Origin of the sequence: Cryobacterium sp. Hh38, assembly GCF_004403235.1 — a bacterium.
Lineage (GTDB): Bacteria > Actinomycetota > Actinomycetes > Actinomycetales > Microbacteriaceae > Cryobacterium > Cryobacterium levicorallinum.
Genome location: NZ_SOHD01000010.1, coordinates 55300 through 112970, shown reverse-complemented (window position 1 = coordinate 112970; position 57671 = coordinate 55300). Strand labels below are relative to the sequence as shown.

At 62.2% G+C, this 57671-nt stretch carries 51 protein-coding genes and 1 riboswitch (2 of these 52 only partly in view); of the genes, 34 read left to right on the top strand and 17 right to left on the bottom strand.

Annotated elements, in window-relative coordinates:
- The 6 genes from E3T41_RS05790 to E3T41_RS05760 form a co-directional block, all read right to left on the bottom strand.
- Nucleotides 1-579 carry the start of an ABC transporter ATP-binding protein gene (locus E3T41_RS05790; protein ID WP_166791500.1) on the bottom strand. Its footprint begins 1086 nt before the window's first position, so 579 of the gene's 1665 nt are visible here — the first part of the coding sequence; it begins with the start codon at nucleotides 577-579; its stop codon lies off the left edge, out of view.
- Nucleotides 572-1171 carry an ECF transporter S component gene (locus tag E3T41_RS05785; protein ID WP_092448117.1) on the bottom strand — a complete coding sequence of 200 codons (600 nt, stop codon included), beginning with the start codon at nucleotides 1169-1171 and terminating at the stop codon, nucleotides 572-574. Before E3T41_RS05785 ends, E3T41_RS05790 begins: the two co-directional genes overlap by 8 nt.
- Nucleotides 1172-1193: 22 nt before the next feature.
- Nucleotides 1194-1829, bottom strand: coding sequence for a YkoF family thiamine/hydroxymethylpyrimidine-binding protein (locus E3T41_RS05780; protein ID WP_092448118.1), 636 nt, complete (start codon nucleotides 1827-1829; stop codon nucleotides 1194-1196).
- Nucleotides 1830-1846: 17 nt separating this feature from the next.
- Nucleotides 1847-1957, bottom strand: a riboswitch (TPP riboswitch).
- Nucleotides 1958-2215: 258 nt separating this feature from the next.
- Nucleotides 2216-3190: a Gfo/Idh/MocA family protein gene (locus E3T41_RS05770; RefSeq protein ID WP_092448119.1), complete on the bottom strand. Its 975-nt coding sequence runs from the start codon at nucleotides 3188-3190 to the stop codon at nucleotides 2216-2218.
- Between the two features lie 32 nt (nucleotides 3191-3222).
- On the bottom strand, nucleotides 3223-4269 hold the full coding sequence (locus tag E3T41_RS05765) for a zinc-binding alcohol dehydrogenase (RefSeq protein WP_092448120.1): 1047 nt from the start codon (nucleotides 4267-4269) through the stop codon (nucleotides 3223-3225).
- A gap of 2 nt (nucleotides 4270-4271) precedes the next feature.
- Entirely contained in the window at nucleotides 4272-6473 is a 2202-nt protein-coding gene (locus E3T41_RS05760) for an alpha-galactosidase (RefSeq protein ID WP_134477699.1), read from the bottom strand.
- Nucleotides 6474-6866: 393 nt separating this feature from the next.
- On the opposite strand from E3T41_RS05760, the gene E3T41_RS05755 reads away from it, so the two are divergent.
- Complete coding sequence (locus E3T41_RS05755) at nucleotides 6867-7817, top strand: ROK family protein (RefSeq protein WP_166791499.1); 951 nt, start codon at nucleotides 6867-6869, stop codon at nucleotides 7815-7817.
- Nucleotides 7818-7944: 127 nt separating this feature from the next.
- Here the strand turns inward: E3T41_RS05755 and E3T41_RS05750 are convergent, their stop codons facing one another.
- The 7 genes from E3T41_RS05750 to E3T41_RS05720 form a co-directional block, all read right to left on the bottom strand.
- Nucleotides 7945-9240 (bottom strand): ADP-ribosylglycohydrolase family protein, encoded by a 1296-nt coding sequence (locus E3T41_RS05750; protein WP_134477695.1) that lies wholly within the window; start codon nucleotides 9238-9240, stop codon nucleotides 7945-7947.
- A 3-nt stretch (nucleotides 9241-9243) separates the two neighbouring features.
- The gene (locus tag E3T41_RS05745) at nucleotides 9244-10095 is read right to left on the bottom strand and encodes a carbohydrate ABC transporter permease (RefSeq protein ID WP_134477693.1); all 852 of its coding nucleotides are present in this window, start codon (nucleotides 10093-10095) and stop codon (nucleotides 9244-9246) included.
- Nucleotides 10092-11015, bottom strand: coding sequence for a carbohydrate ABC transporter permease (locus E3T41_RS05740; RefSeq protein ID WP_092448125.1), 924 nt, complete (start codon nucleotides 11013-11015; stop codon nucleotides 10092-10094). The genes E3T41_RS05745 and E3T41_RS05740 overlap by 4 nt, the downstream gene beginning before the upstream one ends.
- 32 nt (nucleotides 11016-11047) lie before the next feature.
- Nucleotides 11048-12325 carry an extracellular solute-binding protein gene (locus E3T41_RS05735; RefSeq protein WP_092448126.1) on the bottom strand — a complete coding sequence of 426 codons (1278 nt, stop codon included), beginning with the start codon at nucleotides 12323-12325 and terminating at the stop codon, nucleotides 11048-11050.
- A 584-nt stretch (nucleotides 12326-12909) separates the two neighbouring features.
- The gene (locus tag E3T41_RS05730; RefSeq protein ID WP_134477691.1) at nucleotides 12910-14358 is read right to left on the bottom strand and encodes an amino acid permease; all 1449 of its coding nucleotides are present in this window, start codon (nucleotides 14356-14358) and stop codon (nucleotides 12910-12912) included.
- 98 nt (nucleotides 14359-14456) lie between these two features.
- Nucleotides 14457-14690 carry a YbdD/YjiX family protein gene (locus tag E3T41_RS05725; protein ID WP_134477689.1) on the bottom strand — a complete coding sequence of 78 codons (234 nt, stop codon included), beginning with the start codon at nucleotides 14688-14690 and terminating at the stop codon, nucleotides 14457-14459.
- A complete protein-coding gene (locus tag E3T41_RS05720) occupies nucleotides 14690-16963 on the bottom strand; it encodes a carbon starvation CstA family protein (RefSeq protein WP_092448130.1) in 2274 nt (757 codons plus the stop codon). Before E3T41_RS05720 ends, E3T41_RS05725 begins: the two co-directional genes overlap by 1 nt.
- Before the next feature lie 163 nt (nucleotides 16964-17126).
- On the opposite strand from E3T41_RS05720, the gene E3T41_RS05715 reads away from it, so the two are divergent.
- Together E3T41_RS05715 and E3T41_RS05710 are read left to right on the top strand one after the other, a co-directional pair.
- On the top strand, nucleotides 17127-18512 hold the full coding sequence (locus tag E3T41_RS05715) for a glycine--tRNA ligase (RefSeq protein ID WP_134477687.1): 1386 nt from the start codon (nucleotides 17127-17129) through the stop codon (nucleotides 18510-18512).
- A 73-nt stretch (nucleotides 18513-18585) separates the two neighbouring features.
- Nucleotides 18586-19635: an alcohol dehydrogenase catalytic domain-containing protein gene (locus E3T41_RS05710; protein WP_134477685.1), complete on the top strand. Its 1050-nt coding sequence runs from the start codon at nucleotides 18586-18588 to the stop codon at nucleotides 19633-19635.
- Nucleotides 19636-19752: 117 nt separating this feature from the next.
- On the opposite strand, the gene E3T41_RS05705 is transcribed toward E3T41_RS05710, so the two are convergent.
- The gene (locus E3T41_RS05705) at nucleotides 19753-21117 is read right to left on the bottom strand and encodes a glutamyl-tRNA reductase (RefSeq protein WP_134477683.1); all 1365 of its coding nucleotides are present in this window, start codon (nucleotides 21115-21117) and stop codon (nucleotides 19753-19755) included.
- Between the two features lie 72 nt (nucleotides 21118-21189).
- On the opposite strand from E3T41_RS05705, the gene hemE reads away from it, so the two are divergent.
- From hemE to E3T41_RS05645, 12 genes are all read left to right on the top strand, one after another.
- A complete protein-coding gene (gene hemE / locus E3T41_RS05700; RefSeq protein WP_092448134.1) occupies nucleotides 21190-22296 on the top strand; it encodes a uroporphyrinogen decarboxylase in 1107 nt (368 codons plus the stop codon).
- Nucleotides 22297-22304: 8 nt separating this feature from the next.
- A complete protein-coding gene (locus E3T41_RS05695) occupies nucleotides 22305-23813 on the top strand; it encodes an NAD(P)/FAD-dependent oxidoreductase (RefSeq protein WP_092448135.1) in 1509 nt (502 codons plus the stop codon).
- A 225-nt stretch (nucleotides 23814-24038) separates the two neighbouring features.
- The gene (locus E3T41_RS05690; protein WP_104131877.1) at nucleotides 24039-24452 is read left to right on the top strand and encodes a hypothetical protein; all 414 of its coding nucleotides are present in this window, start codon (nucleotides 24039-24041) and stop codon (nucleotides 24450-24452) included.
- Between the two features lie 75 nt (nucleotides 24453-24527).
- Nucleotides 24528-24947: a phage holin family protein gene (locus tag E3T41_RS05685; RefSeq protein WP_092448137.1), complete on the top strand. Its 420-nt coding sequence runs from the start codon at nucleotides 24528-24530 to the stop codon at nucleotides 24945-24947.
- Nucleotides 24934-25182, top strand: coding sequence for a DUF3618 domain-containing protein (locus E3T41_RS05680; RefSeq protein ID WP_092448138.1), 249 nt, complete (start codon nucleotides 24934-24936; stop codon nucleotides 25180-25182). The genes E3T41_RS05685 and E3T41_RS05680 overlap by 14 nt, the downstream gene beginning before the upstream one ends.
- A 72-nt stretch (nucleotides 25183-25254) precedes the next feature.
- Nucleotides 25255-26007, top strand: a complete 753-nt coding sequence (gene hemQ, locus E3T41_RS18380; RefSeq protein ID WP_104131876.1) for a hydrogen peroxide-dependent heme synthase — start codon at nucleotides 25255-25257, stop codon at nucleotides 26005-26007.
- On the top strand, nucleotides 26007-27131 hold the full coding sequence (locus E3T41_RS05670) for a ferrochelatase (protein ID WP_233195031.1): 1125 nt from the start codon (nucleotides 26007-26009) through the stop codon (nucleotides 27129-27131). Before hemQ ends, E3T41_RS05670 begins: the two co-directional genes overlap by 1 nt.
- Complete coding sequence (gene hemC, locus E3T41_RS05665) at nucleotides 27128-28081, top strand: hydroxymethylbilane synthase (protein ID WP_134477681.1); 954 nt, start codon at nucleotides 27128-27130, stop codon at nucleotides 28079-28081. Before E3T41_RS05670 ends, hemC begins: the two co-directional genes overlap by 4 nt.
- Nucleotides 28082-28085: 4 nt before the next feature.
- The gene (locus E3T41_RS05660; RefSeq protein ID WP_092448141.1) at nucleotides 28086-28874 is read left to right on the top strand and encodes a uroporphyrinogen-III synthase; all 789 of its coding nucleotides are present in this window, start codon (nucleotides 28086-28088) and stop codon (nucleotides 28872-28874) included.
- A 58-nt stretch (nucleotides 28875-28932) separates the two neighbouring features.
- The gene (gene hemB, locus E3T41_RS05655) at nucleotides 28933-29916 is read left to right on the top strand and encodes a porphobilinogen synthase (protein WP_092448142.1); all 984 of its coding nucleotides are present in this window, start codon (nucleotides 28933-28935) and stop codon (nucleotides 29914-29916) included.
- Nucleotides 29913-31286 (top strand): glutamate-1-semialdehyde 2,1-aminomutase, encoded by a 1374-nt coding sequence (gene hemL, locus E3T41_RS05650; RefSeq protein ID WP_092448143.1) that lies wholly within the window; start codon nucleotides 29913-29915, stop codon nucleotides 31284-31286. The genes hemB and hemL overlap by 4 nt, the downstream gene beginning before the upstream one ends.
- A gap of 125 nt (nucleotides 31287-31411) precedes the next feature.
- Nucleotides 31412-31762 carry a hypothetical protein gene (locus E3T41_RS05645; RefSeq protein ID WP_092448144.1) on the top strand — a complete coding sequence of 117 codons (351 nt, stop codon included), beginning with the start codon at nucleotides 31412-31414 and terminating at the stop codon, nucleotides 31760-31762.
- A gap of 45 nt (nucleotides 31763-31807) precedes the next feature.
- Here E3T41_RS05645 and E3T41_RS05640 read toward each other — a convergent pair whose 3' ends face one another.
- A complete protein-coding gene (locus tag E3T41_RS05640; protein WP_134477679.1) occupies nucleotides 31808-32797 on the bottom strand; it encodes a sugar-binding transcriptional regulator in 990 nt (329 codons plus the stop codon).
- 161 nt (nucleotides 32798-32958) lie between these two features.
- Between E3T41_RS05640 and E3T41_RS05635 the strand changes: the two genes are divergently transcribed.
- The 14 genes from E3T41_RS05635 (at nucleotide 32959) to E3T41_RS05570 (ending at nucleotide 48713) form a co-directional block, all read left to right on the top strand.
- Entirely contained in the window at nucleotides 32959-34038 is a 1080-nt protein-coding gene (locus E3T41_RS05635; protein WP_166791498.1) for a substrate-binding domain-containing protein, read from the top strand.
- A 139-nt stretch (nucleotides 34039-34177) separates the two neighbouring features.
- Nucleotides 34178-35731, top strand: coding sequence for a sugar ABC transporter ATP-binding protein (locus tag E3T41_RS05630; RefSeq protein WP_134477715.1), 1554 nt, complete (start codon nucleotides 34178-34180; stop codon nucleotides 35729-35731).
- A complete protein-coding gene (locus E3T41_RS05625) occupies nucleotides 35728-36771 on the top strand; it encodes an ABC transporter permease (protein WP_134477675.1) in 1044 nt (347 codons plus the stop codon). The genes E3T41_RS05630 and E3T41_RS05625 overlap by 4 nt, the downstream gene beginning before the upstream one ends.
- Entirely contained in the window at nucleotides 36768-38216 is a 1449-nt protein-coding gene (locus E3T41_RS05620; RefSeq protein ID WP_134477673.1) for an iron-containing alcohol dehydrogenase, read from the top strand. The genes E3T41_RS05625 and E3T41_RS05620 overlap by 4 nt, the downstream gene beginning before the upstream one ends.
- Complete coding sequence (locus E3T41_RS05615; RefSeq protein ID WP_134477671.1) at nucleotides 38213-39727, top strand: FGGY-family carbohydrate kinase; 1515 nt, start codon at nucleotides 38213-38215, stop codon at nucleotides 39725-39727. The genes E3T41_RS05620 and E3T41_RS05615 overlap by 4 nt, the downstream gene beginning before the upstream one ends.
- Entirely contained in the window at nucleotides 39724-40593 is an 870-nt protein-coding gene (locus E3T41_RS05610) for an HAD-IIA family hydrolase (protein WP_134477669.1), read from the top strand. The genes E3T41_RS05615 and E3T41_RS05610 overlap by 4 nt, the downstream gene beginning before the upstream one ends.
- 116 nt (nucleotides 40594-40709) lie before the next feature.
- Complete coding sequence (locus E3T41_RS05605; RefSeq protein WP_198415578.1) at nucleotides 40710-41693, top strand: thiamine pyrophosphate-dependent dehydrogenase E1 component subunit alpha; 984 nt, start codon at nucleotides 40710-40712, stop codon at nucleotides 41691-41693.
- On the top strand, nucleotides 41690-42721 hold the full coding sequence (locus tag E3T41_RS05600) for an alpha-ketoacid dehydrogenase subunit beta (protein WP_092448151.1): 1032 nt from the start codon (nucleotides 41690-41692) through the stop codon (nucleotides 42719-42721). The genes E3T41_RS05605 and E3T41_RS05600 overlap by 4 nt, the downstream gene beginning before the upstream one ends.
- Nucleotides 42722-42758: 37 nt before the next feature.
- Entirely contained in the window at nucleotides 42759-43001 is a 243-nt protein-coding gene (locus E3T41_RS05595; protein WP_092448152.1) for a biotin/lipoyl-containing protein, read from the top strand.
- Nucleotides 43002-43063: 62 nt separating this feature from the next.
- A complete protein-coding gene (glpD, locus tag E3T41_RS05590) occupies nucleotides 43064-44770 on the top strand; it encodes a glycerol-3-phosphate dehydrogenase (RefSeq protein ID WP_134477667.1) in 1707 nt (568 codons plus the stop codon).
- Nucleotides 44677-46323 (top strand): FGGY family carbohydrate kinase, encoded by a 1647-nt coding sequence (locus E3T41_RS05585; RefSeq protein ID WP_370257139.1) that lies wholly within the window; start codon nucleotides 44677-44679, stop codon nucleotides 46321-46323. Before glpD ends, E3T41_RS05585 begins: the two co-directional genes overlap by 94 nt.
- 34 nt (nucleotides 46324-46357) lie before the next feature.
- The gene (locus E3T41_RS05580; protein ID WP_134477663.1) at nucleotides 46358-47230 is read left to right on the top strand and encodes a class II fructose-bisphosphate aldolase; all 873 of its coding nucleotides are present in this window, start codon (nucleotides 46358-46360) and stop codon (nucleotides 47228-47230) included.
- A gap of 26 nt (nucleotides 47231-47256) precedes the next feature.
- The gene (locus E3T41_RS05575) at nucleotides 47257-47904 is read left to right on the top strand and encodes a 2-oxo acid dehydrogenase subunit E2 (protein ID WP_198415579.1); all 648 of its coding nucleotides are present in this window, start codon (nucleotides 47257-47259) and stop codon (nucleotides 47902-47904) included.
- A gap of 83 nt (nucleotides 47905-47987) precedes the next feature.
- Nucleotides 47988-48713, top strand: a complete 726-nt coding sequence (locus E3T41_RS05570; RefSeq protein WP_134477661.1) for a lipoate--protein ligase family protein — start codon at nucleotides 47988-47990, stop codon at nucleotides 48711-48713.
- A gap of 66 nt (nucleotides 48714-48779) precedes the next feature.
- Here E3T41_RS05570 and E3T41_RS05565 read toward each other — a convergent pair whose 3' ends face one another.
- Complete coding sequence (locus tag E3T41_RS05565; protein WP_134477659.1) at nucleotides 48780-50303, bottom strand: FGGY family carbohydrate kinase; 1524 nt, start codon at nucleotides 50301-50303, stop codon at nucleotides 48780-48782.
- 83 nt (nucleotides 50304-50386) lie between these two features.
- Nucleotides 50387-51334 carry a 3-keto-5-aminohexanoate cleavage protein gene (locus E3T41_RS05560; RefSeq protein WP_092448158.1) on the bottom strand — a complete coding sequence of 316 codons (948 nt, stop codon included), beginning with the start codon at nucleotides 51332-51334 and terminating at the stop codon, nucleotides 50387-50389.
- Nucleotides 51335-51591: 257 nt separating this feature from the next.
- On the opposite strand from E3T41_RS05560, the gene E3T41_RS05555 reads away from it, so the two are divergent.
- The 5 genes from E3T41_RS05555 to E3T41_RS05535 all read left to right on the top strand — a co-directional run.
- Nucleotides 51592-52857, top strand: a complete 1266-nt coding sequence (locus tag E3T41_RS05555) for an epoxide hydrolase family protein (protein ID WP_166787540.1) — start codon at nucleotides 51592-51594, stop codon at nucleotides 52855-52857.
- A gap of 169 nt (nucleotides 52858-53026) precedes the next feature.
- Entirely contained in the window at nucleotides 53027-54181 is a 1155-nt protein-coding gene (locus E3T41_RS05550) for a sugar ABC transporter substrate-binding protein (RefSeq protein WP_092448160.1), read from the top strand.
- 96 nt (nucleotides 54182-54277) lie between these two features.
- On the top strand, nucleotides 54278-55327 hold the full coding sequence (locus tag E3T41_RS05545) for an ABC transporter permease (RefSeq protein ID WP_092448161.1): 1050 nt from the start codon (nucleotides 54278-54280) through the stop codon (nucleotides 55325-55327).
- On the top strand, nucleotides 55291-56859 hold the full coding sequence (locus E3T41_RS05540) for a sugar ABC transporter ATP-binding protein (protein ID WP_370257133.1): 1569 nt from the start codon (nucleotides 55291-55293) through the stop codon (nucleotides 56857-56859). The genes E3T41_RS05545 and E3T41_RS05540 overlap by 37 nt, the downstream gene beginning before the upstream one ends.
- On the top strand, nucleotides 56859-57671 hold the 5' portion of the coding sequence (locus E3T41_RS05535; RefSeq protein ID WP_092448163.1) for an ABC transporter permease. The gene runs 195 nt beyond the window's last position; only the first 813 of its 1008 coding nucleotides appear in the window; its start codon is at nucleotides 56859-56861; its stop codon lies beyond the right edge, outside the window. The genes E3T41_RS05540 and E3T41_RS05535 overlap by 1 nt, the downstream gene beginning before the upstream one ends.

The window sequence follows — 57671 nt, the reverse complement described above, 5'->3', positions numbered from 1 at the left end:
GACGGCCGAACGGATGGCGCGGCGCACGGCGCCCAATCCCGCCGCGTCGAGCATCGAGGTGGGTTCGTCCAGCAGGAGCACGGCCGGTTCGGCGATGAGGGTGGCGGCGAGGGCCACGCGCTGGCCTTCGCCGCCGGACAGCTGCCCGGTCGACCGGTGTCGCAGCATCCGTGCCTGAACAGCGTCAAGGGCGCGATCGATGCGCGCCGAGATAAATGCCGGGTCGACACCGCGGTTTTCGAGCGGCAAGGCAAGCTCCTGTTCGACGTCGGGCAGACAGACCGACGACGCGGGGTCCTGCGCGACCACGCCGACGAGCCGGGACAGCTCGACGACGGAGGTTTCGATGCTGAGCGTCCCTCCCATGCGCACACTGCCGCCGAGCGAGGCTACGACCGAATGCGGAATGACGCCGGTGATGGTCTGCAACAGGGTGGATTTGCCCGAACCGGAGGCGCCGAACACGATGAGCTGCTCGCCCGGCGCGAGGCGCACCGACACGTCGCTGAGCACGGCCTCGGGCCGACGCGGGAATCGCACCGACACGTCCTGCAGTGTCAGGATGTCGGTCTCAGGCACGGGCGAGGCGATCGCGGCCGATCGCGAAGTTGTCGACGACGCCGGTTTTGTCGAGGGCATCGACGATGAGTTTGGCCAGCAGCCCGCCAAGAAACACGCCGGAGATAAGCTGAATAGCGAGGCGCAGCAGAAAGATCTCCTGGCCGTACCAGCCGGAGCGAAATGCCGAGTAGAAGAACACCAGCCCGGCGCCGAGCAGCCCCGAAAGTGCGTAGGTCAGCCAGCTGTAGTTGCGGTAGCGAGTGAGGGCGAACGGAATCTCGCTGCCCGCGCCTTGAATGGCGGCGGCGACGAAGAGCAGCGGCCCGACCATGGAGCCGAGAAAGACGACCTCGATCACCGACGCGATAACCTCCGCAAAGATGCCGGCGAACGGCCGTCGCACGATGGCGATCGCGATCGGGGCGACGAGCAGCCAGGAGCCGAGCAGAAAGTGCTGCGCGAGGTCGCCGGCCGGACCCATCGTGATCGACAGGGCGGTCCAGGCCTGCACGAATATCCAGTACAGAAAGCCGAACACGACACCGAGCACGACGACAAGCACGAGGTCTTTGAGGCTCCAGTGCCTTTTCTTGGCGGATGCTGTGGGCATGGCTGTTTCCTTCTGGTCGGCGTCAGGACGCATGGGAGTTCAGGCTCGGGCTGTTGAGGGACAGGGTCGCGTGCGTCGCCACGTGCTGCACCGTTCGGCCGGCCACGATCCAGCCGGCGGCGATGACCTGCAGCACGAGGGCGAGGTCGCCCTCGAGCCGGGTGACGAAGTGCTCGCTGTGTACCGTGAGCCCGGAGGCCTTGGCGGTCTCGATCGCGGCGTAGATGTCGCGCATGTGATCGGCGGAAGCAGAACCGGTGCCGTCATCCAGTGGATACAGTGCCCATTCTGCGACGGCGTGTACGCCGGTGGGGGTGAGGTTCACGACCTCGGCGAACAGCCCGCCGGTGGGTGGCAGCGTGCAGGTGACTTCGCCGGGGCAGCCGCGGGAGAATTGCACGGTTGCCGTGACGTGGGCTCCGCTGCGGCTCGCACCGGCGACGACCTGGCTGACGTAGCGCAGCAGGTCGGGTTCGGCGCCGGACAGGTAGGTGCTGACGACGCCGGTTTGAAGTGCGAGCCCGGTCGAATCTGCCTGCTGGAGCGCGTCGAGAATGACGGCGGCGTAGTCGTCGCGCATGACGGCGAGGGTGAGGCGCGCGCCAATGCCGAATTCCGCCGGTGTGGCTGTGAAGGTTTCTGGAATGATCGTGCCCATTTCTTTCGTGGGGGCACGGGAAGGACGAGTCAGCCTCCCTGCGCTGGCATGATCCAGATCAGGTTCGACGGTCGAAGCCTCTGCAGCTTCCTCTCAGCCCGATTAATCGGACTCCCGTGTTGATACAACGAAAGTATGGCATGCCGTGGCCGGGTCGCGGGTGCCGAGGCTGGCCCCCTGCAGCCGCCACCGACACACCACTGGAGGTTGGGCAGCACGTGCAGCAATTGTTCCAGCGCCTGATCGACCAGGGCCAGGGCGGCAATGTGTGTGACGACACCTGTGCCGGTCGGCGACGGCGTACTGTGCCCCGCCGTGTCGCTAGCCCGCGATGATGAGGATGCTTGCGGCGATCACGCTCCGGGCACGATTTGTGCACGACGGTGTTATTCGTTCGGATACCGTAGACCGATCTTTGCCCGGATGGCATCCATCGTGCGCATGACCGTCACCGATTCCTCGGGAATGATCAGGGGGCTACCGTGATTGCCGTCTCGGATGACGCGTTCCACTTCGGCCGCTTGAAACTGCATGCCACGTCCGGATACTGCCTGGTCATAGACGTCGACAAGTGAATTCCTTGCGTCGTAAAGCGACACCGTGGTTGGTGCGTACCAGGTGTCCGCGATTTCGATGCGGCCCTCGGTGCCAAGGATTGTGGCTCGGTTAGGGCCTCGCGTCTCGAGTGATGAGAACGATGTCGACATCGCGCCGTTCTCGTGCGTGAGGATCGTCGCGACCGACGCGTCAACTCCTGATCGGGTGAACGTTGCGTGAGCGTCGATGTCGACGGGGGCACCAAGGATATCGTGCGCGAAGGAAACAGGGTAGATACCGAGGTCCAGGAGCGCACCGCCGGCTAGATAGGGGTTGTTGATGCGGTGAGTGTCTTCACGAGGAAGGTTCTGCGTGTGGTCGGCGTGGAGGGAACGGATCTCCCCGAGGCGGCCCGCCGCGATCAAGTTGCGCACGTGTGCCATGTGCGGGAGGAACCGCGTCCACATGGCCTCGACCACGACGAGGCCCATTTGCAGGCCGAGTTCGACGACGGTGGAAGCCTGGGCTTCCGTGAGAGTAAACGACTTCTCGACGAGGATGTGTTTGCCGTGTTCGAGCGCGAGCGTTGCGTTTTCGGAGTGCAGGTTGTGTGGCGTTGCGATGTAAATCACGTCGACGTTCGGGTCGGTAGCGAGGTCCTCATACGAACCATGGGCCTGGGGAATCCCATGGGTTGCCGCGAAAGCCTCGGCTGACGCGAGAGAACGCGACCCGACGGCCGCCACCCGGTGGCCGTGGGCGATCAGGTCTCTCGTGAACGCTCCGGCGACGCCCCCCGTTGCGAGGATCCCCCAGCCAATCATCCCGTCAGATCGTGGGAACGGGTCCCTCATACTCACGGCGCCGTCCGGTAATCGAGGACTACTTGCAGCGCGGCCTCTGGCGACGCGTCGAGCATCGTGAAGGCGGCAGGAGCGTCTTCCGCTGGCATCGTATGCGTAATGAGCGAGGTGACGTCGAGTTGGCCGTCGCTCACCAGTCGGAGCGCCGTAGTTGACATGCGCAACTCGTTCCAGCGGTGCTGAAGCGTTGGTGAGACACCGGAAATCTGGGATCCGATGATGGAGATGCGGTTGTGGTGAAATTCGTTGCCGAGGTGAACGGGGGTCGCAGCGCCCTGAAAAAACCCTCCGACAACAACGCGCGAGCTGTAGGCCGCGGTGCGTACGGCCTCTTGAAGTGCATGGTAACTGCCACTCATTTCGATAACCACATCGGCCCCACGATTTTCCGTGAGCTCACGGACTCGCTCGGCGACGTCGTCGGCGGCCGGGTCAAGCGTGAGGGAGGCGCCGAGGCGCTCGGCGAGTTCTCGGCGCCCCGGGAGCAGGTCGACGGAGACCACGCGCCCTCCGTTGAGCCGAGCGAGTTGTGCCACGATTTGTCCGGGAACGCCGGCTCCGAAGACGACAACGGTCTCGCCGACGTGTATGTCGGCGTCGAGTACGGCATTGAGAGCGATCGCTCCGATCTTCGCAAAGATGCCTGCGACTGGATCGAGTCCGTCCGGCATAAGGCGGTCCATGACCCACGTCATGGGGCGGACGACGGAGGACCGGTGGCCCCACGTTCCCCAGACGACGCGGCCAATCAGCCCCGCGTCCACGCCGTCGCCGACCTCTGTGATGGTGCCAACCTCTTCATAACCCCAGGCATCGAGCGGGTAGGAGTGCGTCGAGTCGCCCGGTACGAACAACCGGCGGCGAGCATCCCATTCGCTGTTCAGGTACGGGTTGCTGCCGCGGTATGCGGTGAGCTCCGTGCCGGCGGAAATGCCGGAATACATGGTTTCGAGGCGCACCTCGCCGGCGCCAACGGGAGCGTCCTCAAAGTCGATGACTTCTGCCAGGCCGGGTGAAGTAAAACGAACGAGCCGTCCCATGTTCAGTTCCTTTCGGTTGTGAGGTTGGTGAGTATGTCTGCACGATCGACGGCGACAAGTCTGAAGAGCAGGGCTTGTTCTGGATAGAGCATGGGCGCGGGGAGCCCGATGCGGCCGAGGACGCTTCCGGAGAGGGCGATGGGGTCCGTCCACCACGACGGTGCCCCGCCTTTCACTCGCATGAGAGCCGAAGCGGACAGCTCAATCGGTTCGATGCGGTAGATGGCTTCGTCGCGCAGACCGGGGATTCGGATGCGACCGGGGTGCACAGCCACACTTGTGGCGAGTGCGACGAATGAGATGACCGCGCGGTCCTGGTCGGGGGCGACGTAGCCGTGTGCCCAGTACGCCTCATCGGGGTAGTCGCTGTGCACGGCAGTGCCGGTATGGATGAGTTCCCGCTCTTGTTTGTAGAGGTCAACCCAGGCCGCGAGCTGGTCAAGTTCCGCGCTTGATGCGTCGCGGAGGTCCCACTCGATCCCAAAATGCCCAAAAAGCGCCGTGGCCGCGCGGAACGCGAGCGCGTGGGTGCGGTGGGTCGTGTGCGCCGTCGCTGCGCCGACGTGCGACCCCACAAGCTCCGGGGGCAGGAGCAGCCCCGTCCAGCGTTGGATCTGCTGGCGCTCGAGGGCGTCAATGCAGTCGCTCGCCCACACGCGCTGCGTGCGCTCGAGCACAGCGAGGTCGACTCGACCACCGCCGGAGGAGCACGACTCGATCTCAAGTCCTGAATGTCGCCGATGCAACTCGTCCATGAGCGCGTACGTCGCGAGGGTCTGCGCGTGAACGCGTGGAGTGCCTGTCACGCGATCACCAGCTTCCACGAGGTCGCGGTTGTGGTCCCACTTGATGTAGTCGATGTCGTACTCGTTTACCAGGGCACTTATCGACTCAAGAATGTAGTCGAACGCCGCAGGGATCGTGAGGTTGAGTACCTGCTGCGAGCGGCCCGCGATGGGGAGTCTGTCTCCCGGCGCGAGAATCCATTCAGGGTGCGCTCGGGCGACGTCTGAGTCCTCGTTGATCATCTCAGGTTCAAACCAGAGCCCGAACTGCATACCGAGGGAGCGCACGACCGTGACGAGGGGGCCGAGTCCGTCCGGCCAGACGTCGCGGTCGACTTGCCAGTCGCCGAGCCCTGCTCGATCGTGGCGGCGGTGAGTGAACCAGCCGTCGTCGAGGACGAATCGCTCCACGCCTACGCGTGCACCGAGCTCGGCGAGCGTCGTCAGCGAGTCGAGGTCTTGGTCAAAGTACACGGCCTCCCAGGTGTTGAGGACAACCGGCCGGGGGCTCACCGGGTGCGACGCTCTTCCGCGAAGATGCTCGTGGAACGACGCGGCGATGTCATCAAGGCCGTTCCCATACGCCGCGTATATTGCCGGCGACGAATAGGAGGCACCCGGCTTGAGGATCATTTCGCCGGGCAGAAGAAGTTCACCGCCGCCGAGCACACGCGATCCGGTGATTCCGAGCTCGGCGAAGGTGGCGTGATTGCCGCTCCAGGCAGTGTGAACTGCCCATACCGCGCCGGAGCGGAAGCCGAAGCCCGGTGTGCCGGCTGCGAGAAGGATGCTCGAGTCCGAGCCAGTGCGACCGCGCCGTCCTTCCCGGAGATGCGTGCCGACCACGAAGGGATGGCGTTGGGGAGTGCGCTCTCGGAGGTGCCGACCCGCGAAGTCGAGGAGCTCGCCGGCTTCGGCCGGGACAGGGAGAACGACGCGGAGCGCGTCGACCGAGTAATCGCTGTCCTGTGCGATATTCGTCAAGCGCGCCTCGAGACGGAGCAGCCCGGACGGCAGGAGCGTAATCGTGGTTGTGAGCTGCAACTCAGCGACGGTATCGGTTGCCTCGGCCACGAGGGATTGAATCGTGCCAGCCGATCCGTCGATGCGCCAGCTCGACGCGGTGAACGCCGTCGAGAAGGATGTGCCACTTCGATGCCCCTCCAGACCGGGGGTTCCCATCCATCCCACTGATTGCTCGGGGAGCAGTGTCGGCGACCGGCGGGACTCAAGCAGATCGGCCCCACCCTGGGTCTCGGCGAGGGAGCGGAGGAAGGCCTGGTCGGTAGAGGTCGCAGCGAAGGGAGCGCCCCAATGGAGGATGCGCGGAATGCCGGAGGACACGTCGATCGTTACGCACGTTCCGCTGGCCTCGAGCGTGACCAGCTGCGCCACGTCTACTGCCGTCGATACACTCATCCGTGCCCCCTTTTCACTCTTTTAGATTCCATGCTGAAACTATTAAACCAAAGTATGGCATACTCAAACGGCGCAATCACGGCCGCCTAAGTGGCAAGTTGGATAATTCTTGAAGAAGATCGGAGTTTGGCGATGGACGGTGTCGAATCCGACGTCAGCTCGCTGCTGTCCGCGCCGTCGAAGGCCGTCGCGATTGAGGTTCTCGTGCATGGCGCCCAGTCTCGAGCGCGACTCGCGCGCCGTATGGGGCTCTCGCCCGCGACCCTCACGCGACTCGTAAAGCCTCTGCTCGAAGGGGGCGTGCTCATCGAGTCGGGCGCCGTGCGTTCTCCCGGTCGAGGCCGTTCTTCCCTTCCCCTTGATGTGGTCCCTGACCGGTACAAATTCGTTGGCGTGAAGCTCACCGAGGAAGCCATCTACGCCGTCGTCACTGACGTACGGTCGCGCATCATCGATCAGGTTCGTGTGCCGCTCGGTTCCCGTGACGTGTCGGATGTCGTGACTGCCGTGCGCGACATTGTCATGGACTTCCAGTCGGGCATGGACCAGCCCCTCGATGCTGTTGGCGTAACGGTAGGCGGCCGGGTCGATGAGGGTGAGATTGTTGCGGATTCTTCCTTCCTCCAGTGGCGTGATGTGCCCTTTCGCTCGCTATTGGGGGCGGCCCTCAGGGTTCCCGTCTACCTGGATAACGACGTTGTCGGCCTTACCAAGGCCCAGCAATGGTTCGGTCATGGCAAGGGGTACTCGAGCTTCGCTCTGCTTACTGTTGGTGCCGGAGTTGGGTATGGCCTCGTCATCAATGACCTGATGATTCCGACTTTTCTAAACCCTCTTAGCCACTATCCCGTTGATCCGTCGGGACCGCTGTGTCCGCTCGGGCATCGGGGCTGCATGACGGCATTCTTGTCCTCGAGCTCGATCACCGCGGCGGTGTCTGCCGCACATGGCCGTTTCATCGAATACGACGATGTTCTCGAGATGGCCAGGTCTGGGGATGCGCCAGCTGTTCGTGTCGTCCAGGAAGCCGCTCGCGCCCTGGGCCGTGCAGCATCCGCTATTACGGCATTTACCGGTGTGAAGCGCATCATTCTTTCGGGCGAAGGGGTTCACCTCGCCGATGCCGCGCGTTCGAGCGTTGACGAGGGGCTGTCTGAATATGACACCGATAGTCCCCTCCACAGCGAACTCATTGTGCGTCCTATGGACTTCCCCGAATGGGCAAGAGGCGCGGCCGTTATTGCTATTCAAAAAACGTTTCCTAGAAGTTCACCCGGTGGTACTGCGGGCAGCGAAGCAGGCGCCCCAGGGGAGCATTCGACAGCTGTAATTGACTCTGAGTGACCATCTGGCCTGCATTGGGTGCTTGCAGGGAAGGCCTGCGCGTGACCGTTTTCGTTTCATAATGAAACTATATCGAGAGACCAAACGGGCGTCTGCGGTCAAGCGCAAGGCGTCGATTTCGTCCGCGTCATTCCTTCTCGGCGAGCCGCAGCGTTCGCGCCGTCAGCTCGTCGATCGTTATGCGGTCGAAGTCGCGCACAGCGCTGCGCACGCGCACGGGTTCGCTGATGAGTAGGGACTCCGGGATGGCGGCCGAGCCGTGCAAGGCACCGAAGACGCTACCGACGGTGGCCGCGTTGGAGTCGGTGTCCCGGCCGCCCTCAATGGCAATGCCCACCGCGCTGAGAAAGTCCTCACCCCAAAGCAGCCCCGCCGTAATCTGCGCGGCGTTGTTGATCGTGTGCACCCAGCTATAGTGCCCGAGCTCCCGGTCGATCGTGTCGAGTGCGACGACGTGGGTTGTGCCCTGATCGTGGAGGTCAAGCATCCGGTGAAGCGCCTCGGCAAGGCGTGATCCGCTGGGCACCACGGCGAGGGAGCATTCGAGCGCTTCGCGAGCGGATGACGCCGCGAACGCCGCCGCTACCAGGCCCGCCGCCCACATTGCTGCGTACATGCCGTTTCCGACGTGCGAGAGTCGGGCGTCGGTGATGGCGAGTGCGGCGGCCGGCCCAGGACCCCCGGGATGAATGTAACCGTAGACGTCGACGCGAATGAGGGCGCCAATCCACTCCCGGTACGGGTTTCGGTGGGTCGCTGTGGCGGGCGGGGTGAGGCCGGCGAGAAGGTTGCGGTAAGCGGCGCGCTCCGCAGTGTATGTCTGAGTGAACGGCATGCGGTCGAGCCAGAGAGCGGCGAGCTGGTCGGTGGTGAACTCGCGGCCATGCCGTTCGAGCGTGAGCATACCGAGGATCGTCCAGTCGATGTCGTCATCGCGGGGAACCTCCTGGAACCGGCCCTCGGTTGCGATGGGAGCGGAGGGATGCAGGTGGGCGACACCGTCGGGCAGTGGGTTCAGAAGCGGGAGGTATCCGCGGAGCGGCCAGTGACCCGCGGCACGTAGGTAGATCTCCACCTGGGTTCGATCGAGACCCTCGATCGGCTTGCCGAGCGTGTTACCGACCGCCCGCCCGAGCCACGCGCCGCGAATCCGGTCGGGCAGCACCGCCGCGTCGAACCCGGTGCGGGGTGCAGCGTCACAGAGTGCGTACAGCACGTGCTCCTCCCGGGGCTCGTAGTACGGCCAGTCCGGCAGGGGCCGCAACTCACCGAGCCGAATCTCGACCGCCGCGAGGTGTTCCAGATCACCGGCCGCTGCCGCCCGTTTGGCTTCCTCGAGGAGGTCCCCGACGGGATATCCGCTCACCTGTAATTCTTCCGCCTCGTCAGGCACGAGATCCCGGGGATCGAGTACGTTGTGCATTTCTTAACCTTTCACTGCGCCGGAGAGGAATCCCTCGGTCACCTGACGTTGCAACAAGATGAACAGGAGCACGACCGGCAAGATTGTAATGAGCGCCCCGGCCGCCAATGGTCCGATGTCGACGGACCGACCGCCGACGAAAAGATACAGTCCCGTGGTCAGCGGGCGGTATTCGCCGCTGGGCAGGTAGAGGAGGGGGACGAGAAAGTTGTTCCAGTTCTGCAGGAACGTGAAGACTGTCAGGGTTCCGATCCCCGGGGTGGCCAGCGGCAACATCACTTGCGCGAAGATGCGTGCCTCGGAAGCGCCGTCGATGCGGGCAGCCTGCTCGAGCTCATCAGGCAGGTCAGAGAAGAATGCGCGCATGAAAAAGGCGCCGAAGGCGAGCCCGGTCGTGCTGAGCACAAGGATCGTGCCGACGAGAGTGTCGAGCATTCCCATGGTGCGGAGCTGAAAGTACAGCGGAATCATGTAGGCGAAGAACGGCACGAGCAAGCCGAGCACCACCGCGTAGAACAGGATGTTTCGACCGGGGAACGGCAACCGGGCGAACGTGTATCCCGCCATGGTGGAGAGCACGACTGTGATCACGGTGCTCGGGATCGTGAGGAGCACGCTGTCGAGCAGGTGTGAGCCGAACTCACCGACGGTCCAGGCTTGCACGATGTTCTCGAACGAGAACGACGAGAAGAGGCCGAACGGATTGACCTTAACATCCTGCTCGGTTTTGAGCGCGGTGGAGAGGATGAGGATCACCGGGAACAACGACAGGAGCGAAAGCACAACGAGCAGCAGGTGGTGCGAGGCGCGAATCGCGCGTCGGCGGGGCGAGAGGCGGATCCTCGAAATACTCATACGGACTCCTGCAACGAGAGCCTACGCTGCAGGCGATTGAGTGCCACGGCGAAGGGAATGGCGAGCACGGTGATGACGAGCGCGAGCGCCGTGCCGTAACTGATGCGGTTGAGCTGAAAGGCATTGCTGTAGGCATAGGTGCCCAGAACTTCCGTCGCGTTCGATGGGCCGCCACCGGTCATGATGAAAACGATGTCGAAGACACTGAATCCGCCGACGAGCGTCAGCGTGACGATCATCAGGAATACGGGCATGATTTGCGGGAGAACGATGTACCAGACGCGCTGTAGCGAGTTGGCACCGTCCATGCGTGCTGCATCGAGCAACTCCGCATCGACGTTGCGCAACGATGATAGCAGCACGACGAAGACGAACCCTGTCGTCGCCCAGACGGCAGTCACAAGGACTGCATACAGGGCGGTGTTCGGGTTGCCGAGCCACCCTGTCGCGAGTGCATCGAGCCCGACCGATCGAAGCAGCTGGTTGAGCCAGCCACGCATCGGATCGTAGATCCAGCCCCACACCACCCCGGCCGCAACGGCGGGGAGGATGTACGGAATGAAGAGCGCGACGCGGTACAGCGTGCTCGCCCGGCGCACCGTCCACATCAGCAGGGCCAGCGCAAGTCCGATGACCACCGGTGCTGCCGTGCCGAGAACGATCCAGATGATGTTGTTCATGAACGCTGGGCCGAGTGCGGGATCGGTGGCGAGTTCGACGAAGTTTCCGAGGCCCACGAACGCCGGCGAGGGGTCGACTCCGTTGTAGTCGAGCATCGAGTAGTAGATGGCGTTACCGAGGGGGAAGAGGAAAAAGACGGTTACGAGCACGAGCAGCGGTGCCACAAGGGCGACGCCCAGGCGGGCCTGCGCTCGCCTGGTGACGCGGGGTGCTGAGTGACTTCTGGTCGGTGGATTCATCGTTCTGTTCTGTCTCTTCCCCCTCACGTTCGTTAGTTTCGTGCCGCTGCTTCGAGTTCCTCGGCGACCTGCTCGGGAGTTTTCTGCCCGGTGAAGAGTGCCTGGAATCCGTCGTACATGGTCTGGTTGAAGAGATCACTGGCGACCACGTCAATGTTCGTTCCCAGGTCACTGCTGCCTGCGGCGAAGGTCGCGGTGTCTTCGATCACCTGGGCGAGCAGCGGCAAAACTTCGAGATCCTTGGTGTCGATCGGGAACGCAGGGATGGTTCCGAGACTTTCCACCGCCCACTGGCCGTGCTCCTCCGAGACCAGGAAGTCCACAAATTTGATGGCCGCCTCCGGGTTGTCGGTGTTTGCGGACACGAGTGGACCTGACCCCAGGCCAGCCGTGAAGATTCCAGCGCCGTCTTCGCTCGGGAACGGGATGTAGCCGACCTCGAAGTCGGTGTTGGCCTCGACCTCCGGGATAAACCAGCTACCGGTCGGCAACATGGCCGCCTCTCCGGAGTAGAACAGTGCGGCACCGCCGTCGTAGGAGATTGCAGTGGGGAACTCCGGCAGGTAGCCCGCGTCGTTGAAGCCGGCCCAGAGCGCCAGCGATTCGACTACCTCGGGCGACGTCCATGAAGCCTCACCGTCGATCAGGTCGGCGACACCCTGAGAACCCACTCGGCTCGCGAGCGTCATGCTCAGCAAGTGACCTGCCTGCCAGCCTTCCTGGTCACTCACCGCGAAGGGGATGACTCCGGACTGCTTGATGTTGGCGGCTGCAGCTTCGAGGTCGCCAAGGTTTTCGGGCTGGTCGATGCCGAGGTCATCGAAGATCGTTTTGTTGTAATACACCCCGACGGTTTCGATGTCGCCGGGAACTCCGATTATTCTGCCATCGACGGTGACGCGGTCCTTCGCGAAGTCGTAGATCTGCCAGTCGTTCTTCTCGTAGCTCTCCGTCAGGTCATACAGGAGCCCCGCGTCGGCGAGGCTGCCGGCGAAGGTCGGACCCGAGCCCCAGTTGAAAACATCGGGCCCGTCACCCGACTGCAGTTGAGTCTGAAGAACAGTGCGCATCGTGTCGAAGGGCATCGCATCGATTTCGACGAGGATGCCGGGGTTTCGCTCCTCGAACTTCGCGACTCGGGCCTCGATCATCGGCAAGAACTCCGGGTCCTCCTGCTGCTCGACCAGGTAGCGGAGGGTGCCGTCGCCCTCACCCGAAGAGGCAGTCGAGCTAGCCGGTGTGCATCCGCTGAGCAGCAGCGCGAGTGCGCCGAGGCCTGCGACAGCGGCGAGTGAATGTCGAGATGTCATTGTTATCCTTCGGATGTTGCAAGCGGGGGCGAACGGATGTTCGATTGCCCGGGCAACCTGCGCCGATAGTTTTGATGAGAAACTATAGTTGCCGGTTCAGGCTCTACATTGTGACTTAATTCTTCCCGGATCGGGGAGATTTGACATTAACGGGGGATGAATAGTTCTGCACTAAAACTATTTGATAGCCGGCGAACCCTTTTCGCAGTATCCCCGCACCCCCCTCGCCGTCGAGATTCACTGCCCCTGAGTCCCGCCTCAGCCGGAGTTCTGCTCTCGATCCAGCAACCCGCGCGATTCTGAAAACGGCAGCAGCGGCATCCGCTCGGCGCAGTCGGATGACGCCACCTGGTTCGATGAATCCACCATCGAACTGGGACTGCTCGCGGTGCCGGGCGGCGACATTAGCGATGCCGTGGCCAGCGCCCGGGAATTTCTCGCAATCATCGAGCCGGGTGGCGCATCGGAACCCGGACCCTTGCTCTCAACCCGGCTCTTCCTCGAGGCGATCACCTGGTCGATGGTGATCCTATCGATCGTGATCCGGCTGTTCGCGCTCTGTGGCGACCGAGCTGAGTGACAGACTATTTTTCGGCCGGTACCTCCACGTAGCGCGGACTCTTCGGGTTCATGACGGAGTTCCGACGACCGTAGGCGAAGTAAATGACCAAGCCGATCACGAGCCAGATGGCGAAGCGCAGCCAGGTTTCCCAGTGCAGTTGGGTGATCAGAAAGAAGGATGCCAGCACACCGAAGGCGGGGACTATCGGCATGAATGGCAGCCGGAAGGTGCGCGGAACATCGGGCCGGGTGCGGCGCAGCACGATGACGGCAATGCAGACCACAACGAACGCCGCCAGGATGCCGATATTGGTCAGATCCGCGATCAGACGAATCGGGAAGACTCCGGCCAGAAGTGCGGAGGCGATGCCCGCAATCCAGGTGACGCGTTGCGGGGTGCCCTTCTTGTCGGTGCCCGAGAACCATTTGGGTAGCAGACCATCACGGCTCATTGAGAACCAGACCCGGCTGACGCCGAGCAAGAAGGTGAGCATCACGGTGAGGATGGAGACGACGGCAAAGGCCGAGAGGATGGTGGCGATCACCGGCAGACCCACCGACTGGAAGGCGACGGCGAACGCGGCCGTCGGGTCGATGTCCTGCCAGTTCTGCATGCCTGTGAGTACGAGGGTAGCCAGCACGTACAGCACCATGGCAATGGCCAGGGAAAGCAGAATCGCCTTCGGCATGTGCTTCTTGCCGTCCTTGGCCTCCTCGGCCGCGGTGCTCATGGCGTCGTAGCCGAACACCGCAAAGAACACCGTGGCCGCGCCGGTGAAGACGGCGCCGAATCCATTGGGGAGGAACGGGATGTAATTCTGGGTGTTGATGTAGAAAAAGCCGAGCACGATGATGGCCAGAATCAGCAGCACCTTCAGGCCAACCGCGACGAGTTCGAAGCGGCCGAAAGTCTGGGTGCCGCGGCTGAGGATGAACGTGACGAGCAGACAGACGATGATCGCCGGCAGGTTGATCAGTCCGCCGTCGAGGGTGTCGGCCGTGCCCTGCATCCAGATCGGCACCTGCACGCCAACCCCGGACATGAATTCGGTGAAATAGCCCGAGATACCGATGGCCACCACGGCCACGATGGCAATGTATTCCAGCAAAAGGTCCCAACCGATGAACCAACCCACGATTTCGCCGAGGGCGACATAACCGTACGTGTAGGCCGACCCTGCGCGCGGGATCATTCCCGCGAACTCGGCATAAGACAGGGCGGCGGCGGCGCTGGCCAGGCCAGCGATAAGAAACGAGATGAGTACGGCGGGGCCGGCGCCCTCGCCGTCGGGGCCGCCGTTGGCGACCAGGCCGGCCAGGGTGAAAATGCCGATGCCGATGATGCCACCGACGCCGATCGCGGTGAGCTGCCAGAGTCCGAGGCTCTTGAACAGTCCGTTCTTCTTGGATTCATCGCCGACATCGTTGATGGGCTTTCGCCGCAAGACAGAGTGGGGATTCTGAGCGGACATGACGCCTCCATTGGCTAATCGGCCTGTCCCCGGCTCGCGGGGCACGAAAATAACCTATACCTTCGGTTTGCCGGGGACGAGGCGGCCTGGCAGCCGATCTAGCAGCAGCGTCCCTGCGGGTTCGCATCCTGACGGTCGGTCTGGTCGCGCCAGAATTCCCGCTCAGTCATAAGCGGATGCGGTGCCGCGCCGTCAGTACCGTCAGCAGCACCGGCCGCATGCAGCGCCGCGTGGTGCGCCACATATTTCTCGTAGGCATCCTCGCCGAGGATCCCCTTGAGGTACCAAACCACCCCGCGGGCGCCCTTGCGGACGCCCGCCAGCAGGGTCATCAGTGACCCTTGATTTTGATCTTCTTGTGCACCGGCAGGGCATCCCACTCGGCCTGCAGCACCTTCTCGGGCGGGGTCATGATGAATCCAGCCGGGGCGTAGGTCTGCGACTGCACGGCGTCATCTTCACTCGTCGCACTGGAGTTCTTGCGGTACGCGTTCCAAGTGGCCTGAAGAGCCGTGAGAATCACGATGATCGCGAGCACCACGAACACGATCGACAGCACGCCCTGCACCATCGTGTTGCGCACGACAGCTTCCATGGCTTCGACGCTCGGTGCGGTGCCAAAGCTCGTCTCGCCAGCGGCGAGGGCCTCGGAGAATGCGCGGTTCTGCGCGAAGTAACCGATGCCCGGGGTGGTCGAGAAGATCTTCAGGAACGACGCCGAAATCGTGACGACGGCAGCGAATCCGAGCGGAAGCGCCACGACCCAGAGGTATCTGAACAGTCCACGCTTGGCGACGATGGCCATGCACACGGCCAGCGCGATCGCCGCAAGCAGCTGGTTGGCGATTCCGAACAGCGGGAACAGCGTGTTGATGCCGCCGAGCGGATCGGTCACCCCCATCAGCAGCACTGCACCCCAGGCGGCGACCATGATGGCCGTGGCGGCCCAGGCGCCAGGACGCCAGGAGGTGTTCTTGAACTTCGGGAAGAAGTTGCCGAGGCTGTCCTGCAGCATGAAGCGGGCGACGCGGGTGCCGGCATCCACTGCGGTGAGAATGAAGAGTGCTTCGAACATGATGGCGAAGTGATACCAGAAGCTCATCATTGACGTGCCACCGACGAGCTGCTGCATGATGTGCGAGAGGCCGACGGCGAGCGTCGGCGCGCCGCCGGTGCGGGAAACGATCGACTCCTCGCCGACGTTGGTCGCCATGTCGGTCAGCATGTCGGGCGTGAGGTTGACGCCGGTCAGGCCGAGGCTGTTCACGAAGGCGACCGCACCCTGCACGGTGCCGCCAGTGAGGGCGGGCGAGGAGTTCATGGCGAAGTAGATGCCGCGGTCGATCGACAGCGCGGCGACGAGGGCCATGATCGCGACGAGCGACTCCATAAGCATGCCGCCGTAACCGATGAAGCGGGTCTGGCGTTCCTTCTGAATGAGCTTCGGCGTGGTTCCCGAGGCGATGAGCGCGTGAAAACCCGACAGGGCGCCGCAGGCGATCGTGACGAACAGGAAGGGGAACAGCGTTCCGGCGACGACCGGACCGGTGCCGCTCGATGCGAATTCGCTCACGGCCGGCACGCTGATTTCGGGACGGATGATGACGATCGCCACGGCGAGCATGCCGATCGTGCCGATCTTCATGAAGGTCGACAGGTAGTCGCGCGGGGCGAGCAGCAGCCAGACCGGCAGGATAGCGGCGATAAAGCCGTAGAGGATGATGCCCCAGGCGATGGTCACCTTGTCGAGCAGCAGGTAGGTCTGACCCCAGTCGGTGCCAGCCACCACGCCGCCGCCGATGATGGCGGCGATGAGCAGCACGAAGCCGATGATGGATATTTCGGTGATCTTGCCCGGGCGGAAGAAGCGCAGGTAGCAGCCCATGAACAGCGCGATCGGGATGGTCATGCCGACCGAGAAGACGCCCCACGGGCTTTCGGCGAGGGCGTTCGTCACCACGAGGGCGAGGATCGCCACGATGATGACCATGATCACGAGGGTCGCGATGAGGGCGGCGGTGCCGCCGATCACACCGAGTTCGTCGCGGGCCATCTGGCCGAGCGAACGACCGCCGCGGCGCATGCTGAAGTGCAGAATCAGGTAATCCTGTACCGCGCCGGCGAGAACGACGCCGACAATGATCCAGATAGTGCCGGGCAGGTAGCCCATCTGCGCGGCCAGAACGGGGCCGACCAAGGGGCCGGCGCCGGCGATGGCAGCGAAATGGTGGCCGAACAGCACGCGACGGTCGGTCGCGGCGAAGTCCTTGCCATCGGCCTTGTACTCGGCCGGGGTGGCGCGACGGTCATCCGGGCGAATGATGTGCTTCTCGATGAACTTCGAGTAAAAACGATAGCCAATGAGATAGGTGCAGATCGCGGCGAACACGAACCAGATCGCGTTGACGGTTTCACCGCGCACGACGGCGAGCATGACCCAGCTGAGGCCACCGAGCAGTGAAATAGCTGACCAGATCGCAATTTTTAGGGGCGTCCAGTGGCGATCGTGGGCGTCAAGTTCCTCTGGATCCAGAGCGACCGCGAGGTCGTGCGGAATCCGTTTCAGAGCGGTCGGTGATTCGGTCGTGTTGGACGCGGCGCCCATTTCTCCTCCTTGAGCCAAGGCAAATCCTGTGAATCTGCCTACTAACGTTACCTCCGCGCGAGAAAGGCTCCGAACCAGAGCGGGAACTCGGGTCGGATCGAGCGCGTAAAATGGATAACCGGGCATTCGCTCGCATTCTGCGCCTTCGACCATTGGAGCCACCGTGGCCGCACCCACTCATCTTGATTCCGTCATCGCCCTCGCCCGCCACCGCGGCTTCGTTTTTCAGGCCGGCGAGATCTACGGCGGTTCCCGCTCCGCCTGGGACTACGGACCCCTCGGCGTTGAGCTTAAGGAAAACATCAAGAAGCAGTGGTGGCGTTCGATGGTCACCAGCCGAGACGACGTCGTCGGCCTCGACTCCTCCGTGATTTTGCCTCGCCAGGTCTGGGAAGCATCCGGTCACGTCGAGGTTTTCAGCGACCCGCTGATCGAGTGCACGAGCTGCCACAAGCGTTTTCGCGCCGACCACCTCGAAGAGCAATATGAGGAGAAGAAGGGCCGCCCGCCCGAAAACGGCCTCGACGACATTGCCTGCCCGAACTGCGGCAATCGTCACATCTGGACCGAGCCGCGTGCCTTCTCCGGCCTGCTCAAGACCTACCTTGGCCCGGTCGATGACGAGGCCGGTATGCACTACCTGCGCCCCGAAACCGCGCAGGGCATCTTCGTGAACTTCGCCAACGTGCTGCAGGCGTCGCGCTCCAAGCCTCCGTTCGGCATCGGCCAGATCGGCAAGAGCTTTCGTAACGAGATCACCCCCGGGAACTTCATCTTTCGCACCCGCGAGTTCGAGCAGATGGAGATGGAATTCTTCGTCGAGCCCGGTACGGACGAGACCTGGCACCAGTACTGGATCGACACCCGCATGAAGTGGTACACCGACCTCGGAATCAACCCCGAAAACCTGCGCCTGTTCGAGCACCCGGCCGAGAAGCTCTCGCACTACTCCAAGCGCACCGTCGATATCGAATACCGCTTCGGCTTCACCGGCACCGAGTTCGGTGAACTCGAGGGCGTGGCGAACCGCGGCGACTTCGACCTGTCGACGCACGCCAAGGCATCCGGTAAAGACCTCTCCTACTTCGACCAGACCAAAAACGAGCGTTGGACGCCCTGGGTGATCGAGCCCGCGGCCGGCCTGACCCGCTCGCTCATGGCCTTCCTGGTCGATGCGTATGTCGAAGAAGAGGTTCCGAACAATAAGGGCGGCGTCGACAAGCGCACCGTGCTCAAGCTTGACCCGCGCCTGTCGCCGGTCAAGGCCGCCATCCTGCCGCTGTCGCGCAACGAGAAGCTCTCCCCGATGGCGCGCGAGCTCGCCGCGAGCCTGCGCCAGCTCTGGAACGTCGACTTCGACGACGCCGGCGCCATCGGCCGTCGCTACCGTCGCCAGGACGAGATCGGCACCCCGTTCTGCATCACGGTCGACTTCGACTCGCTCGACGACCAGGCCGTCACCGTACGCGACCGCGACACCATGGCGCAGGAGCGCGTGCCGCTCGCCGAGCTCGAGGCCTACCTCGCCGTGCGCCTCCGCGGCGCGTAACGTTCAACCAACGGATGCCGCGACTCGGTCTCGAAAACCGCGCCGCGGGCATCCGTCGGGCAGACTGTAGAGCATGAAAGCGGTCTATTTCGAAGAATTCGGCGTGCTTCCGGTGCTGCGCGAGGTGCCAGAGCCGCTGATAAGTGCGGCGGGCGTGATCGTGCGGGTCGAGGCGACCGGACTCTGCCGCAGCGACTGGCACGGCTGGCTCGGCCAAGACGCCGACATTGCGCTGCCGCACGTTCCCGGCCACGAACTGGTCGGCGTGATCGACGTTGTCGGGCCGCTCGTGCGCCGATTTCGGGTTGGTCAGCGCGTGACGGTGCCGTTCGTCTGCGCCTGCGGCGAGTGCCCGGAGTGCGACGCCGGCAACGGACAGGTCTGTCGCAACCAGACCCAGCCCGGATTCACCCACTGGGGTTCCTACGCCGAGCGGGTCGCGCTGCACAACGCCGACGTGAACCTCATCGCCATCCCCGATGACCTCGACGCCGGCGCTGCCGCGATGCTCGGCTGCCGGTTCGCCACCTCGTACCGCGGACTCGTGCACCAGGCACGGCTGCAGGCGGGCGAAACCCTTGTGGTCGTCGGCTGCGGTGGAGTCGGCCTAAGCGCGGTCATGATTGGGCAGGCGCTCGGCGCCATCGTCATCGCCGTCGACATCAATTCCGACGCGCTCGAGGCGGCGAGCCGGGTGGGAGCTGCTCACGTCGTCAACTCGGCCGAACTGCCCGACGACGAGGTGGTCGAGCGCATTCGGGCGCTCGCATCAGGGGGTGCAGACGTGAGTCTCGAGGCGCTCGGCCGGGAGAATACGGTGGCCATCGGAATCCGTTCCCTGGCAACGCGTGGGCGGCACGTGCAGATCGGCCTGCTGGCGGACGACCCGCGGATACCGCTCGGCACGGTGATTGCGCGGGAACTGACTGTACTCGGCAGCCATGGCATGCCCGCCCACGACTATCCGGCGCTGCTGGACCTTGTGCTGAGCGGCGGGTTGCGCCCTCAGGACCTGATCAGCCGCCGAATCACCCTCGCCGAAGCGCCGGCGGCACTCGCCGCCATGTCCACGCCCGGTGCGGCCGCCGGAGTCACCCTGATCGAGGTGACCCGGCCGATCTGACCCTCGAGAATTGCCTCGTTTGGCCCCCTGAGACCGCAGCGCCTGGCCCGTCGGTATCAGCAGGCGGCGCTGAACGGATGCTCAGGGCTGGCCGACACCGTCGGCCGTTCGGAAAAGCTAGGAGGCGATTGCGCCGGCATCCGCTGCGCCGGTGGCGGGTAGCGTCACGTCGATGCCGAACAGGGCGTCGAGGCCCCCGAGGTAGGCGTCTTGCTCGCCGGCGCGGGCGAGCTCGCGGGCCCGCACCATGGGAGTGTGCAGCAGCACGCCGGCCAGGTGGCGCAGGGCCGACTCGGTCGCCTCGCTCGAATCGCCGCGGCTGCGGGCCCGGGCGATTTCGGCGTCGCGCAGCTCGAACACGTAGCTGCGTAGCGCCACCACGGCCGGGGTGAGGCTCTGCTCTTCGGCAACGTCGGAGAACTTGCGGGCCGCCTTGCCGACGATTTCCCGGGCTTCGGTCGTGGCGTTGAGCTCTTCGAGCGGGGCGTGGATGCTGATGGTTTCAAGGTCGAGCAGCTCGACGCCGGGTACCAGGGTCACGTCGGGGGCGACGTTGCGGGGCAGGCCTAGGTCGATGATGAGCTGCGGCGGCGCCTCTGGACCGGCGTCGGCCGGGCAGATGCGGGTCGGAGCGTCGGCGGTGGCGCCCGAAATGGCGAACGGATCAATGCCGATCTCGGCGCGGCCACGACTGATCAAGGCCGCATCGATCACGTGGTCATCGCGCAGGGTGCAGGTGACGACAACGTCGGCACGCGCCACCTCGGCAGCGAAATCCGCAGCGGGAACGGCTTCGATGCCGTGCGAGGTCGCGAATCCAACGGCGCGCCCGGACGGCGAGTAGACGCGAACGTTCTCGGCTCCGCGGTCGCGCAGGGCGGCGAGCGAGGCGCCGGCGTAGCGGCCGGTACCGACGAGCAGCACGCGGGCACTCGACCAGTCGCTGACCCGGCTTTCGGCCAGTTCGAGGGCGAGGCGCACGATCGAGCGGCCGGCCGAGCCGATGCCGGTGCGATTCTTGACGCCGCGAGAAGTTTGGGAGGCGCGCTGAAACAGACGCTCAAGTTCGGGGCTCGTGGTGCCATCGGCGCGAGCCTGTTCCAGTGCGCGCCGCACCTGGCCGGCGATCTCGACCTCGCCGACGACGACCGATTCGAGGCCGCTGGTCACGGCGAACAGGTGCTCGGCAACGCCATTACCGTGCACGAGGGTGAGATTGTCACGCAGGGTGTCTTCGGCGACGCCGGTGCTCGCGCTCACGGCTTCGATCGCCGCGTACACGGCGGGCAGCGGCGACACGCCGTAGGGTTCATCGAGATCGAGGTAGGCCTCGAAGCGGTTGCAGGTCGCGACGACGACGGCACCGCTGAGCCGACCGTGCTGCTCGACCATGCGGGTGGCCGCAACGCTTCCGCCGACAGACAATTTCTCCAGCACATCGAAGGTGGAGTTTTTGTGACTGGCCGACAGAAGAATGAGCACTAGCCAATTCTACGACTTATTGCTGTACGCTTCCGGCGCGCATCGTCAGGGATGTTTGAGAGGATGGGGGGGATGATCCTCGACGCGCAGCATCCACTCTCCTCCGGCCTCACCGCCGACTCCCGCCTGATTCAGGCCTATCAGGGCGTTCGACCCGACGTGACCCCGGTGTGGTTCATGCGCCAGGCCGGGCGATCACTGCCCGAATACCGTGAACTGCGCGTCGGTACGCGCATGCTCGACGTGTGCCTCGACCCCGAACTGGCGAGCGAAATCTCGCTGCAGCCGGTGCGGCGCCACAACGTCGACGCCGGAATCTTCTTCAGCGACATCGTCGTTCCACTCAAGCTCGTCGGTGTCGATGTTACGATTGTGGCCGGCAAGGGCCCGGTGCTCGGCAAGGCCGTGCGCACGTCAGCGGATGTCGACGAGCTCACCGCCCTGGATCCCGCGATTCTCGATGAGGCTCTCGCGCCGATTCGCGACGCCGTGGGCCGCGCGGTGTCCCAGCTCGGATCGACCCCGCTGATCGGTTTCGCCGGCGCGCCATTCACCCTGGCCGCGTACCTGGTCGAGGGCGGTCCGTCGAAGGATCACATCCACGCCCGCACGCTCATGCACGCCGAGCCCGAAGCGTGGGCGCGGCTCATGGCCTGGACCGCCGATGTCACCGGCCGGTTCCTGCGCGCCCAGGTGCTCGCCGGCGCGAGCGCTGCCCAACTGTTTGACTCGTGGGCCGGAGCCCTGTCACTGGTCGACTATGCGGCATCCGTTGCGCCAGCTTCGGCGGCAGCGATCGCGCACGTGCGCGACCTCAGCTACAGCGTCAACGGCGCTGATCGCAATGTACCGATCGTGCATTTCGGCGTGGGCACCGGCGAACTGCTGAAGGAAATGCACAATATCGGCGCCGACGTCGTGGGCGTCGACTACCGGGTGCCGCTCGATGAGGCCAACCGCCGACTCGGCGGAGCTGTTCCGGTACAGGGAAACGTCGACCCGGCCCTGCTGACGGCGCCGTGGCCCGTGCTCGAAGCGCACGTGCGCGACGTCCTCGAACGCGGACGCAGCGCACCCTCGCACGTGCTCAACCTCGGCCACGGCGTTCCGCCCGACACCGACCCCGACGTGCTCACCCGCCTGGTCAGCCTCGTGCACGACGTCAGCGCGGCCGAGTAGGAGCCAGCATGACCAGACCAATCGACGTTGTCGTCATCGGCGGGGGAGTGGCCGGCCTGGTCGCCGCCCGCGAATGCGCCCAGGTCGGCCTGGCCGTGACCGTCATCGAGACAACGGATGCCGTCGGCGGTCCGGTCGCCGGCCACGTTCTCGACGGGCTCACCCTCGACAGCGGCGCCGAGAGCTTCGCTGTGCGCGGAGGCACGGTCGCGTCATTCATCGAGGATCTCGGCCTCACCGACCAGGTCGTGGCCCCCAATGTCGCCGGGGCCTGGCTGCACTTGCCGGCCCTCAAGCAAGCGGATGCCGCGATGAGCGTTCCGCTCCCCAAGGCCGGCGTTCTAGGAATCCCCGGTTCACCGCTATCCGACGACGTGCGCCGCGTCATTGGCTGGAAAGGGTCGCTGCGCGCTTACGCCGACCGACTCATGCCCGTGCTCACGATCGGCCGCGAGCACAGCCTCGGTGACCTCGTGAAGAAGCGCATGGGCCAGCGCGTGCTCGACCGGCTGGTGGAACCCGTCGCGTCCGGCGTCTACACGACGAGCGCCGTCGACCTCGAGATCGATGTGGTCGCCCCCGGACTCAACCGTGCCCTCACCACGGCCGGCTCCCTCTCCGGCGCGGTCTCGGCCCTGCGTGCTGGCGCCCCGGCCGGGTCCAACGTCGGCGGCCTGCTCGGCGGAATGGCCAGCCTGCCCGCCGCGATCGTGGCCGCCCTGCAACGCCACGACGTGGCGATTCTGACCGGAACCACGGCCACAGCGCTGGCCCGCTCGGGCACAGACGACGCGCCGACCTGGTCCGTCACCGTCACCCGGCAAGCGGATGCCGCCCCGACCGACCCCGCTGCCGAGCGAACCACCAGCACCCTCACCGCCCGTTACCTCATCATCGCGACCCAGGGCGCGCAGGCACTGCGCCTGGTCAACCCGCTCGGTGACCAGTTCGACGCCCTCGCCGAGCTCGACTGGCCAGCACCGACTGCCGTCACTCTCACCACGCTTGTGCTCGATGCGCCAGCCCTCGACGCGCACCCACGCGGCACCGGCGTGCTCGTCTCGGCCGATGCCCCCGACGTCACCGCAAAAGCGCTCACCCACGTCACGGCGAAGTGGGCCTGGGTCGCCGAAGCGGCCGGCCCCGGCCGCCACGTCGTGCGGCTGTCTTACGGCCGTGCCGGCCAGCCCAACCCGACCGACGACCTGAGCGACAAGGAGCTGCAGGCCCTCGCCCTGCACGACGCGAGCGCCCTGCTCGGTGTGCCACTGGCAGCGGCCGCGGTGCGCGCTTTCGCCCGCACCGAGTGGCGCGACGCCCTGTCGCCGGCCACCCTCGGTGCTCCGGAACGCGCGCAGCAGGTGCGCGAGGCCGTCGCCGCGACCCCCGCAATCGAGATCACCGGTGCCTGGCTGGCCGGAACCGGCCTCGCCTCGGTCATCCCACACGCACTCGAGGCCGGCGACCGCATCCGCCACGCCGCCCTCGGCCTGACCATCACCGGGCCGGACGAGTAGTCCCGGTACCGAACCGCGGTGATCCTCGTCTTGAACCGCGAATGCGGCCCGATTCGCCGGATTCTCCGAAGTTATGCACGGGCCCCCGAACGGTGGGCGCGCGGGTGCCCCAAACTGTGCACTTCCTGTATTGATACGAGCACTACGAGACATACCCGGGCATCACCCGAGATCGAAACGGCGAACCGGGTTACTCTGGGGAGACCTTACGAAAGTGGAGACTCAATGCGCGGAAAGCTTCTGTTCATCACGGGCGGACTCGTTGGCTATGTGCTCGGTGCACGCGCCGGCCGCAAACGTTACGACCAGATCGCCGCCGCCGCCAATGACCTCTGGAACGCCAAACCTGTGCAACGCCGGGTGACCGAGGTGCGCGACGCCGCGCTCGAACTCGTCGGCGACGTTCCCGTGACCCTGTACAACGCCGGCAAGAAGGCCGTCACGCAGGCTGTCGCCAAAAAGAAGAGGAACAAGACGGCGGCTGCTCAGACCTCGACAACGTCAGCGAAAGCGGATGCCGCCGCCCCCGCAACCACGGCCAGCACCACGACGAGCCGCACGGCCGCCGCGAAGCCGAAGGCGACCGAGAAGCCGACGCCGACGGCCAAGGCCAAGCCGGCGGCTGACGACGCCCAGTAGCTCGTAGAATTCGGACACCCGTTACATCGCCGGGCGCGACACCCCGACGACACCCGAAAACAGGGAAGGCAATTCGTGACTAGCAGTGGATTCAACCCGAAGAGCAAACGTCCGTTGCTCGCGCTGATCGGGGAACTGCCCGGCCAGATCAGCGCTCTCGTGAAAGCCGAACTCGATGCCTTCAAGGCCGAGTTCACGGCCAAAGCCAAGAATTTCGGCATCGGTGCCGGCCTCTTCATCGTGGCCGGGGCTTTTCTGTTCTTCGCGCTCGGGGTGCTCGTTGCCCTCTTCGTGATCTTGCTGGCCCTCGTGCTGCCGCTGTGGCTTGCCACGCTCATCGTGCTGGTCGTGCTCCTGCTCATTGCCGCACTCCTCGTGCTCATCGGCGTCAACCGGGTGAAGGCGGCAACGAAACCCGACCCAGAGGGCGTGCACGCGAGCATCCGTCACGACGTTGATGCATTCAAGGGAGTTGGCGAATATGACCACAAATGACCTGCGCGCCGAAGCCCGACACGCTCGCGCCGAGCTCGCCTCGACGCTCGATGCGATCGAGTACAAGCTCAATATCCCCAAGCAGCTGCGCATCAAGCGCCGCCGCCTGACCCACGCCCTGTACCAACTCGGCGAAGACAGCCCGGCCGCCCTCATCAGCATTGCCCTCGGTGCGGCGACCGTGGTCGGTGTCATCGTCTGGTTCGGCGCCTCCGCGGTGGCCAAAAACCGGTAGCAAGTGGGGTGGGTTCACAGCAACCGCACTGCTCATTTTGGTACCGGGGGCAATTCAGAGCAAACTAGACCCATGACTCACCCGGCTGCCGGAGAGGCAGTAACCAGCGTTCAGCCCACCACTCCCACCGATACCGAGGTAACCGCGGCTTCGCCGCAAGGATTCACCCTCTTTACCGTGCTGCGAAGAGACCCGCACAACCCCGATGATCTCGACGGCCGCGATGTTCCGCACGCCGTGAACGAGCTCGACGACGTGGTGGCCTTGATCGAAGCCGAGGGCGTCACCGTGCGCGGCTTCTACGATGTCTCCGGCCTCAAGGCCGATTCCGACGTCATGATCTGGACCCACGCGCCCGAGGCAGAGACCTTGCAGTGGGCGAACCGTGAGCTGCGCCGCAGCCGCCTGCTGAAGAGCCTGTTGCCAACCTGGAACGCCATGGGCGTGCATCGGGACGCCGAATTCAACAAGAGCCACGTGCCCGGATTCCTGCGCGGAGTCGAGCCCAAGGCCTGGCTCACCATCTACCCCTTCGTGCGCAGCTTCGAGTGGTATCTGCTGCCCGAGGCTGAGCGCAGCGCCATGCTCGCCGACCACGGCCGCAAGGGCGCCGCCTACCGCGGTGCAATCGCCAACACCGTCTCCGCCTTCGCCCTCGGCGACTACGAATGGCTGCTGCCGATCGAGAGCGACGAGCTCACCGAGCTCGTCGACCTGATGCGCGGCCTGCGCGACACCGAGGCGCGTCGCCACGTGCGCGAGGAGATCCCGTTCTATACCGGACGCCGCATCTCCACCGCCGAGCTGGTCGAGGTGCTTCAGTAATGACCGCTTACGACGCAGTGCTGCTCGCCGGTTTTGGCGGACCCGAAGGCCAGGACGATGTGATTCCGTTCCTGCGCAACGTGACCGGTGGTCGCGGCATCCCGGAAGAGCGCCTCGAAGAGGTGGCCACCCACTATCGCCACTTCGGCGGTGTGAGCCCGATCAACGACCAGAACCGCGTGCTCAAGGCCGCTCTGCAGGTTGAACTCCAGCGTCGAGGCATCGACCTGCCCGTGATCTGGGGCAACCGAAACTGGGCGCCCTACCTGAAAGACACGATCAGTGAGGCCCACGATGCCGGTCAGGATCGCCTGCTGGCCATCGCGACGAGTGCCTACAGCTCCTACAGCGGATGCCGCCAGTACCGTGAAGACTTCGCCGCAGCCCTGACCGACACGGGCCTAAACGACAAGGTCCACATCGACAAGATCCGCCAGTTCTTCGACCACCCCGGCTTCGTCACCCCGTTCATCGTCGGTGTCACCCAAGGACTCCAGGATGTCGTCGCGGCCATGCCCGGCATCGACGTCGACTCCGAGGTCGAGATTCTGTTCTCGACCCACTCGATCCCGATGACGGACGCCAACAAGAGCGGCCCGGCCGATCGCGGCTTCGGCGAGGGTGGCGCCTACGAGGCGCAGCACCGCGCCGTCGCCCAGGTCGTCATGGACTCCCTCGTGGAACCCGAAGACGCGTCCACCCCGCTCAAAACGCAATGGCAGCTGGTCTACCAGTCCCGCAGTGGACCGCCCAGCATGCCGTGGCTCGAACCCGATATCAACGATGCGATCGCCCTGCTGCCGGCCCGCGGCATCCGTGCTGTGATTATTGTGCCGCTCGGTTTCGTGAGCGATCATATGGAGGTCATGTGGGACCTCGACAACGAGGCCATGGAAACCAGTGCGAAGTTCGGGATTCACGCCGTGCGCGTACCGACCCCCGGCATTTCGCCCGACTTCGTCAGCGGCCTGGGCGACCTGATCGAGGAACGCCTCAACGACACCCCGGTCGAAGACCGTCCGGCCAAGACCACGCTCGGCCCCTGGTACGACGTCTGTCGCCCCGGCTGCTGTGAAAACGTGCGGCTCGGCTTCAAGCCGGCCGTCGCGGGAATGGCACCATGACCGTCATTCGAGTAGGTACCCGCGCGAGTGCCCTCGCCCTCGCGCAGACCCAGACCATCGTCAACCGCATCGCTGCGTCGGCCGGCGTCGAAGTTGAAATCGTGAGCGTCACCACGCACGGCGATACCTCCACCGAGCCACTCTCGAGCCTCGGCGGCACCGGAGTGTTCGCGAGCGCCCTGCGTGAAGCCCTGCTGAATGACGAGTGCGACGTCATCGTGCACTCGTTCAAAGATTTGCCGACCGAGGCCCACGCAGGCTTGCGCATTGGCGCAATCCCCAAGAGAGCGGATGCCCGCGACGTGCTGGTCGCGCGCGCCGGCTTCACCCTCGATACCCTTCCGGAGGGTGCCCGCGTCGGTACGGGTTCGCCCCGCCGCGTCGCCCAGTTGCTGGAGCGTCGCCCCGACCTCACGATCGTGGACATTCGCGGCAACATCGACACTCGGATCGGGCGCGTCGCCGAGGGCGACCTCGACGCCGTCGTGCTGGCCGCGGCTGGCCTAGGTCGTCTCGGTCGTCTCGAATCCCTCGCGCCGGAGTTTCTCGAGCTGTCAGCCTGGCCGACCGCTCCCGGCCAGGGTGCGCTCGCGATCGAGGTGCGTGACGGCAAGCCGGAGCGCCTGCTCGGCGTGGCACTCGCGGCGATGAACCATGGCTCTACTCAGGCGACAACCACCGCCGAACGCACCGTGCTGGCCCGACTGGAGGCCGGTTGCGCCGCGCCGATCGGCGCCACCGCCGTGGTCGACGATGGACTGCTCTTTCTCACCGCAACCGTGTACAGCCCGGATGGATCCCGCAAGATCACCAGCTCGCACGCGGCGACGCCCGATTCCCACTCCGCACCCCATCTCACCGAAGCCGCGCTCGATGTGGCCGAACGAGTGTCCATAGATCTTCTGGCCGGTGGCGCGGCCGAGTTCGCTCCCCTGAAAGTGACTGAGTGACCACGTGACCAATCGACTGACCAAGCCCCTCGCGGGCTGGCGTGTTCTCGTTCCGCGCGGCGGCCCCTGGGGCGACCAGGTCGCAGCGAACCTGCGCGCCAAGGGCGCACACCCGATCGTCGCACCGATGATCAACTTCGCCGCCACCGATGACGCCCCGGCTCTGAACGCGGCGCTGACCCGTCTGGCCGCCGGGGATTTCGACTGGATGACCATCACCAGCGCCACGACCGTCGACGTACTCTCGTCGCACCGCGCGGTCGTCGCCCCGGGAACTCGCATCGCCGCCGTCGGTGAGACCACGGCCGCCGCACTCATCGCGGCCGGCTACCACGTGGACATCGTGCCCTCCGAAGACAACTCCGCCCGAGGACTGCTCGAGGAATGGGAAACCGCGACCGCGGGGGTTATTCCGTTGCGCGTGCTCACCCTGCGCAGTGAGATCGCCAAGCCGCTGCTCAGCGAGGGATTGCGCCGCGTCGGCCACGACGTTGAATCGGTCGTCGCTTACCGCACCATCGGTGTTCCGGTCAGCGACCAGGTGGTCGCCGACGTTAAGGCTGGGCTCGTGCACGCCGTACTCGTCACGAGCGGCAGCGTTGCTCGTCAAGTGCGCGAACAGTTCGGGGACATTCCCGAACGCACCCTGGTTGCCTGCATCGGCCCGCAGACCGCCAGGGACTCCCGGACCCTCGGACTGCGCGTCGACGTTGTCGCCTCGGAGCGCAGCGCAGAGTCACTCATCGATGCACTCGTCGATGCAGCACTCGCGGGGAGCACGCCAGCAGCCTGACCCAGCCCGGTAACGAGCCTATAACGAAAGGCACAGCCGGGCGGCGTAGTGTAAAGGGGTGACCAAACCCGTTATCCGCCCACGACGACTGCGCACCAGCGGCGCGCTTCGTCGCCTGGCCAGTGAAATCCGTCTCCACCCGGCCGAGCTCGTGCTCCCCATGTTCATTCGGGAGGGCAACGAGCAGCGGCCGATCAGCTCGATGCCCGGCGTCGTGCAGCACAGCATCGACAGCGCCCGTCGGGCCGTGGCTGAGGCGGCAGAAGCTGGTGTCGGGGGCATCATGCTGTTCGGAGTGCCAGAGGTGCGCGACGCGACCGGGACCGGCGCGACCGACCCCAACGGCATCCTCAACCTGGCCACCCGTGCTCTCGTCGACGAGATCGGTGATGCGCTCGTGGTGCAGACCGACTTGTGCCTGGATGAATTCACCGACCACGGCCATTGCGGCGTGCTCGCCGCCGATGGCCATGTCGATAACGACGCCACCCTCGAACGCTACCGAGACATGGCGCTGGCCCAGGCGAGCGCCGGTTCCGCGCTGCTCGGCCTCTCCGGCATGATGGACGGCCAGGTCGCCGCCGTGCGCGAAACCCTCGACTCCAATGGTTTCGAAGACACCGCTGTGCTGGCTTACTCGGCCAAGTACGCCTCGGCCTACTACGGCCCGTTCCGGGAGGCCGTCGCCTCGACCCTGGTCGGCGACCGCCGCACCTACCAGCTCGACCCGGCGAATCGACGCGAGGGCGTACGCGAAGCCCAGCTGGACATTGACGAGGGCGCCGACATCGTCATGGTCAAACCGGCCGGCAGCTACCTCGACGTGCTCGCCGAGGTCGCCGCGATGAGTGATATTCCCGTTTGGGCATATCAAGTCTCTGGCGAATACGCCATGATCGAAGCCGCAGCTGCGCAGGGCTGGATCGACCGGCGCCGCGCCGTCGAAGAGTCGGTACTGAGCATCCGTCGGGCCGGTGCCGACGCTGTACTTACCTATTGGGCCGTTGAATTGGCCACCTGGCTCAAGGAGGAGCGAGCATGACCGACACACTGTCAACCGAAGTGCACCACGTGGCCACCCGCAACGACGAGCTGTTCGACCGAGCCCGGAAGGTCATTCCCGGGGGGGTAAACTCTCCGGTGCGGGCCTTTGGCTCGGTCGGCGGCACTCCGCTGTTTCTGGTGAAGGCCGCCGGCGCCTATGTCACCGACTCCGACGGTCGCGAATACGTCGACCTCGTCAACTCCTGGGGACCGGCCATTCTGGGCCACGCCCATCCCGAGGTCATCAAGGCCGTTCAGGATGCCGCCGCTCTCGGCCTGTCCTTTGGCGCCTCGACGCCCGCCGAGACCGAACTGGCCGAGCTCGTCGCCGAGAGGGTCGGCGCGGTCGAAAAGCTGCGCCTGGTGTCCACCGGCACCGAGGCGACCATGACCGCCATCCGACTGGCCCGCGGTTTCACCGGTCGTGACCTGCTGATCAAGTTCGCCGGGCACTACCACGGCCACTCCGACGGCCTGCTGGCCCAGGCCGGTTCCGGCCTCGCTACCCTCGCCCTGCCCGGTTCGGCCGGCGTCACGGCCGCGACCGCCGCGCAGACCCTCGTGTTGCCGTACAACGACCTCGATGCCGTGCGCGCCGCCTTTGAGGCACACCCGGGGCGCATCGCCGCGATCATCACCGAGGCTGCCGCCGCTAATATGGGCGTCGTCGCGCCGGATGCCGGCTTCAACGCGGCCCTGTCGGCGATCGCGCACGAGAACGGTTCCCTGCTCATCCTCGACGAGGTGCTCACTGGTTTTCGAGTGAGTCGCTCGGGCTTCTGGGGACTCGAGACCAGCAGTCTCGAGTCGGCCGGTGAAGAGTTTTACACGCCCGACCTGCTCGCCTTCGGCAAGATCATCGGCGGCGGCCTGCCCGTTGCTGCCCTCGGTGGCCGGGCCGATGTGATGGACTTTCTGGCACCGACCGGCCCGGTCTACCAAGCCGGAACGTTGTCGGGCAACCCGGTCGCGGTTGCGGCGGGCATCGCCACGCTCAACCTGCTCGACGAGAGCGTGTATGACCGGCTCAACGCGACCGCCATCATCCTCTCTGAGGCTGTTTCTGCCTCGCTTGCCGCCGAGGGTGTCGCGCACCGGGTACAGCGGGCCGGCAACCTGTTCAGCTTCGTGTTCGGCGAGGAGGCGCAGGGTTCGGCTCCGCGCACCTACGCCGATGTACAGCGCCAGGAGGCTTTTCGCTACGCCCCGTTCTTTCACGCCATGCTCGATGGCGGCGTCTCGCTGCCGCCGAGCGTGTTCGAGGCCTGGTTTGTCTCCGACGCACACGATCAGAGCGCGATCGGGCGCATCTTCGAGGCGCTGCCCGCCGCGGCCAAAGCTGCAGCGGCAGCCCAGCCAACGGTCTAATTGAGCAAACGCTCCCGGACCGGCCGGGAGCGTGTGCTTCAGTTGGAGAGTTCCTGCGCTGGGACATTACTGCTTTATTCGCGTCAGACAACGAGTTTTCGGGCCGGACCGGGCAGACTGGGATAATGGCTTCCCTGAGCGTGCATTCCGACCGGCTCGAGATCCACTTGACGCGCACGGAAAGAACGCTCGCGCTGCGGCGTGACTCGATTGTGGTGCAGCGGGAGAACATCCGCTCGGTGATCATCACGGAAGATCCGTGGATCTGGCTGCGCGGCATCCGCTCACCGGGATCGATGATTCCGCTCGTGCTGGCGGCCGGAACCTGGAAGTTTCACGGCGGCAAGGACTTCGTCTCGATCAAGCGTCACCGCCCGGCCGTGGTGATCGACCTGGTCGACGAAGAATTCGCCCGCGTCATTCTCACCAGCCAGCACGCGGCCGACTTCGTCGACTCGCTGAAACTCCCCGCCTGACCCTCTCGGGCTTGGCGTGAGCGCCATTGTCTTTGCGGCACCAACTTAGGACGACGCCGTGCGCCCCTGCGCCATCAGGTGTTCTGCTGTGACAACATCAGTGACAAGTACGTTGACCCATCCACCAGAAATAGCGGCATGAATGGCCTTATATTTGCTGGGGCCACCGGCCACCCCGAGCCTTCGGTCGGTTTTACGCAGCTGCTTGAGGGTCACCCCGATGACAAGTTCATCGAGCTCTGACATTACCGGCTCACCATGAGCATCGATGAAGCGCAGATTTACTTCACCAACAGCTCCGAGCGACTTCGCGAGATCAAACTGCTCCTGGCTGAAGAAATTGTCTCCGGCCTCCAGTGGCGGTACGATTTCGCAGTTTCCGATACCCATCAAGGCGATATCCATCTCGTCTAGGGCGCTCAAGGCTGCCCGAGTATGAAGGTCCTGCCCGAGTATTGCCGCCTTGACTTCCGGGGACGAAACCACACCCGGGACCCGTAAGAATAGGGCGGCGGCACCGGTGAGATGGGCCAAACGCTGAGTTGCACGAGTTGCTTCGTGCTGGAGCGTTGGCGGACCGACATCTCCCAGCATTTCCACGACTCGTGTCGCGGCCAAACGTTGCAGGGGTTGTAGAGCTGACGTCATTTCTCGAAGCGATCGGCTCCAGGAAGTGAAACCTATCGTTTTTGTTTCTAAGGGCATGATGCGCAATATCGATGCCACAGCGTTTCCGAGGTCTTGGGTCAGGCGCGCCTCATCGTCATCGATCACGTCCACCACGTGAACTTCATCGATACCAAATTCTTGCTCAAGAGAGTCTTCGAGGTCCACGTGCAAACCTGGAGGGATCACGACGATCGTTCTGGTTACATTAGCCTCTTCGGCGGCGCGCAGCAGCCGCGAAACGCGGGCCTGCGACACGCCGAGCAGACTCGCAATCTCCGTTTGACGCATGTTGCGCGTGTGATAAAGCCTCGCGACTTTGGTGATCAAGCGTAGGTGCTCAACGTCGGCGCCACTGTCGTGGATCAAATTGTTCCTCTATCTTTCTGGTCACCCGGGCCGTGACATTCCAAGCCTCGATGCGCCAGACGCGTTCCGCGCTTTAATGCCCAGTTTCTCATTTGACACCTTCAACACCGACCTATATGGTTTCGGTGTACGGTGGATTTTCAATCCAGGTTAGCATAAATATGTTGGTGACATTGTTCGAGTTCCATTTGTCCTGGCAGGACGAGTCATTAACCATGATGTTTCAAGGAAGAAACTTAATGATCAAACGCAATTTTGCTCTGCGCATCGCCGTTGCGGCGGTGGGGGCTGTTGCTGCAGCCTCCGTATTCTCGGCCTGCAGCCAAACGGTCACTCCATCCACTACGGAGTCCGCCGCTGGCGGAAACAAAACCATTGGAATCGCAGTGGCCGACCAGAAATCTTTGTTCTATGTTGCCGCCGTCGACGGAATGGAGCAGGCGGCAGAGGAGGCTGGTTACAAGCTGATCACGCTGTCGGCCAACAACAACTCCAGCCAGCAGGTGAACCAGGTCCAGGACCTTATCACTCAGCAGGTCGGCGCCATCATCTTTATCGCTCAGGACGCTACTTCAGCCGCTGCTGGAGTAAAGCTCGCCAACGATGCGGGCATTCCGATCATTGCTGTTGACCAGAAGCCTGAATCGGGTGATGGAAAACTGGCCACGTACATTGCAACGGACAGCGTCAAGGCCGCCGAAGAACTGTGCACCTGGCTTTTCGATCAGATCGGTGGCGCTGGAGACCTGGCAATTCTGCAGGGACCACTTGGAGCCACGGCCGAACTGCAGCGCAGCGAAGGCTGCGACAAGGCGCTGGGGAATTATCCAGACATCAACGTAGTGGCGATGGAATCGGCAAATTGGGACGAGACTGAGGCCTTCACCGCCGCGCAGAACATCCTCACCGCGAACCCCAACCTGAAGGCATTCTTCGGCGAGAGTGACGCGATGGCCATGGGCGCCGCCAAGGCAGCCAAGCAGGATGGCCGCGAAGGACTGTTCTTCGTCGGAATCGACGGGTTTCCGACCATGTTCGAGTCTGTAACCAGCGGCCTGACCCAGGCCACGATGGCGCAGCAGCCGTACCTCATGGGGCAAATGTCCGTGCAGAACGCGGTCCAGATTGCAGAAGGAAACGGCGCTGACGTTCCAGAACTGCAGTACATGGACACGGTACTCGTCACCAAAGAGAACGTCGCGGACAACGACCCGACGAAGTTTTACGGGCCTGACTTCTAAATAGAACGGGTGCGCGTGGGGCCAATCACGACCTAAAAGTTCCACGCGCACCATCGAGTTTCCTACTACAACGAGGTGGATCAAGGTGAGAGAAGCAGTAGCCGACACCCTGCATTCGACGGGAGCGGAATCCGTCGGGATGGGCCCGAAGGAGGGTTTGGTGTGCGTCGGGCTGTCCAAGAGCTACGGCGGTACCCTCGTGTTAAACCACGTGGACCTCTCCCTGACCCCCGGCAGCGTGCTCGGGCTGGTCGGTGAAAACGGGGCGGGAAAGTCAACGACGTCGTCCATCATCGCTGGAATGGTGCGTCCCGACTCCGGAACAATGACCATCGATGGAGAGATTTACGATCCACAAACTCCAGCGGATGCTCTCAAAGCTGGAGTGGCGCTCATCCACCAAGAGATCAGGATGGTTTCTGAACTCTCCGTTGCCGAGAACATCTTTCTCGGACGGCTCCCGATGCGGCGTGGCCGCGTCGACCGGAAGCGAATCAATGAAGAGTCTCGGAGCATTCTTAAGCTCCTTGGCTCTGACACCGATCCCCGGCGTCAAGTGGCTGGCTTGTCGATAGCAGCCCAGCAAGAAATCGAAATTGCGCGGGCGCTAACTCGCGAACCGCGATACATCATCTTTGACGAACCCTCTGCTTCCCTCGGCGAGTCCGAAACCGAGCGCGTGTTCGACCAAATTCGTATTTTGCGTGACCAGGGCGCTGGAATCGTCTATATCTCCCACCGGTTGGAAGAAATTCGCACCCTCGCAGACACAGTCGTGTGCCTGCGGGACGGTAAGCGGGTAGCCGCTTGGGAAACGGGAGACGTTTCGAAAGAAGACATTGTTCGAGCAATGGTTGGCCGAGACTTTGTCTTTAGTCACCTCGCGCCCAAAGACGCCACCACTGAGGTTGCGCTCGAAGTGCGCGGGCTCGGTCGAACCGGCGTCTTTGAGGGAATTAACTTTGCGGTAAATCGTGGAGAAATACTGGGGTTCTCTGGCCTCGTCGGCGCTGGTCGCACCGAGATGGTGCGAACGATCGCCGGGGCCGATCGACATGACGCCGGGGAGATCCTGGTTGACGGTGCTGCCGTCAAAATCCGCGGACCGCGTTCAGCGATTAATGTCGGCATCGCTATGGTCCCGGAAGATCGCAAGGGTCAGGGTCTTAACCTGGACCGCACCGGCGCCGAAAACATCACCTTGCCCTGGGAGCCCAGTCTTACAACGGGTGGAATAATGACCGTGCGCACGGTCAACGCGACAGCGAATCTGCAGCGGGAATTTCTCGACATTAGAAGCAAGCTCGACATTCCGGTTGGTTCGCTGTCGGGGGGTAACCAGCAAAAGGTCCTCCTCGGAAAATGGCTCGTCACGCGACCGCGTGTGCTGATTCTCGACGAACCAACTCGCGGCGTAGATGTTGGCGCAAAAATGGCCATCTACAAGACGATTCGATCGTTGGCCGAACAGGGCGTTGCCATCATCGTCATTTCTTCTGAGCTAGAAGAAGTCCTCGGCCTCTCGCACCGTGTCCTTGTCATGTCCGGCGGAAGGCAACGCGGCATCCTCGACCGCGTGGAGGCCACCCCGGAGGCCGTGATGGCGCTCGCACTGATCAGCGACTCCAGTGACGATGCACGGACCCAGAATCAACCCGGCAGCTTGCCACAGGGAAGAAGTGAATCTAAATGACTCAAATTAATGACGTGCCCCGTATCTCCGACCCGACGGATCGAGCCTCCTCTGCGACATCCGAAGTTGGTAGCGCAACGGTGAAATCTACCGCTGGCCGCAGGATTGCCTCGGTTATGAGCAGTGTTCCTGGTCCACTTATCGGCCTCATCATTATCTTTATCGCGCTCTCGTTTCTTTCGCCGTTTTTTCTCACACCGCGCAACCTGCTCAATATTCTGAGCCAGGTTTCAGCAATCGGCGTGATGTCGGTTGGTGCTGTCCTGATTATTATCATCGGGGGCATCGATCTCTCCGTCGGCTCGGTGGTGGCTTTGAGCTCCATGTCGATGGCGTGGCTATTCCGAGTTGCCGAGCTCCCCTTTGAAATTGCCCTCGTCGGCGGACTGGTTGTCGGCGCATTGATCGGATTGATCAATGGTCTTCTGACTGCATATGGAAAGCTTCAGCCGTTCATCGCCACACTCGCAACGATGTCTGCGGCTGCGGGCCTCGCCCTCTTCCTCACGAATGGAAACCCGGTCAACGGGTTCCCGCAGTGGTTCTTGGCGATTACCTCAACCAGTTTCATCGGCATCCCGATTCAGGGAATTGTCCTTATTCTGATCTTTGCCATTACGGCATTCTGGCTCCGGTATCGGCCGAGCGGTCGAGCGCTTTACGCCATTGGTGGAAATGAAGAGGTAGCACGACTTTCGGGCCTGCCGATCCGACGGGCCAAAATAGCCGTTTACGTGATTGCCGGGATTCTCGCGGCGATTGCTGGCCTCCTCGTTACATCGCGGCTCGACTCCGCCCAGCCGACCGCTGGAGTCGCCGATCTGCTTAATGTGATCGCCGTCGTGGTAATCGGCGGGGCGAGCCTGTCTGGCGGCTCCGGGAGCATGCTCGGCACTTTCGTCGGCCTCCTGATCATCGGAGTGCTCAACAACGGGATGTCACTCCTCAACGTATCTCCCAACCTTCAGCCCGTCGTTGTCGGCTTCGTCATCGTTGCCGCAGTCATGACGGATCGACGAACCAGCGGGAAAAAATCATGAGTTCATTCCAGAACGTTACCGACCCCACTGATCTGGATGGCCTACGTCAAGTGATTGCTAGTGCACCACGAGCGGATGCCTTGGTTCCGTTGGGTCTGCGCCTCCTCGATATTTCGCCGCACGCCACGGACAAAATCCACGAGGTAGTCGAGCAGGAACTGAGCCTGGCGGGTCGGGTAAGCGCGGGGGCCAAGGTCATCATCTTGGTCGACTCGACCATGATTCTGCGCGATGGCGAAGACCTAAAATCCAAAATCGCGCGCCTCCTCTCCGCTGACTTCAACGTTGAGAAGTTTGTGCTGGGAAACGATGCTCACTTACTTGCCAACGAACAGTCGCTTGATATGGCGACAGACGCCGTTCGCTTGGCGGACTGCGTCGTAACAATTGGCGGTGGCACGATCACCGACATCGGCAAGGTGGCCACCCAGCGAAATGGCGACATTCCCCTGGTAGTTGTGCAGACAGCAGCATCGGTCGACGGCTTCACGGACAACGTATCCGTCATTCTCAAAAATGGTGTAAAGCGCACGGTCCCTTCCCGCTGGCCCAATGCCGTTCTGGCCGACACGGTAACGATCGCCGGAGCGCCGTCGGCGATGAACACCGCCGGGTTCGGAGAGGTTTTGTCTCTCTACACTGCGCCTGCAGATTGGCACCTCGCCTCCTTGTTCGGCCTCGACTCCACTTTTCACGAAACGCCGCGTGACCTGCTGTTGGCTTTCGCTGGTGATGTGAGCGAGTGGGCGAACGGCCTGGCCGATGGTGAAAGTGCATCGATCGAGCAGCTCACGCGTGTGTTGGCTATCCGTGGTATTGGTACCGGAGTTGCCGGCTCGACCGCCTGCCTGTCTGGGGTTGAGCACGTCATTAGCCACATGCTCGACATGTATTCGGGATCCCACGGCTTGCCTATCGGTCTGCACGGCGCGCAAGTGGGAGTCGCTTCCCTGATCGGTGCCGCGGCGTGGGAATTATTGATTGAACGCCTTCGAGGCGGTGCGCCAGAGCTCAAATTTCCAAGCGACGAGCAGCTCGAGGCGCGAGTGCGCTCCGCCTTCGAATGGTGCGACCCAACGGGTGAAAAAGGCACTGAGTGTTGGGCGGGCTATAGTGCCAAACTGGCCAATTGGCGCCAGAACGAGCAGACTGCGGTCACGGTCATGCAGTCTTGGAAAGACTACGAGAGCGAATTCTCGCGATCGCTGCCGGCGCCCGATACCCTCGCTCGGGGACTACGCATTGCCGGTGCGCCAGCACGGCCGGACCAACTGGGCGGTTGGGTAACGGCAGATGTCTGGAAGTGGGCCGTCCTAAACTGCCTTTTCATGCGCGATCGATTCACCGTCGTGGATTTGCTCTTTTTCTACGGTTGGTGGACTGCTGACGATGTTGACCTCGTCATCGCCAGGGCCGCCAGCGCAGCGGTAGCACACGGCTTATGAAACAACAGGACCTGGTGGTGTCCGTGGATTGCTCCACCACCGGTGTGAAATGTGTCATTTGGGATTCTGCGGGACAACTCGTCGGTGACGGTCGATCTACCTTGGACCTCAGCATTCCGTCCATCGGTTACGGCGAGCAGGACCCGCGTCAGTGGTGGAGTGCAATGTGCATTGCCGTCACCGAGGCTGTACGAAACCTGGATACACAACGGATCGCCGCAATTTGCGTTACTCACCAGCGTGAATCTTTTGCCTGTCTGGATGATTTCGGAGAACCCATTCGCCCCGCCATGCTGTGGTTGGATGCCCGGGCAACAGAGGAAGTTGAATCTGCAGGTACCCAACGAGTGCACGACGTTACGGGAAAGCCACCGAACACCACGCCAGCGTTCTATAAGCTGCTCTGGCTGCAGAAGCATGAACCTGAAACGCTGCGTCAGACTCGACACGTCGTCGACGTGCACGGATACCTCGTGCACAAGATGACGGATCAGTGGCGAACTTCGGTGGCGAGTGCCGATCCGCTCGGGCTGGTGAACCTGAACACTGCGGACTACGACGATGAATTGGTAGCCCAAGTTGGACTTCACCGAAACCAACTTAGTACCCTTTTCCCGCCAGGGACGGTTCTTGGCGAACTGCGCGCATCCGCTGGATCTGCGCTCGGACTGCCGGCCGGACTGCGCGTAGTAGCGGGTGCTGGAGATGGACAAGCCGCCGGACTCGGTGCGGGAATTATTGAACCCGGTCGGGCGTACCTCAATCTCGGTACCGGTTTGGTCGCCGGTACCTACAGCGACATCTATGCCCCGAATTCGGCATACCGGGCGTTAACGGGCCCCATTGCGGGCACCTTTACGTTCGAATCCTTTATTGGTGCTGGAACCTACGTGATCAATTGGTTCATTGACACTTTCGTGCAGCAATCTCCTGATGCGGCAGGATCAACGGAGTCAATAGAACAGCGACTGGAGCGCGAAGCCGTGCAAGTCGCTCCGGGTAGCGGTGGTCTGCTTGTAGTCCCGTATTGGAACGGGGCGCTTACCCCCTATTGGGACCACAATGCACGCGGAATTATCCTCGGCCTTACCGGTATTCACTCTCGAGCACACATTTATCGGGCGGTGTTGGAGGGACTCGCTTATGAACTTCGCCTCTGTTTCGATCGAGTTGAACTTGGCCTGTCCGATCCGATCACAGTTGTTGTGGCAATGGGAGGCGGCTCACAAAGCGCACTCTGGTGCCAGATTCTCGCGGACGTCCTGCGGCGCCCCATCGTGATATCGGGGCAACAGGAGAGCACGTGTTTGGGTGCTGGGATGCTCGCGGCGGCCGGGGCCGGGCTCTATCCGTCGGTTCGAGCCGCGTGTTCCGCCATGACTTCTCTCGGGGAGCGGTTCGATCCAAACGAGGAGTTGTCGCAAACGTATGACCGTTTCTACACGGTCTATCAGGAGATCTACCCATCGGTACGCCCGGTATTTACAGCTCTCAAGAATGCCATGACATGAGCACATCCACACAGACCGGCGTGGAAGAACTATGCACTTCGCCGCTTCGGATCTATCCGGCCTATGTATTTGACCTCGACGGCACGATCTACCTGGGCGATAAATTGCTGCCCGGAGCGAAGCGGCTGATCGAGTATCTGCAGACACGGGAAAGCCGCACTGTTTTTCTTTCGAACAACCCAACGCTCGACCCCAAAATGTACGTGGAAAAGTTTGCGCGTCTGGGATTGCAGATCAACGAATCAGACGTGATTAATTCTGTGGTCAGCATTGTGGCTTGGTTGAAGCGCGAGCATCCGGGGGCGGTCGTCTTCCCCATCGCGGAAGCACCCCTGATTCGGGCCCTCGGGAACGCCGGAATTCGCATGTCCGAAGATCCCCAAGAGATCGACATCGTCATCGCCAGCTACGACCGCACGTTCGATTACCGAAAGCTTCAGATCGCTTTCGACGCCATTTGGCAATTCGGTCGCGCCATCTTGGTCACGACCAATCCCGATCGATTCTGCCCATTCCCCGGCGGCCGCGGCCAGCCCGATGCGGCGGCCATTGTCGCAGCGATCGAGGCGTGCACGGGCGTCAAGAGTCAGGCCAATGCGGGCAAACCGGATCAGATCATGATCGACACCGTGACCGAAGCGCTCAAAATGGATGTCCGTGACTGCATCATGGTCGGCGACCGTCTGTACACGGATATTCAAATGGCTCTCAACGCGGTCATGGATTCCGCCCTCGTGCTCACCGGCGACAGTTCAATCGCCATGGTGGAAGAGCGTGAGAGCGATCAGCGACCATCCTTTGTGCTCGACCGGGTCGATCATTTGATTCCGACCCAGCTTCGAGACGAACTCGGTTGGAATATCTAGCGGTCGCCTTGCGTCGCCAACATAGACCCGCGTAGAATAGTCAATCACAGGCAGTATATATATTCAGGCTCTCTGGATGTTGAGTCCAACGCAGGCGTTGGTGAAAGGCGGTTCCGATGGCAGATTTGTCACGCGATACTCTGCTCGAGATGCAGAGGCGCATGTTGCGGATTCGAGCGTTCGATGAGCGAGCCTCGAAGATGGTCAAGCGCGGTCACATCCCCGGCACGGTGCACACCAGCATTGGTCAAGAAGCTCAGGTCGTCGGGGCGACTATGGCCCTCGGCGACGGTGATTACATGTCCGGGAACCACCGCAGCCACGGCCACCCGATCGGCAAAGGCTCACCGCTGGGTCCGCTAATGGCCGAACTCGTCGGCAAGGCAACCGGAGTCTGCAAGGGCAAGGGCGGCTCCCTTCACCTGGCCGACTTCGCCGTGGGAAGCCTCGGCGAGTCGGGAATCGTCGGTTCCTCGATTCCTATCGCCACCGGCGCAGCGCTGTCGTCGAAAGTCTTGAACAACGGCAAGGTTGCTCTCGCGTTCTTCGGAGATGGGGCAGCCAACCAGGGCGTCCTCTACGAGTCGATGAACCTCGCTGGCGTATGGAAGCTTCCCATGATCTTCCTATGCGAGAACAACCAGTATGCGCTGAGCACTCCCGCGCACACGGTTACGTCCGGCGTCATCGCCGAGCGTGCGGCCGGCTTCGGAATGCCGGGTATCCGGGTCGAAAATGGCCAGGACATCCTCGCCGTGTATGAAGCAGTGAGCGCAGCGGTCGATCGCGCTCGTGCTGGCGAGGGCCCCTCGCTCGTTGAAGTTGTGACCTACCGCTACAACGAGCACTCCGAAGGCCTTCGTCTCAAGACGGACTACCGGGACGCCGACGAGCGCGCCGCCTGGCTCAGCAAAGATCCCATCGTTATGTTCCGCGAGTACCTTGAGGGCCAGGGATTCGATCCGGCACAGCTGGACGAACTCGAAGCCGATGTTCTCGCCGAGGTGGATGCTGCCGTCGAGTTCACCAACCAAAGTCCTTACCCCGATCCGTCAGTAGCCTTTGACGATCTCTATACCGACAAGGAGGTAGCGGCATGAGTGTAATGAGTTACTTGGGCGCCATCGGCGCCGCACAACGCGAAGCCATGGACGCTGATGAACGCGTCGTCATTATCGGCGAGGATGTCGAAGCAAACGTTTACGGCACCACCGGTGGCGGAAAGTCCCGCAGCGACAAGGGTGACTTCCTACAGATGTACGGAAAGAACCGGATCCGAAACACTCCAATTTCGGAAGAGGGAATTGTTGGCGCCGCCGCGGGCGCCGCTATGACCGGCCTGCGGCCAATCGTTGACCTCTCCTATTCCAGCTTCCTGTACATGGCCATGGACCAGTTCGTCAATCAGGTGGCCAAGAACCGGTACATGTTTGGTGGACAGGCTTCTATGCCGGTCGTCTTTCGCTCCGCCATGTTCTATGGCATGAATACGGGAGCTCACCATTCTGACCGCCCGTACCCGATGTTCATGAACGTGCCAGGGTTGAAGATCATCGCGCCGTCGAGCCCGTCAGATGCCAAGGGACTGCTTCGCGCCGCAATCGATTCCGACGACCCGGTGCTTACCTTCGAGGCCTGTCTCTTGTGGGGAACGAAGGAAGAGGTCGACGACAACGAATTCTGGATACCCCTCGGTGTCGCTCGCACTGTGCGTGAAGGTACCGACGTGACCGTGGTCGCCATTTCAGGTTCCGTTCCGGAGGCAATTCTTGCAGCAGAGGATCTTGCCGCCGAAGGCGTTTCGGTGGAAATTATCGACCCGCGCACGCTTGTTCCCCTCGATCGGGACGCCATAGTCCGTTCGGTGGTAAAAACTGGTCGCCTCGTCGTTGCCGAGCCCGCCCACCGCACGTGTGGTGCCGCCGCTGAGATCAGCGCCATCGTGGCTGAGGACGCGTTCGACGCCCTTCGAGCGCCGATCGTTCGCGTTACGGCTCCCGACATGCAGATACCGTTCAGCCCGTCGTTGGAGAGCCAGATGTATCCGACACGACTGACCATCGCCGCCGCGATTCGTCGTGTTCTCGATCTGGAACCTGCACTTACATCAGCGTCAATCATCCGCTGATTTACCGCACGAGCGCTTAAGAAAAGAAGGAAATCGCATGGCTAGAGTGGATGTTCTGTTGCCCCAGTGGGGCATGGGAATGAGTGAAGGCACCATCGTTGAGTGGCTCAAGAAGGTGGGAGACAAGGTTCAAGAAGACGAGCCTCTCGCGGACATCGAGTCGGAAAAAGTCGAAGAATCTCTCGAGTCGCCGGCTACTGGAACGCTCATCGAAATCCTCATGGCGGAGGGTGAGACCGTTCCGGTTCGCACCGTTATCGCGGTCATCGAGACGGACTAACCATGGCGGGCGGGCGGGGTGCGCAGTCAGGCCAACTTTCTACGAAAGACAGCAAGGAACTCATGTCGAACGAAGAAATACAAGCGTCGCCACTTCCCGTGGTGCCATTTGATCTCATTGTGATCGGGGCTGGGATAAATGGCCTTGGCATAGCTCGGGACGCCGCCTCCCGCGGCCTGCGTGTGGCCGTGGTTGAACAAGACGACTTGTGCAGCGGTGTTTCAGCGTGGTCTGGACGACTCATTCACGGTGGTCTGAGATACCTCGAGCACAAGGATTTTGCCTTGGTGCGCGAATCGCTCAAGGAGCGAGAGCGCCTCTTCAAACTGGCGCCCCACCTTGTCCGTCCCGTTCCGTTGCTCATGCCGTTCTACGCAAAGAATAAGCGTCCGGCATGGTTGATCCGGCTGGGCATGATCGCCTATGACGTGTTGTCGTTTGATAAAACGCCGCCGAATCATCGCATCCTGTCCCGCGAGAAAGTGCTCGCGCGCTTTGGCGGAATGGAAAAAAAGGGGCTCGGCGGTGCGGCGCTGTTCATCGACGGCCAGGTTGAATACGCCGAACGCCTGTGCGTTGAGCTCGCCATCGCCGCGCAGGCAGATGGCGCCGTCATCCTGACACACTCCAGGGTGGACTCGCTCCTGTCGCGCGGTACGACCGTAACCGGCGTGCGCTACTCCGACGCCGCGACCGGTGAAAGCCGTGAAATCTATGGTTCCGTGGTTATGAATGCGGCGGGGCCCTGGTTGGACTGGGTGTTGAATGCCACGCCAAAATCCAATCTCGCCCAGACTGAGAAGCAGCTCATTGGTGGTTCAAAGGGCAGCCACATTATTGTTGACGCCTTCGACGGCGCGCCCACTGACGTGGTCTACTACGAGTCTCAGTCCGACGGCCGCCTTGTTCTGGTCATTCCGTGGATGGGGCGCTTTTTGATCGGGTGCACCGACGCGTTGTACGAGGACGAGCCGGGAACCGCGCGTGCGGAGTCCAATGAGGTTGAGTACCTCCTCGCCGAGGTGAACGCACTCATTCCGCAGGCGAAGCTCACCGTCGACGACATCCTCTTCACCTACAGCGGGGTGCGTCCGCTGCCGTATGCCCCCGGGGTGCCGGAGTGGAAGATCCCCCGAAGCCACGTCATTCATGACCACGCTGGTACTGGGCGAAAGGGCTTGTTCTCCGTCGTTGGCGGCAAGCTGACCACGTTCCGTCAGCTGGCCGAAGATGCCGTTGATATCACGTACCGCAGCCTGGGTCGACCACGAACGAAAACCAGCACGCGGGATATGCCATTACCCGGCGCACGCGTGGCGAACTGGCCGGAATTTCAGAAGGCATTTATCGCTGCACCTGGCCTGGACCGGGAAACCAAGAAGCGACTCCTGAAAATTTACGGAGTTCGCGCGGATTCCGTGTTGGATCTCGTCAGGGCGGATGCCTCGCTCGGCGAAAAATTCGACCCACTGTCGAATGCGATCGCGGCAGAGCTGGTCTTTGCGGTGAAGTATGAAATGGCCAAGTCGCTGACGGACGTGTATGCACGACGCACCCTCATCGCTTTTGAACCCGGTCACGGATTGGCTTCGGTATCTCGGGCAGCCGACATTTTGGGCGAGACTCTGGGCTGGGACGCCCAGCGCCGCGCGGTGGAAATTGCCGGCTACGAGAAGTGGCTGGAACATCTTGCTGTGCCCGGCCGCGCCCCGAAATCGCAGTCGAATGGTATTGCTGCGGCCGGCACCGGTTCAGGGGAAACCACGTGAGCAAGCGCTATGTTCTTGCGCTAGATGAAGGATCCAGCAGCGCGCGAGCGATACTCGTTGATCCTGACGGTCGAATCGTAAGCGAATCCGCGACACCGATTAAGGCACGTTTCCCCTCTACGGGTTGGGTCGAACTTGACCCGTGGGACCTGTGGAACGCTGCGAAGGGGGCCATGGACCGAACCATGGCCCAGGCAGGCGTGACCGCTTCCGACATTGCCGCGGTCGGCGTGACTACCCACCGTGAAACCTGCCTCATCTGGGACCGTCAAACCGGGCAGCCGGTCTATAACGCAATCATGTGGATGTCGAAGCAGACAGATGACATCGTCGCTCGGTGGTCAGCCGACGGCCTCGATGGGCAAATCCGCGCCCGGACGGGGCTGCGCAACGACTCGTTCTTCTCGGCTGGCAAGCTGGCTTGGCTCCTCGAGCACGTGCCAGATGTGAGAAGGCGGGCGCAGCTGGGAGAACTAGCCGCTGGCACCGTCGAAACTTGGTTGTTATGGAATCTCACCGGTGGGCGCTCCCACCTGACGGATCCCAGTTCGGCTTCGCGTACCGCCTTGTTTAATATTGGCGAATGCAAGTGGGACGAATGGTTGTGCGCTGCGTACGGTATCCCGATGGAGTTGCTGCCTGAAGTCGTGCCATCCGACTCCTGTTTTGGCTATTTAGATGCTGCCGTGCTGCCGGGCGGCCACGCGGCGAGTGTTCCGGTAATGGCCATTTTGGCGGATCAGCAAGCCGGACTCTTTGGCCAGGCATGTCTGGAAGCCGGATCCGCGAAGAACACCTATGGAACGGCGGGTGTCCTCACGGTCAACGTCGGCGATGCACCCCTAATCGTTGACGGTATGACCAGCAGCGTCGCGTGGACGCTTGGCGGTCGAACGACCTATGAAGCCGAGGGCGTCGTTTTTCATAGCGGTCAAACTTTGCACTGGCTTCGCGACAAAATGCGGGCGATTGATTCTTCGGAAAGCAGCGAAGCGCTTGCTGCCAGTGTTCCCGACAATGGCGGCGTGTACTTTGTTCCGGCATTTGCCGGACTCTGCGACCCGCACTGGGACCGGAACGTTCGGGGTGCGATTGTTGGGCTCACGCTAGAAACTGGCATTGAGCACGTCGTCCGGGCGGCCCTAGAGGCAATGGCCTACCAAACTCGCGACAACATCGACGCCCTAGCCCGAGGCGGTATGCGCATACCCACCCTCAAAGTCGACGGTGGGGGGATTGCGAATGATTTCCTCTGCCAATTTCAAGCAGACATCCTCGGCATAGCCGTGCATCGACCGCATGGACTCGAACGCACTGCCCTCGGCGTAGCGCACGTCGCTGGATCCGGCGTTGGTCTGTGGAACGGGGCGGACGACATCGCTGTGTCCTGGCGAGTCGAGCGTGTATTTGAGCCAGCCATGTCCGAGACGCGGCGTGAGGAGCTCTACGCCGGTTGGCAGGATGCTGTCACTGCCGCCCGCGGGTTGCCCCTTCGCAAACCCTCCTCACAAATACTTCCCGCAGACAACCAGCCGCTGCTGGTTGCGCGCTAAAAATATCCCCAACACGAACGAAAGAGGAATGACCATGGGCAAATTTGACCCGGCAGAAATAGTTGAAAGCGCCCGTCGCGGAGGCTACGCCGTTGGCGGTTTCAACATGCACAACGTCGAGACAACACAGGCGCTGCTCCAGGCGGCCGAATTGGCGGATGCCCCTGTGTTCATGCAAGTGGGGCGCGCGGTAGTGCCACACATGGGTCTCGCCGAATCATTTCGGATGACACAGCGCGAACTGAGCAAATCAGACGCCCAAGCCGTCATTCACCTTGACCACGGAACGTATGACGAAGTTTTCGAAGCCCTGCGGCTGGGCTTTGACTCCATCATGTTCGACGGCTCCCACCTGGACTTTGAAGACAATATCGAAGCCACGAAGTATGTCGTAAAAGTTTGTCACTCATTTGGCGTTCCGGTGGAAGCTGAACTGGGCAAGATCCCGGATGCGAATACGGCCATCAACTGGCCGGACTTCTACACGAGCGTGGACGAAGCCGAACGCTTCGTCGCTGAAACCGGGGTCGATTTTCTGGCAATTTCGGCCGGGGTTATGCACGGTGTGACGGCTACGGAGCCGTTGCCCCTTGACATTGAACGCATTGCACGCATTCGCGACGTGACCGGCATCCCCTTGGTCCTTCACGGCGCATCCGGCGTTCCGCTCGATGACATTCGTGCTGCGATCGCTGCGGGGATTAACAAACTCAATGCCGACACCGACCTGCGTCATGCCTTCCGCCGCGGGATAGAAGAAACCTGGGCACTAGGCGATCGTCAGTTAGAAGACGGAATGGCTGAAGGCCGGCGTCAAATGATCGAAGCCACCGTTCAGAAGATGCGCGAGTTCGGCTGCGCAGATCGATCGCAGAACCAGAATCTCGCCCAGGCAGTCACGGCATGAGCGACACAACGGCTGCGCCCGTCGGAGTGACAACGCCGCTGAAAGGGATCCGGCGCACAGCTGCACGTCGTATGGTAGCGGCGTGGGAAGCGCCAGTCTTCCACCTGACCATCGAGATTGATATGACGGAAGCTTCGAAGGTAAAGCAGGTTGTGCCGGAAGCGACCGTCACGGACGTCCTGGTCGCAGCAGCAGCTCAGGCGCTTATTGCAGTGCCAGCACTTAACAGCTACGTCGGTGACGATGAAGTGACCGTTTTTAGTGAGGCGAATGTCGGCGTCGCCGTGGCCACCGATAAGGGCCTCACGGTGCCGGTAATCCACGGTGCTGATCGCCTGACCATGACAGAGATCGCGGCACGCCGTCGTGAAGCTGTCGATCGCGCCCGCACAGGAACCCTGGTCAGGGACGACATCACCGGCGGAACCTTCACCATCTCCAACCTCGGGATGATGGGAATCGATCGATTCGATGCAATTCTTAACATTCCGCAGTCCGCGATCCTCGCTGTCGGAGCCACAAAGAAACGACACGTCTGGACCGAGGCGGGTGGCGAGTGGCTACCGATCGCGGAGTTCACCTTGACCTGTGACCACCGCTCAGTAGACGGAGCCACCGGCGCAACTTTCCTGAAGGCATTCAGTGATGCCCTCACCACTCCGATTGCCGTTTAGCCAACTCCCGCCGCTCGGATGAGTCGTCTGTGTCTGGAGTGACGACTCGCGGCCCGGAACCAGCCAATCTGCGAGAATCACGTATGGATGCATTGCTCGTCACTCACAGCGTCGGACACGGCGCAGCTGGGGATCTGGACGTATCTCTGCGAATGCTCAAGTACGTCGCGGCGAACCCAGAAACCCCCCGGCTGGTTCGGGTCTACCAGCCGGAGCCGACCGTTGCTTTCAGTCGTCGCGAGAGCTTGCTCCCTGGATTCCCTGCTGCGGTGAGCGCAGCTGCCAGCCATGGATTCACGCCTGTCATACGACCCGCCGGAGGACGAGCGGTTGCGTACGATGAATCATGCCTAGTCGTTGATCTCGTGAACGTTGAAGATGGTGCGTACGGAGGTCTCGATAACGAATCTCATTTCAAGACGGTAGGGAATCAGTTCGCTGATGTCCTGCGAGAGTTGGGAGTGGATGCGCGGGTGGGTCCCGTGCCGGGCGAATACTGCCCCGGAACCTACAGTGTTAATGCCCGCGGCCAGGTAAAGCTCGTGGGGACGGCGCAACGCGTGACACGTGGCGCACGCCTCATGAGTGCCTCAATTCCCGTCGCTGAAACTGGTGCACTCATCGACGTTCTGGTCGCGGTAAACCGTGAGCTCGACTTCGCCTGGAACGAACGCACATTCGGGTCGGTGCTCTCTGAAACGAGCGGAATGACCGCCGGCGATGTTACCGAGTCCATCGTTCGGGCGTTTGCTGGTCATCGGAGCGGCGAAATTCAGTATCACGTCTTAGCGAATCGCCTGGAATCATGATCCACGAATGAATTCAGGGGGCGAAACAGTCGTTGCTTCTGGCGTGGCATTGGTCAGCTTGAAATTTTATTCTTCGTCGCTCGGTAGGTAATCGGCAGAACGCCCACGGGAGCGGGCGACAGCCGATCGCCAGCGTTCTCTGCGTACGAGAGATTGCACTGGGTCCATGCCGGGAAAGAAGACTGAGGTTTCGCGGGGGAGTCGTGCGCATTCGTCGGCGCTCCATAACCCCGACGAGATGCCCGCCAAATGGGCGGCCCCGGTAGCTGAGAGCTCCGCGATATTGCTACGAATGACGTCTCGTTGGCTAAAATCTGCTTGCAGCTGCATGAGCCAATCGTTCTGTGACGGACCTCCATCGGTGAGTACGGTCTCTATTCGTGCACCCAATAGCTGTTCGACGGCCTCGAATAGAGCTTCCGTCTGAAGAGCCACCGATTCGAAGGCTGCACGGGCCAGCTCAGCGGGTTTGGTTCCAAGACCAAACCCACAAATCACAGCAACCGCTTTCTCGTCCCAATAAGGGGCACCCAGGCCTGCAAAAGCAGGTACCAAGTCCACACCCTGGCTCGTGGAAACTGTCTGGGCGATTGCACTCAACTGTCCGGGGCCCATTCCCAGCAACTGACCCAACCATAGGAGCGTGGCGCCGGTGGAAAGAATTGTGCCCTCGAAAGCGTATACCGGATCAGGGGTGGCCCACGCGATGGTGCGCACCAAACCCCTCCCGTCGGCAGGGTCTGGCGCGCCCGGTTGGAGCAATCCCATGACCGAGCTGCCGCTGCCATGCGTCGCCTTGACTTGTCCAGGGCCTCGAACCCCGTGAGCAAAAAGAGCCGCGTGAGAATCGCCCAGTACTGCGTAAATCCGAGTATCCGCAGGCAGCACTGGCACACCCACAATGGGGTCAGTTGGTTCGTGTGATGCCGCGAGACGCGGCATGCACCGGAGAGGAATCTGAAAAAGCTCGAGGAGCTCGAGATCCCAGCTCGCTGACTCGAGATTCAATAGTTGAGTGCGGCTCGCGTTGCCGAGTTCAATCCGATGTTCCCCGGTAAGGGAATGAACAAGCCAGGAGTCCACGGTCCCTACTGCAATACGACCGGCCATCGAAGCGGTTCTATCAGGGTCGATCTGGTCAAGCAGCCATTGGATTTTCAGAGCCGAAAACATGGGGTCAAGCGGGAGCCCTGTCTTGTGGCGCACGATGTCGCCCCAGCCCAGATCCTCGTATTCCGCTACCCGACTTGCTGTTCGACGGTCTTGCCAGCCGAGCATGGGGCCAAGCGCCTTGCCGGTCTCCCGGTCCCAGACAACGGCCGACTCGCGTTGGTTGCTCAAGCCGATTCCGCGAATGTCGACGTCACCATCCAGCCCTGCGAGTGCCGCAGTGATCGAACTAATAACACTCGACCTTATTTCCTCAGCGTCCTGTTCGACCCAGCCGGGTCGGGCATCTACCCGGGATACCTTGACGGAAGCACGACTAAGGATTCGCCCTTCTCCGTCGACGACGATTGTCTTCGTTGAGCTGGTTCCTTGGTCCACGGCCACAATTGCCGGGAGAACAATCTTGGTGCTGGGTGACATGTTGAACACCTATTCATCATTGAATGCAAGTTTCCAAGGCTCACATGACGTGTGCAACTTGTCAAAGATTCGCCGGAAGTGAATTACTTGATTTTGTACAGAGCTCTGGTCTCGTCCGGGGTTGCAATGGGGCGGCCCACCTCACGGGCGATTTCCTGGGCCTGCTGAAGCAGCTCAAGGTTCGTGGGGTTGCGGGCCGGATCGTAGAAGAGTTCCAGTCCAGTCTTAATGTGGCCCCCGAGCTCGATGGCCCTGCGGAGGATCGAGGTGTCGTCGAGTGCCCCTTGGCCCCAGATCGAGATGTACCAGGGGTGCTTGACCTTCGCTTCCTCGATCATCGAGAGGTAGTAATACAAGCTCTCCAGAGTCGGCTTCATGCCGTTCGTTCCGATGGGTTTCGTAGCGGTCAGACCATAGTCTCCGATGAGGTAGAAATCCCACATCGATCCGGGCGTGGAGAGCCCGTTGTTGACATAGTGCATGGCGTGCCGGAGGTGCCCTGGTTCGTAGACGCCGAAGACCATGGGGGTATTGTGCTCGCGCAGCATCCTGATTTGGCTGGCAACGCGCTCGTAGTTGAAACCGAATTCGGGGCCGATGAGGTAACCATCGGCATCCGTTTCTGTAGCGAAGAGCGTGAGCCCGGTGTCGACACAGGCGATTCGAACGTTTGCGTTCTCGACGAGGAAGGGTACGTGCTGAAGCCCGTTCTCGTCTCCCTTGAGGCGAAGGTTATTACAGGTGGTGGGGTACCAGGTGATGTCGGGATGTTTCTGCAGCACCTTGTCCCAGGTGCGCATGTAGTCCTTGTACGCGTCTTTGCCCATGAGATCGAAACTGGTGTTGTGTGCGTGGATCGCGCCCGCGCCGGCCTCCCAGCACCGAATAGCATCTTCCGCAATTTCATCGTAAGAAATTGGGGTGTTCGGGTTCATTTCTTTCGTGCGGATGCCGTTGATGTGAGACTCGATGATGACCGGATAATCCCAGTTCGGCTTCATATCTGCATATTTGTCGAGGGCAGTGCCCATGGTTCACTTCTCTTTCTCACGAGGGCTGCATGTGCAGCGATTTGATGCCTTCGCAAAGCCGAACAACGACGTTCGGTTCCCGTCCGCAGACTGTAGCGCAGGTGCTGGAGCTCAACTTCGAGTCGACCAGCCTTTCGCCGAACCGCATGAATAGACGAACGAGCGCAACTTCTCAGTTGGCACGATTCGTCGCCACATATACCCCGTCGGGATGTAAAGTGAATATACACGCAAATGCTGAATATAAAATCCGACACGTGTCCTGCACTGAACAAGGAGGTTCAAGATTGTCAAATTCTTTTGATGTTCGTCCGTACGAGATCCGTATCCCCGATGCAGATCTTCACGACATGATGGAGCGGCTGAAGCGGACACGCTTTCCGCAAGACTTCGCCAACGAAGATTGGCGGTACGGATACAACACCGAGTATCACCGCACTCTTATCGACTACTGGATCAATGAGTATGACTGGCGTGCTGTGGAGCGCCGGATGAACGAGCTGCCACATTTCAAGGTCGACCTGATGGGCGTTCCCCTCCACTTCATCCACGTGCGCGGCAAGGGCCTAAACCCGAAGCCGCTGCTTCTCCACCATGGCTGGCCCTGGACTTTCTGGGACGTTCGCAAAATCATCGAGCCGCTGACCGACCCGGTGAAATTCGGCGGTCAGGAGTGTGATTCGTTCGATGTGGTTCTCATCTCTCTGCCCGGCTACGGGTTCTCCTCGCCACTGACGGAGACGGGGTGGAATTTCTGGAAGACCGCCGATCTCGAGAACGTCCTGATGAAGCAGGTGCTCGGGTATGAGCGCTATGCCACCGCTGGGGGGGACTGGGGGGCGCTGATCGCCCAGCAGCACGGGCACAAGTACGAATCCGACGTCATCGGCGTCTACACGCACTTTCCCGCTCAGTTGTCGCACTACCTCGCGGAGCATCCCGACCAGCCCGAGGGTGTCGAGTACGACCCTGCTCTGGGACTGCCGGCTTCGAGCGAATATTCGACTGACGAAGCAGGCTGGTTTGAACGCGGCAAGTTGTTCGTCGAGAATGAGAGCGGCTACGGGGAGCTCCAGTTGACGAAGCCACAGACGCTTGCGGCGCTCGTCGCCGACTCCCCGGCCGCCCAGTTGGCTTGGATTACGGAGAAGCGGTATTTTTGGGGCCTCGCGGAACGTGGTAGCGGCACGGAGGCATTCGAGGGTGTCTGGCCTAAGGAAGACTTGATCACGACCGCCGCGGTGTACTTTCTCACGGGAACAGGTGGAACGTCTTCCCGGTATTACTGGGAGTGCCGCGGGAACCCGTGGACGCCCAGTCATGACCGGGTCCCCGTCGTGGGAGTGCCGACCGCGGTTTCGATCTATCCGGGCGAGATTTACAAGCCGCCGAAAACCTGGACGGAGAAGTACTTTAACCTCCAGCAGTACCGGGTGCACAGCAGCGGTGGCCACTTCGCGCCTCTGGAGGAACCGGAAATCTACGTGGCCGACGTTCGGGATTTCTTCCGAACTCTGAGCTGACGCCCCAAGAAGAGCTCCCCACGTCGAAGCCGAATTATAACGGTTCGGTCACGTGTGGGGCATTGACCGAAAACTTCTTGCATGTGCACGTCCACTCGCATAATGTCACTATGAATCAATACCGATCTACTGAATAAAAATGCAGTAGAACTAAATATAGGAGTCAAAGATGTCTCTCAAGAACAAACGCGGCGTTCTCCGCCTCGCGGCCTTCGCGGCTGTTGCTGCGCTCGCACTCGCCGGGTGCACGTCAACCGCAAGCGGAGCCGACAAGGCTTCCTCTGGGCCGATTGCTAAGGAGGACCTAGTCCTCGTTGCATCCGTGATCAACACCACCAACCCCTACTTCATCGCCAACATTGAGGGAGCGAAGGCCCTCTCCAAAAAACTGGACATTCCTCTCGAGATCATTGACTCGCAGGGCTCGTCGCAGACTGAAATCTCAAAGATTCAGGCGATTTTGGCGCAGGGCAAGAAGGTCGTGATGTTCGTCAACACCGTGGCGAGCTCGGACGCCCCGACAATCGTGGACGCCGTGGAGCGTGCCGGCGGTTTCGTATCGATCTGGTGGAACAAGCCCGACGACTTCGAGCCCTGGGACTCGGGCGACAACTTTGTGGCCTTTCAGAAGCACGCTGGCGTGGACTCAGGCCGCTGCAACGCTAAGGCAATCGGTGATTCGCTGGGAGGTAAGGGCAACGTGATCATGTTCCCTGGCGTGGAGGACAGCACGACCAGCGCGACGCGTGTCGCCGGCTTCGAAGCCGAGATGCGTGAGAACTACCCCGACATCAAAATTCTCGAGAAGCAGGCTTCGAACTGGGACCCGCAGCTCGCCAACCAGAATTCCAAGGACCTGATCGCGAAGTACGGGGATCAGATCAACGGCGTCTGGAGTGCCGATGACGGCATGCAGCTTGGCGCGATCCAGGCCTTCGAGGACGCGGGTTTGCTGGACAAGGTCAAGTTCGCCTCCGACGGTCTGTACCCCGACACCGTGGAAATGATGAAGAACGGCTACGGCAACAACGCCATTGTCGGGGAAACCTTCCACCGCGGCTACATGGCCTCCGCCATCGGCCTCTACACGGCCTACCTGGCCGCGACCGGAGAGATCGTCCCGTCCGAATTGCCCAAGGAGAAGCGCACGAGTTTCTTCGACATCAAGTGCGTCACGCCCGACACGCTAGACGACTACCTTCAGTACGACGGTCCCGATGCTGCAGCTAACTTCGTTGATGAGCTCATTAAGACTGGCCCGTGGGACACCGAGCCGGCGACTCTCGTCGGCGGCGGCGGACCAGAGGTCCTGCCCACGTCGTAGTATTACGGCCAGCCTGTTCCCGGCCCTCGTCAACAGACGAGGGCCGGGAACAGGCGCATCACCATTATGTGATCGGTATCTGCGAGGAGAATTTTCATGGTTCACAAAGTTTTAGCGGAACAGGGCGCGGGAGGCATAAATACCACCGCGATCAGGATCCGCGAATCCGGTATCGAGCGCCGCGCTCGGTTCCGGGGTCTGGCCGAGCCGCTGAGTCTACTCGTGGCTCTGGCCGTCCTTATCGGTGTTTTTTCCCTGTTTAACGAGCGTTTTCTGACGGCATCCAACTTTCAGAACGTGCTCACCCAGTCCGCCATTCCCTTGATCGTTGCCGTCGGCGCGACCCTGGTCATCCTTCTCGGATCCATCGACCTGTCCGTGGAGGGGGTCATGGGGGCAACCGGAATGACCTGGATCCTCCTCAGCGCCAACTCGCGTGGAGGAGCGGACCTGGGACCATGGGCTTGGGTCATCGCCCTCGGCGTGGCCGTCGTGCTGGGTGTCGCCAGCGGCCTCATTTTCACCGCACTAAAAGTGCCCTCTTTTATCGTCACCCTGGGAATGTGGTACGTAGGGCTCGGAATCGCCACAATGCTCTACGGGACCGACCTTCTCCCTCGCCTCGAAGACGAGGCGCTCAGCGGCTGGACTTCGCACATTACCCTCGGTCTGCCTAACTCCTTCTGGGTGGCGCTGATCGTTATTGGCCTCGGCATACTCGTTCTACGCAGTACCCGAATCGGCCGGGTAACTCTTGCTATTGGAAACAGCGAGACGATCGTGCGCTCGGCGGGCCTTCCCGCTTTCCGCGTCAAGGTTGCCGTCTTCGCCATTGCCGCTGTGCTCAGTGGCCTCGGCGGAATCCTTGCCACCGTCCAACTCGACATCGGGTCGCCCACCGTAGGCTCCGGTGTGCTCTTCATCGTCATCCCTGCGGTTGTCATCGGAGGTACGCACCTCGGCGGCGGAAAAGGGGGAATCCTGCGCACCGTACTGGGCGTGTTCTTGCTGACGATCCTCAATAATGGACTCATCCTCTCCGGCGTCGAATCGAGCTATCAATCGGCCGTCACCGGAGTGATCCTGGTCGCAGCAATCGTGTTCGCAGCGTGGTCTCAGCGCGACAGATTGCGGGTGGCAAAGTGAGCGACGTGACCACAACTCCCGCAGTGCTTCACCTGGACGCAGTCTCTAAAAGCTTTGGATCGAATCATGCCGTTCGCGGTGTGTCCCTCAGCATTCGATCCGGTGAGGTCATCGGCCTTATTGGAGAGAACGGCGCTGGCAAGTCCACGCTACTAAAAATACTTTCGGGCAACTATCGGCACGATGGAGGAACAATCGCGGTAAACGGACGGGAAGTCCAGTTCCGCGGACCAGCCGATGCCTTGCGCGCAGGGATTGGGGTCGTGCACCAGGAGCAATCACTGTTCACGAACCTCACCGTCGCCGAAAACATCGAGGTCAACACCCCAATCGGCCGGGGCGGGATCAACCGGTTGGGGCTATACAACTGGCGACGCCTCCACGCGGACGCAGCCAAGGCGCTCGACCTCATCGGATCGCACTTGAATCCGAGAACGCGGGTCAGCGACCTGTCATTCGTTGATCGCCAGATGGTGGAGATCGCACGGGCGATCCGGGTAAGTGCCTCCAGCCACACGACTCCTCTCGTGATCCTCGACGAACCGACCGCGATTCTGGAGAGAACGGAGACCGAAATTCTGGAGAGGGAAATCTCCAAGCTTCGCAACATCGGCTCGGTAATCTTCGTCTCGCACCGACTCGACGAGGTCATGCGTATCTGCGATCGCGTCGTCGTCATGCGCGATGGCGAGTTGATCGCCGACCGACGAGTCGATGACGTGACCGAAGAGGAACTATTCCGGCTCATGGTCGGTCGGGAAACTCATGCCGCCGTTCGAGACCGCCACAGTATTGAGCCGGACAGCAGCCCGGTCATCTCGATCCACGATCTCACGAAGGCCGGCGCCTATACTGAGGTATCGATCGATGCCTACCCGGGTCGCATCCTGGCCATTCTGGGTACCAGTGGTTCCGGCCGAGAGTCCGTAGCGCGAGCGATATTCGGGGCAGAGGGCTTCGATTCCGGATCCATCTCGATCGCGGGTTACTCCGGGCACCACTTGTCCATTAAGAAGGCCGTCGCCCTTGGTGTGGGCTACGTTCCCGCGGAGCGCAAGACTGAGGGAATGGTCGGGGAAATGCCGGCGGATCAAAACATCACGCTCACGCATCCAGGTTCCGCCGCCATCGGGCCGTTCGAGCTTCCCCGACGCAGGCTGTCTCTGGCACGTATGTGGTTTGAGAAGCTGGACATCCGGCCTCGGGAGCCCGAGCACATGCTTCAGGACTTTTCTGGCGGTAACCAGCAGAAGGTCGTCCTTGCCAAGTGGTTGAACTCTTCGGAGCTGAAGGCGCTCGTACTTGACCACCCACTCCGAGGCCTCGACCCGGGCGCGGGTGAGACAGTCAAAGCGCAGATCCGGTCGGTATGCGATTACGGAACCGCGATCATCCTCATTCCCGACACGATCGAAGAGGCGCTTGACATCGCCGACGACATCGTGGTGATGCGAGACGGTCGGATCTCAGGCGTCTACGACCTTGGGCACGATAATCCCGCCACTCTGGACCTGCTCGAAAGGATGCTGTGATGTTCAAGACTGACAGCGAGACAACGAAGATCGCCGTGCCTGCCCGCGAAAAGTTGCAGTCTATGAAGCGCATCGGAGGCTGGCATGCGATTGGCCCGATTGTCATTTTCCTTGCGATACTCGCCGTTGTTGCGATCCTCACGCCAGCATTCATCGGGAGCGGAGGGCTCGCGGTAATCGCGTCGTCGTCGGCCCCCATCCTGTTGCTGGCACTCGGGCAGGCCATGGTGCTCAACGTCGGGTCGATCGACCTGTCGAATGCCGCGATCGGGTTGCTGGGCGCAATTCTTCTTGCACTCACGCTCGGGCCCGTAGCGGGACTATCTCCGATCATCGTGCTCCTGGCCACCACCGCCTTTGGCGCCGTGAACGGTCTGATCCTGGCATACGCGCAGGTACCGTCCTTCGCGCTGACACTGGGCACGTTGGGAATTTTTCAAGCAGTCGCGCTCGTGGTCAGCGGCCGGACGACCGTCTACGTCGCCAGCAACGGGGAGGGCGTCCACTCGTTGTACGAAAGCGGGATCGCCAATGTGCCGATGACGTTCTGGATGGGCGTCCTGCTTGCGGTCGCTCTCTGGGTGCTTCTGCGGTACACCCGCATCGGCCGTGGAATGACGGCCATCGGAAAGAACGAATCCGCAGCGATCTTCTCCGCGGTGCGAACGCGCGCGCTCAAGGTACTCGCCTTTGCTCTCTCCGGGTTTGCCGCGGGACTCGCCGGCATCGCGATCATCGCGCAGGCGGGGTCAGCGTCACCCACCGGCCTGGGCAGCGACCTGCTGCTGCCCGCCATCGCCGCAGCTCTAATC

Bases quoted from the DNA above. Each gene is read 5' to 3' on its own strand.
- E3T41_RS05785 (WP_092448117.1), bottom strand. From the start codon at position 1,171: ATGCCCACAGCATCCGCCAAGAAAAGGCACTGGAGCCTCAAAGACCTC.
- E3T41_RS05780 (WP_092448118.1), bottom strand. From the start codon at position 1,829: ATGGGCACGATCATTCCAGAAACCTTCACAGCCACACCGGCGGAATTC.
- E3T41_RS05770 (WP_092448119.1), bottom strand. From the start codon at position 3,190: ATGATTGGCTGGGGGATCCTCGCAACGGGGGGCGTCGCCGGAGCGTTC.
- E3T41_RS05765 (WP_092448120.1), bottom strand. From the start codon at position 4,269: ATGGGACGGCTCGTTCGTTTTACTTCACCCGGCCTGGCAGAAGTCATC.
- E3T41_RS05760 (WP_134477699.1), bottom strand. From the start codon at position 6,473: ATGAGTGTATCGACGGCAGTAGACGTGGCGCAGCTGGTCACGCTCGAG.
- E3T41_RS05750 (WP_134477695.1), bottom strand. From the start codon at position 9,240: ATGCACAACGTACTCGATCCCCGGGATCTCGTGCCTGACGAGGCGGAA.
- E3T41_RS05745 (WP_134477693.1), bottom strand. From the start codon at position 10,095: ATGAGTATTTCGAGGATCCGCCTCTCGCCCCGCCGACGCGCGATTCGC.
- E3T41_RS05740 (WP_092448125.1), bottom strand. From the start codon at position 11,015: ATGAATCCACCGACCAGAAGTCACTCAGCACCCCGCGTCACCAGGCGA.
- E3T41_RS05735 (WP_092448126.1), bottom strand. From the start codon at position 12,325: ATGACATCTCGACATTCACTCGCCGCTGTCGCAGGCCTCGGCGCACTC.
- E3T41_RS05730 (WP_134477691.1), bottom strand. From the start codon at position 14,358: ATGTCCGCTCAGAATCCCCACTCTGTCTTGCGGCGAAAGCCCATCAAC.
- E3T41_RS05725 (WP_134477689.1), bottom strand. From the start codon at position 14,690: ATGACCCTGCTGGCGGGCGTCCGCAAGGGCGCCCGCGGGGTGGTTTGG.
- E3T41_RS05720 (WP_092448130.1), bottom strand. From the start codon at position 16,963: ATGGGCGCCGCGTCCAACACGACCGAATCACCGACCGCTCTGAAACGG.
- E3T41_RS05710 (WP_134477685.1), top strand. From the start codon at position 18,586: ATGAAAGCGGTCTATTTCGAAGAATTCGGCGTGCTTCCGGTGCTGCGC.
- hemE (WP_092448134.1), top strand. From the start codon at position 21,190: ATGATCCTCGACGCGCAGCATCCACTCTCCTCCGGCCTCACCGCCGAC.
- E3T41_RS05695 (WP_092448135.1), top strand. From the start codon at position 22,305: ATGACCAGACCAATCGACGTTGTCGTCATCGGCGGGGGAGTGGCCGGC.
- E3T41_RS05690 (WP_104131877.1), top strand. From the start codon at position 24,039: ATGCGCGGAAAGCTTCTGTTCATCACGGGCGGACTCGTTGGCTATGTG.
- E3T41_RS05680 (WP_092448138.1), top strand. From the start codon at position 24,934: ATGACCACAAATGACCTGCGCGCCGAAGCCCGACACGCTCGCGCCGAG.
- hemQ (WP_104131876.1), top strand. From the start codon at position 25,255: ATGACTCACCCGGCTGCCGGAGAGGCAGTAACCAGCGTTCAGCCCACC.
- E3T41_RS05670 (WP_233195031.1), top strand. From the start codon at position 26,007: ATGACCGCTTACGACGCAGTGCTGCTCGCCGGTTTTGGCGGACCCGAA.
- hemC (WP_134477681.1), top strand. From the start codon at position 27,128: ATGACCGTCATTCGAGTAGGTACCCGCGCGAGTGCCCTCGCCCTCGCG.
- hemL (WP_092448143.1), top strand. From the start codon at position 29,913: ATGACCGACACACTGTCAACCGAAGTGCACCACGTGGCCACCCGCAAC.
- E3T41_RS05645 (WP_092448144.1), top strand. From the start codon at position 31,412: ATGGCTTCCCTGAGCGTGCATTCCGACCGGCTCGAGATCCACTTGACG.
- E3T41_RS05635 (WP_166791498.1), top strand. From the start codon at position 32,959: ATGTTGGTGACATTGTTCGAGTTCCATTTGTCCTGGCAGGACGAGTCA.
- E3T41_RS05630 (WP_134477715.1), top strand. From the start codon at position 34,178: ATGGGCCCGAAGGAGGGTTTGGTGTGCGTCGGGCTGTCCAAGAGCTAC.
- E3T41_RS05625 (WP_134477675.1), top strand. From the start codon at position 35,728: ATGACTCAAATTAATGACGTGCCCCGTATCTCCGACCCGACGGATCGA.
- E3T41_RS05620 (WP_134477673.1), top strand. From the start codon at position 36,768: ATGAGTTCATTCCAGAACGTTACCGACCCCACTGATCTGGATGGCCTA.
- E3T41_RS05615 (WP_134477671.1), top strand. From the start codon at position 38,213: ATGAAACAACAGGACCTGGTGGTGTCCGTGGATTGCTCCACCACCGGT.
- E3T41_RS05610 (WP_134477669.1), top strand. From the start codon at position 39,724: ATGAGCACATCCACACAGACCGGCGTGGAAGAACTATGCACTTCGCCG.
- E3T41_RS05605 (WP_198415578.1), top strand. From the start codon at position 40,710: ATGGCAGATTTGTCACGCGATACTCTGCTCGAGATGCAGAGGCGCATG.
- E3T41_RS05600 (WP_092448151.1), top strand. From the start codon at position 41,690: ATGAGTGTAATGAGTTACTTGGGCGCCATCGGCGCCGCACAACGCGAA.
- E3T41_RS05595 (WP_092448152.1), top strand. From the start codon at position 42,759: ATGGCTAGAGTGGATGTTCTGTTGCCCCAGTGGGGCATGGGAATGAGT.
- glpD (WP_134477667.1), top strand. From the start codon at position 43,064: ATGTCGAACGAAGAAATACAAGCGTCGCCACTTCCCGTGGTGCCATTT.
- E3T41_RS05580 (WP_134477663.1), top strand. From the start codon at position 46,358: ATGGGCAAATTTGACCCGGCAGAAATAGTTGAAAGCGCCCGTCGCGGA.
- E3T41_RS05570 (WP_134477661.1), top strand. From the start codon at position 47,988: ATGGATGCATTGCTCGTCACTCACAGCGTCGGACACGGCGCAGCTGGG.
- E3T41_RS05565 (WP_134477659.1), bottom strand. From the start codon at position 50,303: ATGTCACCCAGCACCAAGATTGTTCTCCCGGCAATTGTGGCCGTGGAC.
- E3T41_RS05560 (WP_092448158.1), bottom strand. From the start codon at position 51,334: ATGGGCACTGCCCTCGACAAATATGCAGATATGAAGCCGAACTGGGAT.
- E3T41_RS05550 (WP_092448160.1), top strand. From the start codon at position 53,027: ATGTCTCTCAAGAACAAACGCGGCGTTCTCCGCCTCGCGGCCTTCGCG.
- E3T41_RS05545 (WP_092448161.1), top strand. From the start codon at position 54,278: ATGGTTCACAAAGTTTTAGCGGAACAGGGCGCGGGAGGCATAAATACC.